Origin of the sequence: Nostoc sp. MG11 (assembly GCF_014904695.1) — a bacterium.
GTDB lineage: Bacteria > Cyanobacteriota > Cyanobacteriia > Cyanobacteriales > Nostocaceae > Komarekiella.
The window spans coordinates 1-56,245 of record NZ_JACXXN010000009.1 but is presented as its reverse complement, the minus strand read 5'-3'; the positions used below and the strand labels follow the sequence as shown (position 1 = coordinate 56,245).

The 56,245-nt window shown below is 41.4% G+C and carries 61 protein-coding genes and 1 pseudogene (1 of these 62 cut by a window edge); 26 read left to right on the top strand and 36 right to left on the bottom strand.

Features of this window, described 5'->3' with window-relative positions:
- The 3 genes and pseudogenes from HCR01_RS15480 to HCR01_RS15470 form a co-directional block, all read left to right on the top strand.
- Positions 1–56, top strand: a pseudogene (locus HCR01_RS15480) (IS701 family transposase) (it extends 1,208 nt beyond the left edge of the window).
- Between the two features lie 391 nt (positions 57–447).
- The gene (locus HCR01_RS15475) at positions 448–1,383 is read left to right on the top strand and encodes a J domain-containing protein (RefSeq protein WP_193197145.1); all 936 of its coding nucleotides are present in this window, start codon (positions 448–450) and stop codon (positions 1,381–1,383) included.
- A 125-nt stretch (positions 1,384–1,508) separates the two neighbouring features.
- Positions 1,509–1,832 (top strand): DUF1825 family protein, encoded by a 324-nt coding sequence (locus HCR01_RS15470; RefSeq protein WP_193197144.1) that lies wholly within the window; start codon positions 1,509–1,511, stop codon positions 1,830–1,832.
- A gap of 66 nt (positions 1,833–1,898) precedes the next feature.
- Here the strand turns inward: HCR01_RS15470 and HCR01_RS15465 are convergent, their stop codons facing one another.
- Positions 1,899–3,824 carry a transglycosylase domain-containing protein gene (locus HCR01_RS15465; protein WP_193197042.1) on the bottom strand — a complete coding sequence of 642 codons (1,926 nt, stop codon included), beginning with the start codon at positions 3,822–3,824 and terminating at the stop codon, positions 1,899–1,901.
- A 173-nt stretch (positions 3,825–3,997) separates the two neighbouring features.
- On the opposite strand from HCR01_RS15465, the gene tyrS reads away from it, so the two are divergent.
- From tyrS to HCR01_RS15450, 3 genes are read left to right on the top strand one after another with little or no spacing between them, the layout of a single operon-like run.
- Positions 3,998–5,191 (top strand): tyrosine--tRNA ligase, encoded by a 1,194-nt coding sequence (tyrS, locus tag HCR01_RS15460; protein ID WP_193197143.1) that lies wholly within the window; start codon positions 3,998–4,000, stop codon positions 5,189–5,191.
- Between the two features lie 12 nt (positions 5,192–5,203).
- Positions 5,204–5,923 carry an orotidine-5'-phosphate decarboxylase gene (gene pyrF, locus HCR01_RS15455; RefSeq protein ID WP_193197041.1) on the top strand — a complete coding sequence of 240 codons (720 nt, stop codon included), beginning with the start codon at positions 5,204–5,206 and terminating at the stop codon, positions 5,921–5,923.
- Positions 5,920–6,534, top strand: coding sequence for a hypothetical protein (locus HCR01_RS15450; protein ID WP_193197040.1), 615 nt, complete (start codon positions 5,920–5,922; stop codon positions 6,532–6,534). Before pyrF ends, HCR01_RS15450 begins: the two co-directional genes overlap by 4 nt.
- 148 nt (positions 6,535–6,682) lie before the next feature.
- Here the strand turns inward: HCR01_RS15450 and HCR01_RS15445 are convergent, their stop codons facing one another.
- Positions 6,683–7,363, bottom strand: coding sequence for a uracil-DNA glycosylase (locus tag HCR01_RS15445; RefSeq protein WP_193197039.1), 681 nt, complete (start codon positions 7,361–7,363; stop codon positions 6,683–6,685).
- A 190-nt stretch (positions 7,364–7,553) separates the two neighbouring features.
- Here HCR01_RS15445 and HCR01_RS15440 point away from each other — a divergent pair, with 190 nt between their 5' ends.
- Positions 7,554–8,237 carry a phosphoribosyltransferase gene (locus HCR01_RS15440; RefSeq protein WP_193197038.1) on the top strand — a complete coding sequence of 228 codons (684 nt, stop codon included), beginning with the start codon at positions 7,554–7,556 and terminating at the stop codon, positions 8,235–8,237.
- A 93-nt stretch (positions 8,238–8,330) separates the two neighbouring features.
- On the opposite strand, the gene HCR01_RS15435 is transcribed toward HCR01_RS15440, so the two are convergent.
- Positions 8,331–9,428, bottom strand: a complete 1,098-nt coding sequence (locus tag HCR01_RS15435) for a tetratricopeptide repeat protein (RefSeq protein WP_193197037.1) — start codon at positions 9,426–9,428, stop codon at positions 8,331–8,333.
- 73 nt (positions 9,429–9,501) lie between these two features.
- Positions 9,502–12,081 (bottom strand): dynamin family protein, encoded by a 2,580-nt coding sequence (locus tag HCR01_RS15430; protein ID WP_193197036.1) that lies wholly within the window; start codon positions 12,079–12,081, stop codon positions 9,502–9,504.
- A 144-nt stretch (positions 12,082–12,225) separates the two neighbouring features.
- On the opposite strand from HCR01_RS15430, the gene HCR01_RS15425 reads away from it, so the two are divergent.
- A complete protein-coding gene (locus HCR01_RS15425) occupies positions 12,226–13,521 on the top strand; it encodes a hypothetical protein (protein ID WP_193197035.1) in 1,296 nt (431 codons plus the stop codon).
- Between the two features lie 117 nt (positions 13,522–13,638).
- Here HCR01_RS15425 and purU read toward each other — a convergent pair whose 3' ends face one another.
- From purU to HCR01_RS15395, 6 genes are all read right to left on the bottom strand, one after another.
- On the bottom strand, positions 13,639–14,514 hold the full coding sequence (gene purU, locus HCR01_RS15420; protein WP_193197034.1) for a formyltetrahydrofolate deformylase: 876 nt from the start codon (positions 14,512–14,514) through the stop codon (positions 13,639–13,641).
- Between the two features lie 11 nt (positions 14,515–14,525).
- Positions 14,526–15,149, bottom strand: coding sequence for a DUF4340 domain-containing protein (locus tag HCR01_RS15415; protein WP_193197033.1), 624 nt, complete (start codon positions 15,147–15,149; stop codon positions 14,526–14,528).
- A 150-nt stretch (positions 15,150–15,299) separates the two neighbouring features.
- Positions 15,300–16,943 (bottom strand): GldG family protein, encoded by a 1,644-nt coding sequence (locus HCR01_RS15410; protein WP_193197142.1) that lies wholly within the window; start codon positions 16,941–16,943, stop codon positions 15,300–15,302.
- A 69-nt stretch (positions 16,944–17,012) separates the two neighbouring features.
- Entirely contained in the window at positions 17,013–17,825 is an 813-nt protein-coding gene (locus tag HCR01_RS15405) for an ABC transporter permease (protein WP_193197032.1), read from the bottom strand.
- Positions 17,826–18,839 carry an ABC transporter ATP-binding protein gene (locus HCR01_RS15400; protein ID WP_193197031.1) on the bottom strand — a complete coding sequence of 338 codons (1,014 nt, stop codon included), beginning with the start codon at positions 18,837–18,839 and terminating at the stop codon, positions 17,826–17,828. It lies immediately after the preceding gene.
- A 300-nt stretch (positions 18,840–19,139) separates the two neighbouring features.
- Positions 19,140–19,514 (bottom strand): c-type cytochrome, encoded by a 375-nt coding sequence (locus HCR01_RS15395; protein WP_162398170.1) that lies wholly within the window; start codon positions 19,512–19,514, stop codon positions 19,140–19,142.
- A gap of 208 nt (positions 19,515–19,722) precedes the next feature.
- Between HCR01_RS15395 and petG the strand changes: the two genes are divergently transcribed.
- Entirely contained in the window at positions 19,723–19,839 is a 117-nt protein-coding gene (petG, locus tag HCR01_RS15390; protein WP_162398169.1) for a cytochrome b6-f complex subunit V, read from the top strand.
- Positions 19,840–19,952: 113 nt separating this feature from the next.
- Here petG and rsmD read toward each other — a convergent pair whose 3' ends face one another.
- Positions 19,953–20,531, bottom strand: coding sequence for a 16S rRNA (guanine(966)-N(2))-methyltransferase RsmD (gene rsmD, locus HCR01_RS15385; RefSeq protein WP_193197030.1), 579 nt, complete (start codon positions 20,529–20,531; stop codon positions 19,953–19,955).
- Positions 20,532–20,683: 152 nt separating this feature from the next.
- Entirely contained in the window at positions 20,684–21,319 is a 636-nt protein-coding gene (hisH, locus tag HCR01_RS15380) for an imidazole glycerol phosphate synthase subunit HisH (protein WP_193197029.1), read from the bottom strand.
- 58 nt (positions 21,320–21,377) lie between these two features.
- Here hisH and HCR01_RS15375 point away from each other — a divergent pair, with 58 nt between their 5' ends.
- A complete protein-coding gene (locus tag HCR01_RS15375) occupies positions 21,378–21,890 on the top strand; it encodes a peptidase C15 (RefSeq protein ID WP_193197028.1) in 513 nt (170 codons plus the stop codon).
- Between the two features lie 40 nt (positions 21,891–21,930).
- A complete protein-coding gene (locus tag HCR01_RS15370) occupies positions 21,931–23,298 on the top strand; it encodes a DUF3370 domain-containing protein (RefSeq protein ID WP_193197027.1) in 1,368 nt (455 codons plus the stop codon).
- A gap of 186 nt (positions 23,299–23,484) precedes the next feature.
- Here the strand turns inward: HCR01_RS15370 and HCR01_RS15365 are convergent, their stop codons facing one another.
- Complete coding sequence (locus HCR01_RS15365) at positions 23,485–23,817, bottom strand: DUF3040 domain-containing protein (protein ID WP_193197026.1); 333 nt, start codon at positions 23,815–23,817, stop codon at positions 23,485–23,487.
- Positions 23,818–23,911: 94 nt separating this feature from the next.
- Between HCR01_RS15365 and HCR01_RS39985 the strand changes: the two genes are divergently transcribed.
- The 4 genes from HCR01_RS39985 to HCR01_RS15350 all read left to right on the top strand — a co-directional run bounded on the left by HCR01_RS39985 (position 23,912) and on the right by HCR01_RS15350 (position 26,759).
- On the top strand, positions 23,912–24,043 hold the full coding sequence (locus tag HCR01_RS39985; RefSeq protein WP_264299910.1) for a hypothetical protein: 132 nt from the start codon (positions 23,912–23,914) through the stop codon (positions 24,041–24,043).
- 101 nt (positions 24,044–24,144) lie between these two features.
- Positions 24,145–25,119 carry a cysteine synthase A gene (locus HCR01_RS15360; protein ID WP_193197025.1) on the top strand — a complete coding sequence of 325 codons (975 nt, stop codon included), beginning with the start codon at positions 24,145–24,147 and terminating at the stop codon, positions 25,117–25,119.
- A gap of 195 nt (positions 25,120–25,314) precedes the next feature.
- Entirely contained in the window at positions 25,315–25,647 is a 333-nt protein-coding gene (locus HCR01_RS15355) for a (2Fe-2S) ferredoxin domain-containing protein (protein WP_193197024.1), read from the top strand.
- A 221-nt stretch (positions 25,648–25,868) separates the two neighbouring features.
- Complete coding sequence (locus HCR01_RS15350; RefSeq protein WP_193197023.1) at positions 25,869–26,759, top strand: DUF5331 domain-containing protein; 891 nt, start codon at positions 25,869–25,871, stop codon at positions 26,757–26,759.
- 148 nt (positions 26,760–26,907) lie between these two features.
- Here the strand turns inward: HCR01_RS15350 and HCR01_RS15345 are convergent, their stop codons facing one another.
- From HCR01_RS15345 to HCR01_RS15335, 3 genes are all read right to left on the bottom strand, one after another.
- Positions 26,908–27,903 (bottom strand): YgfZ/GcvT domain-containing protein, encoded by a 996-nt coding sequence (locus tag HCR01_RS15345; RefSeq protein ID WP_193197022.1) that lies wholly within the window; start codon positions 27,901–27,903, stop codon positions 26,908–26,910.
- A gap of 97 nt (positions 27,904–28,000) precedes the next feature.
- Positions 28,001–28,252, bottom strand: a complete 252-nt coding sequence (locus HCR01_RS15340; protein WP_193197021.1) for a type II toxin-antitoxin system RelE family toxin — start codon at positions 28,250–28,252, stop codon at positions 28,001–28,003.
- The gene (locus HCR01_RS15335; protein WP_193197020.1) at positions 28,249–28,458 is read right to left on the bottom strand and encodes a hypothetical protein; all 210 of its coding nucleotides are present in this window, start codon (positions 28,456–28,458) and stop codon (positions 28,249–28,251) included. The genes HCR01_RS15340 and HCR01_RS15335 overlap by 4 nt, the downstream gene beginning before the upstream one ends.
- 103 nt (positions 28,459–28,561) lie before the next feature.
- On the opposite strand from HCR01_RS15335, the gene HCR01_RS15330 reads away from it, so the two are divergent.
- Together HCR01_RS15330 and HCR01_RS15325 are read left to right on the top strand one after the other, a co-directional pair.
- On the top strand, positions 28,562–28,768 hold the full coding sequence (locus HCR01_RS15330) for a type II toxin-antitoxin system HicB family antitoxin (RefSeq protein ID WP_193197019.1): 207 nt from the start codon (positions 28,562–28,564) through the stop codon (positions 28,766–28,768).
- Positions 28,758–28,979 (top strand): type II toxin-antitoxin system HicA family toxin, encoded by a 222-nt coding sequence (locus HCR01_RS15325; protein ID WP_193197018.1) that lies wholly within the window; start codon positions 28,758–28,760, stop codon positions 28,977–28,979. Before HCR01_RS15330 ends, HCR01_RS15325 begins: the two co-directional genes overlap by 11 nt.
- Before the next feature lie 26 nt (positions 28,980–29,005).
- Here the strand turns inward: HCR01_RS15325 and HCR01_RS15320 are convergent, their stop codons facing one another.
- Positions 29,006–29,302 carry a hypothetical protein gene (locus HCR01_RS15320; protein ID WP_193197017.1) on the bottom strand — a complete coding sequence of 99 codons (297 nt, stop codon included), beginning with the start codon at positions 29,300–29,302 and terminating at the stop codon, positions 29,006–29,008.
- The gene (locus HCR01_RS15315; protein ID WP_320073119.1) at positions 29,289–29,453 is read right to left on the bottom strand and encodes a BrnT family toxin; all 165 of its coding nucleotides are present in this window, start codon (positions 29,451–29,453) and stop codon (positions 29,289–29,291) included. The genes HCR01_RS15320 and HCR01_RS15315 overlap by 14 nt, the downstream gene beginning before the upstream one ends.
- Positions 29,454–29,602: 149 nt before the next feature.
- Here HCR01_RS15315 and HCR01_RS38700 point away from each other — a divergent pair, with 149 nt between their 5' ends.
- Both HCR01_RS38700 and HCR01_RS15310 read left to right on the top strand, forming a co-directional pair.
- Positions 29,603–30,235, top strand: coding sequence for a dynamin family protein (locus tag HCR01_RS38700; RefSeq protein WP_226889365.1), 633 nt, complete (start codon positions 29,603–29,605; stop codon positions 30,233–30,235).
- Positions 30,193–31,956, top strand: a complete 1,764-nt coding sequence (locus tag HCR01_RS15310; protein ID WP_226889364.1) for a dynamin family protein — start codon at positions 30,193–30,195, stop codon at positions 31,954–31,956. The genes HCR01_RS38700 and HCR01_RS15310 overlap by 43 nt, the downstream gene beginning before the upstream one ends.
- A gap of 136 nt (positions 31,957–32,092) precedes the next feature.
- Here HCR01_RS15310 and HCR01_RS15305 read toward each other — a convergent pair whose 3' ends face one another.
- The gene (locus tag HCR01_RS15305) at positions 32,093–32,581 is read right to left on the bottom strand and encodes a hypothetical protein (RefSeq protein WP_193197016.1); all 489 of its coding nucleotides are present in this window, start codon (positions 32,579–32,581) and stop codon (positions 32,093–32,095) included.
- A gap of 165 nt (positions 32,582–32,746) precedes the next feature.
- On the opposite strand from HCR01_RS15305, the gene HCR01_RS15300 reads away from it, so the two are divergent.
- On the top strand, positions 32,747–34,690 hold the full coding sequence (locus HCR01_RS15300) for a serine/threonine protein kinase (RefSeq protein WP_193197015.1): 1,944 nt from the start codon (positions 32,747–32,749) through the stop codon (positions 34,688–34,690).
- A gap of 122 nt (positions 34,691–34,812) precedes the next feature.
- On the opposite strand, the gene dhaL is transcribed toward HCR01_RS15300, so the two are convergent.
- The 3 genes from dhaL to HCR01_RS15285 all read right to left on the bottom strand — a co-directional run bounded on the left by dhaL (position 34,813) and on the right by HCR01_RS15285 (position 37,310).
- Positions 34,813–35,454 carry a dihydroxyacetone kinase subunit DhaL gene (gene dhaL / locus HCR01_RS15295; RefSeq protein WP_193197014.1) on the bottom strand — a complete coding sequence of 214 codons (642 nt, stop codon included), beginning with the start codon at positions 35,452–35,454 and terminating at the stop codon, positions 34,813–34,815.
- Position 35,455: 1 nt separating this feature from the next.
- Positions 35,456–36,529: a dihydroxyacetone kinase subunit DhaK gene (gene dhaK / locus HCR01_RS15290; protein ID WP_193197013.1), complete on the bottom strand. Its 1,074-nt coding sequence runs from the start codon at positions 36,527–36,529 to the stop codon at positions 35,456–35,458.
- Positions 36,530–36,671: 142 nt separating this feature from the next.
- On the bottom strand, positions 36,672–37,310 hold the full coding sequence (locus HCR01_RS15285) for a peroxiredoxin (protein ID WP_162398153.1): 639 nt from the start codon (positions 37,308–37,310) through the stop codon (positions 36,672–36,674).
- Positions 37,311–37,740: 430 nt separating this feature from the next.
- Between HCR01_RS15285 and HCR01_RS15280 the strand changes: the two genes are divergently transcribed.
- Positions 37,741–38,304, top strand: a complete 564-nt coding sequence (locus tag HCR01_RS15280; RefSeq protein ID WP_193197012.1) for a Uma2 family endonuclease — start codon at positions 37,741–37,743, stop codon at positions 38,302–38,304.
- A gap of 57 nt (positions 38,305–38,361) precedes the next feature.
- Here the strand turns inward: HCR01_RS15280 and hpsP are convergent, their stop codons facing one another.
- The 7 genes from hpsP to glmM all read right to left on the bottom strand — a co-directional run bounded on the left by hpsP (position 38,362) and on the right by glmM (position 47,162).
- Positions 38,362–39,555 (bottom strand): hormogonium polysaccharide biosynthesis glycosyltransferase HpsP, encoded by a 1,194-nt coding sequence (gene hpsP / locus HCR01_RS15275; protein ID WP_193197011.1) that lies wholly within the window; start codon positions 39,553–39,555, stop codon positions 38,362–38,364.
- Between the two features lie 27 nt (positions 39,556–39,582).
- Positions 39,583–40,758 carry a hormogonium polysaccharide biosynthesis glycosyltransferase HpsO gene (gene hpsO / locus HCR01_RS15270; protein WP_193197010.1) on the bottom strand — a complete coding sequence of 392 codons (1,176 nt, stop codon included), beginning with the start codon at positions 40,756–40,758 and terminating at the stop codon, positions 39,583–39,585.
- A gap of 90 nt (positions 40,759–40,848) precedes the next feature.
- Positions 40,849–41,829, bottom strand: coding sequence for a hormogonium polysaccharide biosynthesis glycosyltransferase HpsN (gene hpsN, locus HCR01_RS15265; RefSeq protein ID WP_193197009.1), 981 nt, complete (start codon positions 41,827–41,829; stop codon positions 40,849–40,851).
- Positions 41,830–41,905: 76 nt separating this feature from the next.
- Positions 41,906–43,063: a glycosyltransferase family 4 protein gene (locus tag HCR01_RS15260; protein ID WP_193197008.1), complete on the bottom strand. Its 1,158-nt coding sequence runs from the start codon at positions 43,061–43,063 to the stop codon at positions 41,906–41,908.
- A 17-nt stretch (positions 43,064–43,080) separates the two neighbouring features.
- Positions 43,081–44,733, bottom strand: a complete 1,653-nt coding sequence (gene hpsL, locus HCR01_RS15255; protein WP_193197007.1) for a hormogonium polysaccharide biosynthesis protein HpsL — start codon at positions 44,731–44,733, stop codon at positions 43,081–43,083.
- Positions 44,734–44,786: 53 nt separating this feature from the next.
- Positions 44,787–45,539, bottom strand: a complete 753-nt coding sequence (locus HCR01_RS15250) for a glycosyltransferase family A protein (protein WP_193197006.1) — start codon at positions 45,537–45,539, stop codon at positions 44,787–44,789.
- Between the two features lie 150 nt (positions 45,540–45,689).
- Complete coding sequence (gene glmM, locus HCR01_RS15245; RefSeq protein WP_193197005.1) at positions 45,690–47,162, bottom strand: phosphoglucosamine mutase; 1,473 nt, start codon at positions 47,160–47,162, stop codon at positions 45,690–45,692.
- Between the two features lie 584 nt (positions 47,163–47,746).
- Between glmM and HCR01_RS15240 the strand changes: the two genes are divergently transcribed.
- The 3 genes from HCR01_RS15240 (at position 47,747) to HCR01_RS15230 (ending at position 50,356) form a co-directional block, all read left to right on the top strand.
- Positions 47,747–48,463 carry a heme oxygenase (biliverdin-producing) gene (locus tag HCR01_RS15240; protein WP_193197004.1) on the top strand — a complete coding sequence of 239 codons (717 nt, stop codon included), beginning with the start codon at positions 47,747–47,749 and terminating at the stop codon, positions 48,461–48,463.
- Positions 48,464–48,814: 351 nt separating this feature from the next.
- On the top strand, positions 48,815–49,855 hold the full coding sequence (cobW, locus tag HCR01_RS15235) for a cobalamin biosynthesis protein CobW (protein WP_193197003.1): 1,041 nt from the start codon (positions 48,815–48,817) through the stop codon (positions 49,853–49,855).
- A gap of 48 nt (positions 49,856–49,903) precedes the next feature.
- Complete coding sequence (locus HCR01_RS15230; RefSeq protein WP_193197002.1) at positions 49,904–50,356, top strand: ABA4-like family protein; 453 nt, start codon at positions 49,904–49,906, stop codon at positions 50,354–50,356.
- Between the two features lie 114 nt (positions 50,357–50,470).
- On the opposite strand, the gene HCR01_RS15225 is transcribed toward HCR01_RS15230, so the two are convergent.
- The 3 genes from HCR01_RS15225 to HCR01_RS15215 all read right to left on the bottom strand — a co-directional run bounded on the left by HCR01_RS15225 (position 50,471) and on the right by HCR01_RS15215 (position 51,718).
- Positions 50,471–50,680 (bottom strand): acetyltransferase, encoded by a 210-nt coding sequence (locus tag HCR01_RS15225; RefSeq protein WP_162398140.1) that lies wholly within the window; start codon positions 50,678–50,680, stop codon positions 50,471–50,473.
- 351 nt (positions 50,681–51,031) lie between these two features.
- A complete protein-coding gene (locus HCR01_RS15220; protein ID WP_193197001.1) occupies positions 51,032–51,340 on the bottom strand; it encodes a DUF3181 family protein in 309 nt (102 codons plus the stop codon).
- A 120-nt stretch (positions 51,341–51,460) separates the two neighbouring features.
- Entirely contained in the window at positions 51,461–51,718 is a 258-nt protein-coding gene (locus HCR01_RS15215) for a 2TM domain-containing protein (protein WP_193197000.1), read from the bottom strand.
- A 591-nt stretch (positions 51,719–52,309) separates the two neighbouring features.
- On the opposite strand from HCR01_RS15215, the gene HCR01_RS38695 reads away from it, so the two are divergent.
- Positions 52,310–52,495, top strand: coding sequence for a hypothetical protein (locus HCR01_RS38695; protein WP_226889363.1), 186 nt, complete (start codon positions 52,310–52,312; stop codon positions 52,493–52,495).
- Positions 52,496–52,649: 154 nt separating this feature from the next.
- The gene (locus tag HCR01_RS39980; RefSeq protein WP_264299909.1) at positions 52,650–52,775 is read left to right on the top strand and encodes a hypothetical protein; all 126 of its coding nucleotides are present in this window, start codon (positions 52,650–52,652) and stop codon (positions 52,773–52,775) included.
- Between the two features lie 247 nt (positions 52,776–53,022).
- Here HCR01_RS39980 and HCR01_RS38690 read toward each other — a convergent pair whose 3' ends face one another.
- The 4 genes from HCR01_RS38690 to HCR01_RS15190 form a co-directional block, all read right to left on the bottom strand.
- Positions 53,023–53,514 carry a transposase gene (locus HCR01_RS38690; RefSeq protein ID WP_226889362.1) on the bottom strand — a complete coding sequence of 164 codons (492 nt, stop codon included), beginning with the start codon at positions 53,512–53,514 and terminating at the stop codon, positions 53,023–53,025.
- Between the two features lie 399 nt (positions 53,515–53,913).
- Positions 53,914–54,579 carry a glutathione S-transferase family protein gene (locus HCR01_RS15200; RefSeq protein WP_193196999.1) on the bottom strand — a complete coding sequence of 222 codons (666 nt, stop codon included), beginning with the start codon at positions 54,577–54,579 and terminating at the stop codon, positions 53,914–53,916.
- 69 nt (positions 54,580–54,648) lie between these two features.
- Positions 54,649–55,866, bottom strand: a complete 1,218-nt coding sequence (locus HCR01_RS15195; protein ID WP_320073118.1) for an aryl-sulfate sulfotransferase — start codon at positions 55,864–55,866, stop codon at positions 54,649–54,651.
- Positions 55,867–55,875: 9 nt separating this feature from the next.
- A partial coding sequence (locus HCR01_RS15190; protein ID WP_226889361.1) for an aldo/keto reductase occupies positions 55,876–56,245 on the bottom strand: 370 nt, incomplete at its 5' end.

Sequence of the window (56,245 nt, the reverse complement as noted above, 5' to 3'; positions counted from 1 at the left end):
CAAATCGTGACGTGTTTGCTGCTTACAAAGCTAGTTTGGGTTACATTTGGGCTTGATTTTTGTCTAAGTCCCGTTAAAACTTAATACTTACCGGAGTTATAAAAATGTTATCACGACAATATTCACTAGTTCTATTAGCAACAACTTTTCTTGGTACACTACAAAGTCAGTCTAGCTTTGCTGTTACAATTAATAGTTAACTAAGTAGACCAGTCATAAAAGTCCTATTCTACTAGGTCAATGATGGACTTTCTCGCCAGTAATCAACAAAAAGCGATCGCCTTTTTGCAATCTCAAAACGCTTTATTCTAGTTTTACTCTCAAAGGTCAAGTCCGTAAATACTTCTATGGGGAACTTGCTCTTTAAGTAAATTTGAGTAGGTTTCACATCACGGTACATTCAGCTTGAATGCTAACTTTGAGTTTTTAACGGCTCACATTACCGCAATGTCACAGACTTTCTTACCACCAAAATGGCTTGAACAGCTTTTTGATCCCTACGCTGTGCTAGGAATTTCTGTGACTGCTGATGAACGTCAGATTCTCAAACGCTATCATACTTTAGCGAAGCTGCTACATCCCGATCGCCATACCGCAAGCCACAATCCAGACCAAGAATTAGCAACAGCAATATTTAGCCATCTGATTAATCCCGCTTACGAGCAACTCAAGCACACACAAAAGCGTTTTAACACCATAGCTACATTGCGATTAGAAGCAAAATGCTGGAACCAGAAGCCAACCACATCTCCTCAAAGTCTCCTAGCTCAAGAACTGATGGAAATGTCTGCACTGGAAGTAGAGTTTTTTTATGAAGAGGCGATCGCTTCCTATGCAAAAGCTCAATATAAATCAATCCGTCAATTTTATCAGGTAACTCAGCAGATCAGCATACTCAATTTACTTTACTTAGGCTTGCATAAACATGACCTATTCTTGCCGCAAGAACCTAATCCGCTCATCCTTGAGATGCAAGCCAAATCAGTTGAATTGACACTATGTGAAAAAACTAATGTCAAGCCAGTTCTAAAAAACTACGCTCAACGTCATTACCAGCGAGGTATTCAGTATGTCAGACTAGCCAACTGGGCACTCGCTGTGCAAGAACTGCGTGATGCTATCAAATTAGAGCCAAACAACAGCGATTATCATGCTTTATTAGGGTTGGTACATCTGCAACAGAAATTTCCAGGGATGGCCAGAGTTTATATCCGTCAAGCCTTAAAACTTAACCCGCAACATTCACTAGCTTTAAAATACGCTCCCAAACTCAAAATTAAACCAGGTGAAAACGCCAATCCTCAATCAATGGCCAAAGCTGTGAGTATTGCGGCTTTATTAAGTTGGTTTGGCGAAGGGAAACGTTCTCAAGTCAAGTGTTGAAATTTCGGCAGAAAACCGTACTAAAACCGAAGCCTGTTCTTTTTGGTAGTCCCCTAGACTAAAATAAAAGTATAAGCAAAACTGTTAAGCTACTGAGTATTATGCCTCAGTTTAGTATCAGCAATATGGGATTCTTCGATTCTGAGATAGTTCAGCAAGAGGCAAAACAGCTGTTTGAAGATTATCAAGCGCTGATCGCACTTGGCAACAACTACGGCAAATTTGACCGCGAGGGCAAAAAGCTGTTTATTGAGCAAATGGAAGCCATGATGGATCGGTATCGCATCTTTATGAAGCGTTTCGAGCTGTCAGAAGATTTTATGGCACAAATGACTGTACAGCAACTCAAAACTCAGCTGGGTCAGTTTGGTGTCACCCCGCAACAAATGTTTGACCAAATGAACTTTACCCTACAACGGATGAAATCCGAGTTAGAAGCACAGTCCTAAAGGAGAATGGGGACTGGGGACTAGGGAAATTCTTCTCTAATACCTAATACCCAATCACCAATCCTGCTAATTAGACTTAGGACGAGGAAACTTGGAAGGTGGCTTGAAATTTTCTGCTGGTACGTCCTTTAGTGCCTTTTGCATAAAATCACGCCAGACGGGAGCAACCATACCACCACCCGTCGCACCACTAGCTAATTGTTTGTTGTCGTCTCTCCCCACCCAGACAGCAGTTGTTAACTGTGGCACAGTCCCAACAAACCAAATATCCTTTTCTGAGGAAGTTGTTCCCGTCTTGCCTGCGGCTGGGCGACCTATGGCAGCACCTTTACCTGTACCATCAGTCATCACTGTTCGCATCACATCGATAATAGCTGCCGATGCCCAAGGATCTAGAACTAGCTGGGGTTTTGGTGTATTATCTAGCAACACGTTGCCACTACTATCGGTGACACGGACAATTACTGTTGGTGGCGACTGCCAGCCATAATTGGCAAAGGTAGCATAAGCACTAGCCATTTCTAGAGGTGTGACGCCAATTGCACCTAGGGGTAAAGAAGTCACGGGTTCCATCGGACTCATAATTCCTAAAGTGCGGCAGGCTTCTATCACTTTATTCATCCCCACACTCTTACCAATCTTAATAACAGGGATGTTGCGTGACACGGATAGAGCTTGGCGAATTGACATTGCACCACTAAAGCCATGATCATAGTTTTTCGGATAGTACCAACCGTCACCATCTCGATAGCTAACTGGAGCATCTACCACTGTTGTGTCTGGCGCAAATTTACCAGTAGCAAAAGCAGTATAGTAAACAAACGGTTTAAAAGCGGATCCTGGTTGACGCTGAGCTTGAGTTGCCCGGTTGAACTCGCTGGTTTTAGAATCGACGCCACCTACTAGTGCTTTGATAAAATGCGTGCGCGGATCAATTGCCACTAAAGCAATTTGATTCTTAGATAAGCCTTGACCTAAGAGTGACTTGTGCCACTTGCTGACAGTTTGCTCCGCCATTTGTTGGAACTCGGCGTCAACAGTTGTTTGCACCCGCATTCCGCCTTTAAGCAGTGCATCACGCCCAAATTTCTTAGCTAACTCCTGCGCCACCGCATTGGTTACATAAGGTAGGGCACTACCTTGAAAAGACTTAATTTTACCAAGTTTGATTTCTTGCTTGAGAGCATTATCGTACTCTTGCTGGTTGATCCAATTCAATTCCAGCATTCGTCCTAGAACTTCTTTTTGTTTCTGTTTTGCCAGCTTCATACTCATAAACGGGCTAAATTCTTCTGGCGCTTGGATCAAACCAGCCATCATTGCCGACTCGCCCAAGTTTAAATATTCTGCTGACTTGTTAAAATAACTACGTGCCGCTGTTTGTACACCATAATTGTTATGACCCCAATAAACTTGATTGAGGTACATTTCCAAAATTTGGTCTTTGCTGAGAATTTGCTCTAAACGAATTGCCAGCACCCCCTCTGCTATCTTCCGGGTAAAGGCACGTTTGCGAGTCAAAAACAGGTTTTTCACCAACTGCATGGTAACGGTAGAGCCGCCCTCTTTGACTCCACCTGCTGCCCAGTTAACCACCACAGCCCGCCCAACGCCGACGGGGTTAATTCCGTGGTGGTCGTAGAAGTGACTATCTTCGCTTGCTAATACCGCCCGTTTTAAATTTGGCGAAATTCTATCTAGGGATGCGACTTCTCGATTGGCTTCCCCGTGAATGCTCGTTAATAGTTTGCCCTTAACGTCATAAATGTAAGTCGTTTCTGACGGAAAGAAGTTACGGAGTTGTCTGACATCTGGCAAATTACGGAAACTAACGGCTAAACCAACTAGTCCTCCGGCTACAATGGAACTTGCCAGCATGGTAATTGATAAAAGAGTACCGCCAGTTACCTGACCTACTCCTTTCAAAAACTCAAAACCAGATGAAGCCCGGCGTTGTGGCTGCTTATCTTCAAAAGTCCTAGACGAAGACACGGCTATTACACTTCCTCACTTGTAAATATAACTGTAATTCATTGGGCGAAGCAAGGCGGTTAATTTTTTGCAATTATAGTAGTTTGGCAGATGAGAGAGTGGATAAATTGCTAGTGAATATAACTAACCTAACTTCTAGAGTACAAAACATAACTAATAGTGAATCTCCTAGTATGGCGCAAAATTTTGCTTGGCTGCGTCGTGGTGTAGTGGAAGTCTTTCCTCAACCAGCTGATGCTGACAGTGAAAGTGAAAGTTTAGAAAAGCGCTTGTTAACTACAAACCAGCCCTTAAGGGTCAAATACGGAATTGATCCTACAGGAGCCGACATTCATTTCGGTCATAGCATACCAATGCGGAAACTGCGAGCGTTTCAAGATGCAGGTCATACAGCAGTTCTAATTATTGGTGATTTTACAGCGCGTATTGGTGATCCGACGGGAAAATCTGAGGTGCGCCGTCAGCTTACAGAAGCAGACGTAGCCCAAAATGCCCAGACTTATCTTGACCAATTGCGACCTATCTTGGATTTTGACACACCAGGAAGGTTAGAGGTGCGTTATAACTCCGAATGGCTCTCCCAGCTTGATTTAGGGAAAATTTTGGAGTTACTTTCCACGATGACGGTGGGGCAGATGTTAGCCAAGGAAGGATTTGCAGAACGCTATAGAAAAGAGAATCCAATTTTTATTCATGAGTTCCTGTACCCGTTGATGCAGGGTTTTGATTCTGTCGCGGTTGAGGCAGATGTGGAATTAGGAGGGACTGATCAAAAGTTTAACATTGCTGTAGGTAGAGATTTGCAGCGCCATTTTGGTCAAAAGCCTCAGTTTGGGATGCTGTTACCAATTTTAATTGGCACGGATGGAGAGCAAAAAATGTCTAAGTCTCTCGGTAATTATATTGCCTTGTCAGAACACCCAGCCCAAAAGTATCAGAAGTTACAAGGAATTCCCGATCATCGGTTAGAGCAGTATTTTGAACTGTTGACGGATTTACCTTTGGATAAATTGCCAGAAAATCCACGCGATCGCCAAACACTTCTAGCATGGGAAGTTGTTAAACAGTACGATGGCGAACAAGCAGCTAATGAGGCGAAAGAAGCAGCAAAAAGCGGTGGTAAAGAAGGTGCTGTCCCAGAATTTTCTTTAGCTGGCCTGCCACATCCGGTTAAATTAGCTTATATTCTCAATGTCAGCGGCTTGTGCAAAAGTACAGGTGAAGGAAAGCGGAAAATCCAAGAGGGTGGGGTGCGCCTAGATGGCGATCGCATTACCGATGTTGATACTACTTTCGCTTCTTCTACTGATTTAGAAGGTAAGGTTTTACAAGTTGGTAAAAATAAGTTTGTGCGTTTAGTGCCTTAATTAGGGTGACACATGAATATAAATGAGCGGGTTATTGTTGCCCTAGATGTAGCAGATGCAGAGAGTGCGATCGCCCTTGTGGATCAACTTCCGCAAGTCGGTTTCTGGAAGGTTGGTTTAGAGTTATTTACCAGCACTGGGCCAAAAATTCTGGAAGTGCTAAATTCTCGGCAAAAGCGGATTTTTCTGGATTTAAAATTTCACGACATTCCTAATACTGTCGCTGGTGCTTGCCGAGTTGCAGCTCGTCACGGGGTGGATTTGCTCACAATTCATGCTACCGCTGGTAGAGATGCCTTGAAAGCGGCAACTGAGGCGGCGCAGGAGGGGGCTACACAAGCAGGTGTGAAACCGCCTAAATTAATTGCTATTACCTTGCTGACGAGCATTTCTGCTAGGCAACTGGCGTTTGATTTGAAGATTCCTTTAGAATTGCCAGAATATGCCCTAGAAATGGCATTGCTGGCGCAAGAAACGGGGTTAGATGGGGCAGTTTGTTCGCCCCAAGAGGTAGCGCAGTTGCGGCAAACTTGTGGAAATGATTTTCTCTTAGTTTGTCCAGGGGTACGACCAAATTGGTCAGACAAAGCCGATCAAAAGCGATCGCTGACCCCAGCGCAAGCTATTCAAGCGGGTGCAGATTACTTGGTGATTGGGCGTCCCATCACTGCTGCAAGTGAGCCTGAGTTAGCCTGGAAGAGGATTTCTGAGGAGTTAACTGCGATCGCATGAAGGCAGGAGTTAGGAAGAAAAATTGTGGCTTGTGGTTTGTACCTTGTGGCTTCTGGTTTTTGATATCAAGTAGCCTTGTCTCTAACCCCGTGTTGGCACAGAAGCAGAATATAGATAGTGGTGCGAGGCCTTTGTGTTCTGAGCAAAACCTAGAAATATTAACTACTCAGCTATTGCGAGATTTACCTAGCTACGCTAATCGTGCCACTCAACGCGCCCGTCGCCTCAGTAGAAAAGGTGACGTTTACAGCTATATGCTAGTGGCAGGAAAACCTGAGTTTACTCCTCTGCCCCTTAACTCTGAAGAATATAACGCAGATGCGCCTAAAAGCACTGCATCAGGAGTTGAGCAAGTTTTCTTTACTACCTTGGAGCGGCAGTATACAGGTAACAAAGCGTTAGAATTGCAGCAATTTCACTGGCTGTTGTTGACTAAAGCTAAGAGTGGTTGGCGTTTAGTGATGATGTTTACCCAAACAGGTACTTATCCAAAACAACAACCACCATCGCCGCCACGGGATAGTAGTAATGGTGCGATCGCCCAAGCGGTTAAAGCTTGGTTACGCGATTGTCAGGCGGGAAGTGTGCGGATACGTCCTGGGAATCTGTGAATTTAATTTGATTAACCGCCTAGCTTAGTTAGAGCAAATTTGCTCGGCAGACATTTCGCTGATTTTTTCAACTAGCTTTTGCTTCAAGCTGTCATCAGTCTGCATTGTTTACATTTTTCCTCTTAAGTTGATGTATCTTTCAACTTTTTCATCTATTTTTCTGGATTTCATCGAACTTAGCACGCACTGCTTGAATATCTTGCCACATCAACCATTTGGGTGCACCAACTTCACGCGAAGAGTTACGCAGCAAGTAGGCGGGGTGGAAAATTGGCATACAAAAACGTCCTTCCCACTCTAGCCACTGTCCGCGAATTTTGGTAATTGCCCGTTTATCCCCTGTTAATCCTTTGAGCGCACTTGCACCTGTTAACAGAATTATTTTTGGGTCAACTAAACGAATTTGTTCTAGTAAGTAGGGTTTGCAAGCCGCCATTTCATCTGTAGTCGGAACTCGGTTATTTGGTGGGCGGCATTTATTAATATTAGCAATGTATACATCATTCTCAGTAGACAAGTTCACAGATGCTAGAATTTTTTCTAGCAATTGTCCTGATTTGCCTACAAATGGTAGACCCGTTTCATCTTCGTTTTGACCTGGTGCTTCTCCCACAATCATGATTGATGCTTTAAGATTGCCGCGTCCGACAACAGCATGAGTCCGAGTGTCTCCTAATGCACAACGATGACACTGATTACAATGCTGTGCCAACTCGGTCATGCTGGAATAGGTTCCGGGAGGGATAGAAATTTTTGCGTCTGTGGGAATCAGCTCTTGTTGGTTAAAAGTTGAGTCGTCGAAGAGGCTGAGTTGGGTTTCGCTGCTCATGAAAATCTGGATATTGGCCTTAGTGTCAGCTGTCCGAATCTGAGTTAAATATGGCTCTGGTTGGAGATTTTTCAGAAATAGACTTTTGCTGAAATACTTACTATTTGCACAAGTCTTATTGTATCAGTTAATTTGAGTCAAAATTCAGTCATGATAAAAGCAATGCCGTCCTAAGATGCTGGGGGAAACCATGTCATATACCCCACTTTTTGCCGATCGCACCCATGCAGGTGAAGAATTGGCGCGAGTGATTCATGATGTTTTGGCTCAGCAAACTATTGAATTTGGGGTAAAGCCTGTACCAATTGTCTATGCTTTGCCAAGAGGAGGTGTGCCAGTAGCAGCACCAATAGCTAGCCTTTTGGGTTGTCCACTGACAATAGTTGTAGCGAAAAAAATTAGCCATCCAGACAACTCAGAGTTAGCAATTGGAGCAGTAACGACTTCAGGGAATGTTCTTTGGACTCAGCAAAAGCTATTGCGCCCCAGAGATGATTTGTGGTGGCGAGAATTAGCTTTAAATCAAGCGATTACCCAAGCTAAGTCGCTTGAGGCTCAATTAATTTCTGCTTGTCCGCAGGTGAATGCAGAGGGAGCTACGTTGATTTTAGTTGATGATGGTGTTGCTACAGGGATGACAATAGCGGTAGCGGCAACTGCTATCAAAGCACTTTCTCCGGCAGCAGTTTGGCTATGTACTCCAGTAGCACCCCAGAAATTGCTACCTTGGCTGAGTCAGTGGTGCGATCGCCTAATTGTGTTGGAAACACCGGAACTCTTCTGGAGTGTGAGTAATTTTTATATAGAATTTCCCCAAGTAGATACCTCAGAGGTTATTGTGTATCTCCAGCAACAAAAGAACACGGAGGAGTGAAAGTAATTTTAATTTTAAATTTTGCACTTTAAATTGTGAATTATTCATTTTTCCTCTCTTTCTTTCTCCCTCTCCTCTTCCCTCTCCCCCGATTTAACTATTCGCAGATGTCCCCTGCTGGTATTGCATTGCTTTAGCATAATCGCCCAAAGCGTAGCAAGCGACTCTCAAACTGGCAAGGGCTTGTTCTTCACTGCGGCGATCTTTAATAGTCCTAGCTAACAGTAAACGTTCTTCATAATATGAAATTGCTTTGGTATAGTCACCCAAAGCTTCACAAGCAACTCCTAAACTACCTAAAGATTGTTCTTCGCTGCGCTTGTCTCCAATTTCTCTAGCTAATTGCAAACGTTCTTCATAATACTTAATGGCTTTGGCATAATCCCCTAAAGCATAGCAAGCATTACCCAAATTTTTGAGCACCTGAGAAGCACTGCGAACATTTTTTAAGGAGCGTGCTAGTACTACACACTGCTCATAGTAGGCGATCGCTGTTGGGTAATTGTCCAAAGCATACCAAGCATTGCCTAGATTCTTTAATACCTGTTCTTCACCCCAGTTGTCTTTGAGTTCCCGTACAATTTCTAGACTTTGCTGCTGATACTCAATTGCTTGTGTAAAGTTGCCCAAAGCTTTATACACCAATCCCAAATTATTTAGTGCCGCCACTTGACTTCGCCTGTCTTGCAACTGCTGCGTTATTTCCAAACACTTTTCTAGAAACTCAGTTGCTTTTTTATGATCATTCAGGTGTCGATAAGCATTACCCAAATGGGAAAGCGCTTGCATCTGCACCGCCAAGTCTGAAGTATCCTTGATTAAGGATAGACACTGATGAGAGTAAGAGATAGTACTCTTATAGTCCCCTGCGGTGTAAGTTACCAATCCCAAAAAAGAAAGCACCTGTGCCTGTTTTTGCAAATCTCCAACTGCCTGAAACATCTCTAGAGATTGCTGTAATGACTTCATCGCCGCTATCAATTCACCAGCCTGTTGCTGTTGAATTCCTTGGTGCATTAGCTTAGATGCATCTAATAGGTGGTCATCATGTTCCTGTGGAAGTAGTATTTCCGGTTGTGTTGGGTTAAATTCATGGGTAATTGTATTGCGCTTCACTGGTTTGAGATATGTTGCAGGTAACTGCAAGGGAACAGTATTTTTCGAGCTATTATTCCATGAGTCTCTGGGCATTGACCCCTTCCTGTTAAGCTTGGTAATAGATTTAGTATTCCCAAAACCACAAGTTTATTTCATTAATGTACTGCTACGTGATGGAAGATGCGATCGCAGTGTTTATATTGAGAATTACTTCCAATTCATTTTTTACCTGCTCAAGTTCTTGGCGTTTTTGGTAAATCCATACTTTGTCAGCCTCACGTTGTTCTAGAGTTTCGTTGTGAGCTTTTTCCTGCTGTTCTAGGAGATTTTCGTAAAGTGCGATCGCTTGGGCGATTATTCGACTAGCTGATTCAACTCGGTTTTCAAAAACAGAGCCAACAATTTCATCTAATTTATCGGTTAATTTATCCATTGATTCATCAAAATTTTTAAATCCTAATTCAAAAATTTTTCCCTTTATCTGGTCTTTTAGTCCATCAAAATCTAGCATTCCAAAACCAAACGAACCTGCAATTGCAGCAGCTACACTTGCAACAATTACGGCAATAAAACCAACTCCTGTAAATACTATTAATCCAGTAGCTAAAGCACCACCTATTCCAACACCACCGCCAAATCCTCCCATACCCGTAAAGTCATCATTTATACCATTGATTGAAAGTTGAAGCTGTTGACTGAAATTTGTTTGTATATGTTCGTCAAGGCTTTTAAACTGGCCTTGAATTGCATCTAGTTCATACGCAATACTAGTATCTAAATACTTAAGATTTTTTTGTAAAATTACATCTTTAAGTTTTGTATTTCCCCATTCATCTATTTCTTTTGACAAGTCTCTAATAAATTGATTTGTGTAATCTCTAATGAGTTTGTCTTGGCTCCAAACAGGGCTATGTTCAGAATACCAGTGTTGACTTTTATTAGCCATGCGATCGCCTAATCCTTCACGCCATTCATCCCAGGATTCAGCAGCTTGGTCAAATACTGTGTCTATCGCTTGAGAAGCCAATAGACGGATTCTGACATCGCGTCCACTGGCTTCTCCTATTTTTTCTAAAACTTTCTGCTTTTCTGCTTCAGAAATTTGAATTTTTCCATCTAAAGTGTCCTGCGATTGATATAGCCCATCTAAACCTTTTTCAAGGACTTGATTTATTTGACTAATAGAGTGCTTAATTTTTACTATTCCACTATCAAACGTCAAAAACTTCTCAATAGACTCGGTAAAATTTTGGAAGGCTTTCAAATACTCATCTTCTGTTCCCTGCAAAATTGCGTCTAGCGCAGCTTGAGCAGAAATAAAATGAACACGATTTTCACCTGTAACTATATTTTGACCTTGTACAAATCTTTCGATCCTCTGTCGAACTTGCTCACGTCCTTTTTCGCTACGGACTAAATCTATAAAATTTCCTACTACAAAAATATTGTTGGCAGATTTATTGTCTTTACCATGATTTAGTTGAGTTCTTACATCCTGGAGTAAGTGGCGTTCTACCTGAGTTATAGGACGTGAAGCATTAGTTAGAAATATCACTGCATCAGTATCCTTCAGCAGTTTTTGAGTAATGGCTGTGCGGTCAGGGTGTTCGTTTAATCCCGGAGAATCTACAATTTCTACTCCATTACTACATAACTCTAAATCAGGATGCTCAAAAACAATTTCATCAATTTCATTATGTGCTAATTCATCACTCAGACATCCAAGTGCTGCATCTTCTGAAATTGTTGCCTTTAGTTGATATTGCTCAAAAGGAATTTCTTCTTCCCGTCCATCTTTATAACGACAGACTACACGCTTTTGGGTTCCATATTTTAAAACTGTCACAGCACCACTACAGGGAATTTCCCTCACAGGTTGAATTTCTTCACCTAGTAAGGCATTAAGTAAAGTTGATTTTCCTTGACTAAACTCGCCTAGCACTGATAATCGAAAGCGCTGGGATTGTACTTTTTGTGAGACTTCCCCTAACTCCTCTATCAAAGTATGAGGTAGGAAGCCACGATTAGTACAGTCTTGAATTATCTGAGATAGCTGATAACAATAATTGTCTAATTGCTTGCGATATTCTTGGAACTTTTTCAATTCTCCATAAGATACCTTTCTGGGCGGTTTAGTTATTTTGTGTTCTGCTTTAGCAGGTAGAGACATTAGGATATCACTTGCAGCCTTAACAAATATAGTGTCCAATTCTTGGAACCTAGCAGGATCGAGTAAAAAATGCACTTCATTTAAAGGAATAGTTTCGGCATTTTGTTGATGAGTAAAACCAGCCTCTAAAACTGCTAAATGTTGTGATTGAATGCCTAAGTGCTTGGCAACTATCTCCAAATATTTTTTCTCGTGAGGATCAATTTCACCATCTGCTGCTGACATTTGATAGCCAAAGCTAATTAATAACAGCTTTTCTGACTCTGAAAGTGGAGCCGCCAATACTAGTAAGCTATTAACTTGCTTATAAACTTGATTCTCTTTAACTCCCTTAATCATCAAATGTGTCAACTTACGCACATCACTTTCTGGATTACTAAATCGATAAAGGGTTGTCAGTAAACGTTGCTTTTCTGACTCTGCTACTGTGCCATCTACAAATATCACTCCCAGTAGCACTGTGACTAAATTTGCCAGAAATATTACAGGTGGTGTGAGATTCTTTTGAGTCAGTTTTTGTCCAGTAATCTGCGACAATAGCTCAACAGTCTGAGAGTTAACTAGTGAAGTATCCATAAACTGTGTAAGGCGATAAGTTTTCAGGCTTAGTATGCCCAGATTTAGACAAAATTAATTAATATACCGAATAAATACGGTTATATTGCTTTTTTATACCAGTTAATCTCAAGAAAATTGGCTTTTAGTAACCTAAAAATAAATATGTTGTTTCAATTCGCTCCTGCAATTCAAGCTGGTATTGATGCTGGAAAATATCTACAAGTCTTTAGCAATGGAGTACCCATAAGCATGGCTAGAGATGCAGTTAACGGGCAGTTTATTGCCCATGCTATTGGTGCTACAGTCAACAACAGCCCTCTATCACCATTGGTAGCTGCTTCTAATCTTGTTACGAGTGGGATGCAGATGTATCAAACTCAGCAAGGCTTTACAGCAGTAATGAATAGCTTGCAAACTATACAGACTAGCTTGGGTGTGCTACAAGCAACTACAGCTTTGATTGGTGTGGGAACAGTTGCGGGTGTAGCACTGACAGCAGTAAATCTGCACCAGACAATGAAACTAAGGAAAGAAGTGGAGCAAATGAGGCTGGAAGTCAAAAACGGCTTTATTGACTTGAAACAAGCTTTAAAAGACCAAAGAGTAGAAATTAGACACATTATTGAGCAAGTAGCCCAAGATATTAAATTTGAACAACATCGCACAGCTTTAGTGAGGGCGTATGGAGTGTTTATCCAAGCGATGAACCGCTTCCGTTCAACTATGCAATTACAAGATTTCAGCCGGAGAAATGCTGAGATTGATGGCGTCAGGGGAATGTTATTTGCAGCTTTAGCAGATTACAGCAATCCACATTTGCTGGAAGAAACCTGTGCATCTGGACAACTTCGTAGACTCGAATGCGCTTGGGCAATTGAACAGGTAATTATTGCAACTTATCAAGTGCAAAATGAGGTTTCAGCGGTGAGCGATCGCCTGTCTCATCTTCAAGATAAAATTTGTGAAGATGCCCTCATTGTGATTAATCGTTGTGAATCAAATGATGAACTGGATTTTCTTTTTCCTGAAATTAGCCGTATTCACAACCATGATTTAGCAGTATTAAACTCATGGCAAAATCATGTTGATTGGATGCGTTCGCTCCCTTCTTCAGAATTAAAGCTTTTAAGCAGCACTGATTTTAATAGTTCACAACTTACTAATAATTCAGATACTTACCATTCAGTAATCAATTTAGCATCACCGCCAGAACAATTAGTATATGAGAGTTTAACTGAAAAGTCCCATTTCTATTCTCTTCGTGACCAATTGCTATTTATATTTGAGCCTGAACTACGTCGAAAGTACGAATTTTATATCAGTCAACAAGCTAGAATTGTCGGTTACAAAACATTAGTTGCATCTAATTTACAACATGCATCAGACCTAACTATTGCTAATTTTTACTACTATTTCCAAATTAGAGATGAATCACAAGATGAGGTAGAATTAGTTTAACTACTCTCTTGTTTTTAAAGTCTGCGTACTGCTTTACAGAAGCCGCAGACTAAGCGGACTTCCCTGCGGAACACTACTCAAACGTTTGTATAGCCGCGACTTCCAGCCGCCTGGGCATTACTCAAACACTACTGTGCGATTGTCATAGACTAATACCCGATTTCGCAAGTGTAAACGCACTGCTCTAGCTAATACGACTCGCTCTAAATCTTTGCCTTTTCTTACCAAATCCTCAACTTCATCGCGGTGGCTGACTCGTACCACATCTTGCTCAATAATGGGGCCGGCATCTAAATCAGGGGTAGCATAATGAGCGGTAGCACCAATAATTTTGACACCACGTTCAAAAGCTCTGTGATAAGGATTTGCACCAACAAAGGCTGGTAAAAATGAATGATGAATATTAATAATTTGTGGAAATTTAGCAATAAAATCTCCACTAACAATCTGCATATACTTTGCTAATACAACTAAATCAATTTTGTAATGTTGTAGTAATTCTAGTTGTTGAGCTTCCTGTTCCAGTTTGTTGTCTTTGGTGATAGGAAAGTACTGATAATCGATACCAAATTGCTCTGCTACTACCTTTAAATTAGGATGGTTGCTGATAATTAAAGGAATCTCTGCAATAAATTCTTTGGCACGTTGCCGCCAAATCAAGTCAAATAGACAGTGGTCTTGTCGACTTACCCAAATAGCAATGCGTGGTACTGTATCAGAAAAGCGTATTTCCCATTTGGCATTTAAAGGTTGAGCGACCACTTCGTGATGCTTCGCAAACGCATTAAATGCAGGTGCAATCAACTCTCGTGGCAAATTAAACCCATTTAACTGCCATTCAATACGAGTGAGAAACAATCCAGCAGCAAAGTCTGTATGCTGATCTGCGTGGATGATATTGCCGCCATTTGCATAGATAAAATTAGCAATTTTCGCCACCAGTCCCCGTTGATCGGGGCAAGAAATTAGCAATGTTGCAGTCGGGTTAGTCATGGAAATATTGCTTAGTTGCTCTTTGTCGGAGTCGGAAGAGGAATATTTAGTGGAGGTAGTTTCTGACTATTATCTACAGGTTGTCTCCATTCTGATAGTTCCCGATTTACCGCATTTGCAAAATCTGTAGATACCAACAATACATCTATATTTCCATCTGGTTTAGCAGCGGGGTCAGCTTGAGCATACAAGAAACGATCGCTAAAGTCAGGTTTACCCAAAATCAACTGATGGTTTTGCTGATTCTTTAGGGTGATATTAATAGTCGCCTGGGGTTTATCTAAAGCAAATTCTCCCCGTTGGTTTGCTGGGATTGATAAAGTTTTATCGCTTTTACCTTTGACCAACAAATCCATCAGATAAGAAACAATAGCATCATTTGCTGGGCCAGATGTGGGAGATTTTAGCGACCACTTAGGATTGCTAGATTGAGTGTTACGTTCCAGGCTCAAAGTTATATTTTTAGTCTTTACTGTTAAAGACTGCACATCATCTTCTCCAAAAGAGAAAATTTGCTGGTTTTTCTCCTTGATTTCTTCTCGCTGAGTCGCACCTTGAATTTCATAGAAGTAAACAAAACCACCTAAACCCAGCGCTAGCAATATTAAAATTAGAGTCGTTCGCGGCAATTTCATTTTTTAGTCATTTGTTAAGAGTCAGTATTTATTGCCCCTCTGCTCCTCTGCCCCGGTTGCTGAGCGTACCCCTACGGGGAAGCAGGCTACGCGTAGCGTCTCGTAGAGAAGTCGAAGCACTGCCCCACTCTCCCACTCTCCCACTCTGCCTTACCGTCGTTTCCACCAGATAACAGCTGCGGCAATTAAGCCAATTAGAGGTAAAAACAATAGAGACGACAGTATTAAAAGATTGGCTTGCATGGTTGTCAGATTTATGCGTCGGTTTTTGGCTTCTTTGGGACGAATGGAAAGGGGTTGCTGATCTTGTTGACTCAGCCAGGTAACTGAGTTGAGAAACACATCTCCATTTAGTTGTTGTTGAAATAAGCCATCGGTAACGAAATCTGAGTTTCCTAAAACCACTAACCGTGATTCGGTGGCTGTTTGAGATGAGGAAGTGGGAGAAGGAAGGGGAGAGGGAGGAGTTTTACTTTGGGTGGTTGGTGATAGTAGGGGTGAAGGTGTTGGTACTTGAGGAGTGGAAGTAGATTTAGCTGGTAGTTTCTTTGTTAAAGCCGCGCCCAATGTTAGAGGCCCTTTGAGGTCTTGGTCGGGATTAAATTCTAATTTTTCGCTTTGCAGGTCGCTTTCAGCCCAACTGTTGGGATAAGGCTTAGTTTGCAGTAGGGGAGTAGCTTCAACACCAGCTACCGGGGTAATTTCTATAGGTCTTGCAAGTGGATAAAAAGAAATACCGTTGCCAAAATCTTTGGTAATCGGATGTTGTCCGTATTCTGTCACTAGGGGAGCAGCTGGGCCAAGTCCGACTTTTTCACCGGAGACATCCACAGCTAAACGATTGTCTAGGCGAACGCCCCATGCTTGCAACAAGCTATCGAGTTTGGGATCTGTATTGGGATCAATCATCAGCATTAAGTTACCGCCGCGATTGAGATACTCTTGCAAGGCTTTGACTTCGCCCTCAAACAACCCTCGCTTGGGCCCGGCTACTACCACTACAGCAGCATCTTCAGGAACTTTGGGGTTGTCTGCTAGATTCAGCGGTGATGTTGTGTAATTTTTATCGCCTAACCCCTGAATCGCTTGTGATATTGCACCTTTAGCGGCTGAGAGTTGGCGTTCGCCATGACCTTGAAGTAGGTAAACTTTAGCTGTGGTTGCACTAGTGATTTGTTGCAGGCGACTAGTTAATCTGACTTCCGATAGGCGTTCATTTTCATTTACCACCTGTACTAATTGCCGTTTATCTCCAGATTCCAGATAAACTTCTCCGTAATCTTTGACGCCAAACTTGTCTGCTAGTCCAGGCCTAGCTTGGGGATCAATATACTCAAATTTAAATTTTGAACTTTGCCGCTGATAATTATTCAACAATTCTCGGTCTTGAGGATTTTGAGTTACATCAAATACCCACACTTTAACTGGTTGTGGCAAGGTACTTGCCAATTCTCGTGACTGGGGGGCAAGGGTAAATAACTGAGTCTCTGTTAAGTCTGCCCGCAAATGGTAGCGATCGCCTAAAAAGTTAATCAATCCCAAAATCGCCAAGATTGCCAAAGTCGCCACCAAGGCATTAGTCCCAGCTTGGGTAGAACGACGCTTCCACCAGTTACTCTGCTGGCTTTGCCATACTACCCACAACCCGGTGATCACAATTCCTGAAATCAGGAATGCTAATGGAATTGTTCCCCACTGTTCAGACACTAACCCAGCTGTTAAGCCAACAATAAATAAAAACGGGCCTAGCCAAAACAGATATTGCCACAGTGTTTTTTTTGCGATTTTCTTCATGTTATTTGTCATTTGTCCTGGTCATTTGTCCTTGGTCATTTGTCTTTACTAATGACTAATGACTAATGACTACTGACGTTGAAAACGTAGTGCATCAATTGATTGAGCTGTGAGAAAGATGCCTAAAAAAATGTAACTAGCAAATAAAATCAAGCTACTAGTATCAAAAATGCCTTGGATTAAGGTGTTGTAATGTTTTAGCAACGACAGATGACCCAGGGTCCCGCCTATAGGGCCAGGGATAAGTTTGGCGATTAAATCAATAAATAACAGTAATAAGATGACTGCAAACGTGAGAACAGCAGATAGAATTGTGCTTTCTGTTAAAGAGGAAATAAACATTCCTAAAGACAAAATTGCTGCTGCTAACAAGATTAATCCAAAATGACCTAGCAAGGGTATTGAAGGTGACATTGGTGGATTTGCTCCACTGATTGCGATCGCTTCAAAAATTAGCATAGGCGCGACCATCGCTGTAAAAAATGTTAGCACTCCTAATAATTTACCTATGGCTACCGCCCAGTTTGTGACTGGTGACGTGGCTAACAGTTCTAAAGTGCCTCGTTTGCGTTCTTCGGCATAAAGTCCCATTGAGAGAATTGGCAGCACAAACAACAATAGCCACCCCATCCGATCCAAAAATGCCCGGATAAATTCGTAAGGGACATCTATTGGCGGTACTGGTACTCCTATTTGTTGTCCTTGTAAATCTATTGCCGCAACTGTTGGCAAGATCCCATCTGGCCCCAGCAAAATCATGACAAAGAACAACCCCGCAATGAACCAAAACACGCCAGCGATCGCATAGGCCAAAGGTGATACAAAATAACTCTGTAACTCTCGGCGATAAATAGCAATGATATTAGCCAGTACTACACCCATTTATGCTGCTTCTCCTTCATTGGCTGCGGTTGAATCTACCTCAATCTCTAAATTCTTTTCTTCTGTAGTCAGTTGCAAGAACACATCTTCCAGAGTAGCGTTGACACGCCGCATTTCATGTAGACCAAATCCTGCACGCACTAATGTTGTAGCAATATCTCGTCCTGGTTCTTTTCCTGGTTGCGATATCACCCGCAGGTAAGCGCGTTTACCTTGCAGAGGGGTTTGACTATGCATTCCTGCTGTGGGAAACGATTCTACTAAAGCCACACCCGCAATATTTTGCAGTACTTGTTTGGCTAAGGCGGCTTCTCCTTCTATCTCTAACTCATATCCAGAGCCACCTGTCAACTGCATCATCAGATTTTCTGGTGTGTTAGTTGCAACTATTTTGCCCCGATTGATGATAGCTACGCGGCTACAAGTCATGCTCACTTCTGGCAGAATGTGCGTGGAAAGAATAATTGTATGAGTCCCTGCAAGACTTTTAATTAAATTCCGCACTTCAATGATTTGTCGGGGGTCTAGTCCGACTGTGGGTTCATCTAGAATAATCGCCGGTGGATCATGAACGATCGCTTGAGCAATGCCGACTCGTTGGCGATATCCTTTAGAAAGTTTGCGAATAATTACTCGGCGCTTTTCTTCTAAATTGCAACGTTTTATTGCTGCTGTCACCTTATTGGGGCGATCGCCTGCTGATACTCCTTTAATTCTTGCTACAAAATGCAAAAACCCTTCCACCGTCATCTCTGGATATAACGGCGGTGTTTCCGGTAAATAGCCAATCCGCTGGCGTACAGCTAGGGAATTTTCATTAACATCATAACCAGCAATCTTGGCTTTACCATTTGTTGCAGGTAAATAACCAGCCAGAATTCGCATGGTTGTGGTTTTACCAGCACCATTTGGCCCCAAAAACCCTAAAATCTCCCCTGGCTCAACGCTAAAAGTGACATCAGTAATGGCTGAGGTAGATCCGTATATTTTACTGAGATGTTCAACTTCAATCATCTGTGTTGTGGCGATCGCAAATTATCAGATACCCAACAATCTTAGATCACCCAAAGAGGCGACGGTTTGCCACTTCTTTTAAGCCGTATTCCCAGCTACACGTCGTGAAAGGTTCGTAGTAAGCACTTTAGTGCTTAAAAAAATCAAGGACTAAAGTCCTTACCCTTCTCCTAACGGAGACGCTGCGCGAACGGGTTCGTTAGTCGCTCATGGGGGAAACCCCCTTGGCGCAGCCTCTCGTAGAGAAGACCGCGCTAACTCACTACAAACACGTATGACCATCAAAGTTAATGATACACACTACAACGACTCTAAGTAACTCAAAAGATCCGCCATTTCTTGGACGCTAGGTTGGAATTTTGGCATTGGCGGCGTTTCACCACTAATCACTTGGTGAATCAGTCCATACCGAGACTTGTGTTTTGAGACAGCTTGCAAACTGGGCCCGACTCGCCCGTCTGCTTGTATTCCATGACAACCAGCACAGTTGATTTGAAAGATAGCGTGTCCTTGAACTGGGTTTCCTGTTAAAGATAGAACGCTTTTGACGTATGGATCAGAGGCTCGAACCAACTGAACACCAAAAAAGCCCAAAGGGACTGCTAGCAGTATCGCCAGAGCCAACAAAGCGATCCGCTGAATCAGAATTTCAGGTTTGGTAATCTGGTTATCCAAAAGGTTTGCTGTAAAAGTCTAGGTGTACTTAAAAGTTATCATTTCCTACACATAGCTTAAAAGTTCTTGATTGTGTCTGCAAGCACAGAAGATGATTTTGTTGTCGGTAGTCGGGGTCTAAAACGCTGTAGGGCGCGGATTTGTGCCGGATTTGGTAAAATCAAAAACAGGAAACGAATATTTAATAACTGCAAAGAGGAGATTTACAGTGGTTGAACCCCTGCTCTCAGGAATTGTCCTTGGTTTGATTGTCGTCACACTCGCTGGACTGTTTTACGCTGCTTATAAGCAATATAAGCGCGACAACCAGTTGGGAGGGGGGTGAATTAGTGCTGAAGCGCGGTAGCGGGGCGTTTAGCCCGTGCTGAAGCGCGGTAGCGGGGCGTTTAGCCTGTGCTAAGTGGGGAAGATGAGGAAGTAAAGAAAGATGCTTAACAATTACTCTCCCTTATCTTCCTCATCTCTCCCATCTCCCAATTCCACAGTTCTGTAGAAAGTCAGAGCTGTGTTGCCATAAACTTTCTCGCGGCAAATTTCCCAAGTAGAAATCAGTGGCGGTGTCCAACCTGGATTATGTTCAACTGCAATTTCGCCGCTAGGATCTAAAAGTTGACAATGAGCGATCGCTTCTATGACTGGCTGGTACAAACCACTGGCATAAGGCGGATCAAAGTAAATTCTATCAAACTGCTTTCCTGATAAGGTCTTTAACTGTTGGATTGCATCTCCCCGCAATACCTTCCATTCTTGCTCGGAATCAGCCACCGCCTGCCAGTTTTGTTGAATAATGACACAGGCTCGGCTCGATTGTTCAATTCCCACTACTAAGCTGGCTCCTCTACACAAAGCCTCTGCGCCCATTGAACCAGTACCAGCGCACACATCTAGCCAGTGACAACCTGCTATTCCTCCCTGCCAAATATTAAACACTGCCTCCCTTACCCGCCCACTGGTGGGTCTAGTTTCTGTTCCCGGTAAAGTTTTTAGCTGACGATTCCCGTAAATTCTCAGGCTCATGATTAATTAGTCATTAGTCATTGGTCGTTGGTAATTGGTCATTGGATATTAACAAAGGACAAAAGACAAATGACAAAGCGCAAAGTCTGGGCGCTGGCTTCCGGCGATCATAACTTTGTAAGAGAAGACAAAAAACAAAATTAAAAATAGGATTATGCAGCAATTTTTTCGCGGACTTGAGCAACAAAATTAGACAAGATTTGCAATCCAATATTAGAGGATTTTTCCGGGTGAAATTGAACTGCCATAAGGTTTTCGTAGGCGATCGCAGCTGTTACCGTTTGAGTACCGTGGGTAACGGTTGCTGCACGGATTTGCGGGTCAATTGGGTCAACATAATAGGAATGGACAAAATATACCCAAGGATCTGATGGCAAATGCTCCCACAAAATACTTTTTGGCTGAGTCACTTGCAGTTGATTCCAACCCATGTGAGGTATCGCAATGTCAGGTTCGGCAAGAAAGCGCCGCACTTTTCCCTTAACAATTCCCAGTCCTGGTTGAGTACCTTCTGAACTCGATTCAAAGAGAATTTGCAGTCCCAGACAAATTCCCAAAAAAGGTTTACCAGATGCGATCGCATCCTTAATGGGTTGTTCCAAACCACGGGCCCGCAGGTGTTGCACTGCGGGATCAAATGAACCGACTCCAGGCAAAATAACTGCATCTGCCTGTTCTAATTCCTTTGGAGAATAAGTAATATTAGGAGTTGCCCCAGCTTTTTCCAAGCCTTTGCAGACTGAGTGCAAATTTCCCATCTCGTAATCTACGACCGCAATTACTGGCATTTACCTGCTCCTTGTAAATTTATTATGGAGGGTTTTTCTATTCTAAATAATATTTGTTATGAAGAAAAGAATACTATTAACTTCTTTTGCTACTTGGTTAAGCGATCAACAGTCAAATTCTTCTGATGATTTATTACTAGAAGTTACCAAACTTGAATCGCTACCCCATGATTTAACTTTTTTACGCCAGTTACCCGTAGATGTGCAGCTTGCCAGTTCTCAGGTAATTGAAAAAATCAATGAAATGCAACCTGATTGCATCATCTGTTGTGGGATGGCTGTAAGCCGTAAGCAATTAAGTGTGGAAGTAGGTGCTAGCTGGGGAAAAAGTATTTTGCAGACGAGCGTTGATTTAAAAAAATTAGTCATGGGAACTGCGGAAATTGAGATTAGTCACGACTGCGGTAAATTTGTCTGCGAGAGTCTTTATTATTCAGTCCTGAACTACCTGTGTCAAAATCAACTCACAAAGTGTTGTATTTTTGTCCACGTTCCGGTTATAAATCAAGAAAATTTGCTCGGAATTCTTGGAGATTTCGTATTAATTATTAACAATCTGGCACTTATATAAAGTTGTCAGCGTCTTTTTGGAGGACAAAATATCTAAAAATATGTGGCCATTGTTACTATTTTTCCCAATCGCCCAATTAACTCCTGCTACGCCACCGCCTGAAGAAGTGGTAGAACCGCAAGAAGTGCGTCCTTTACCAGGCAAGCTGGATACAATACCAACATTTAACAGTAATAGTCCAGAATTAGTTTTGAAAGAAGGGATTTTACTCTCTACCTTTCCACCAGATGGTAAAAAAGTGCCAACGGCACATCTAAATTTTCCCTTTCGGGGGCGATTTGATATTTTTGCCCATCACGTTGCTAAAGCTGATCCACCAGAGAATTTGCGCTCGCTCTATTTGGGGATAATTTTGCATAACCCTGGTTCACAACCAGCGAAAGTAAATATTTGGCAAGCAGCGAGTTATTTGAGTCAACCCGATGCACCATTTATTCAGTTACCATCTTTGAGTCAAAATCTTTTGGGTACAGTTTTTGCCGGGCCGGGCGATCGCGTCATGTCTGATATCTTAAGAGGAAGGCGACAAGAGATTTTCCCGGCTCAAATAGAGATTCCATCAGGGCAAAGTCAGATGTTACTAAATCTGCCAATACCAGTGCAAGGATTGACACCGCCTTTGAATGGTCGGTCTACGTTGATGCGACTGTGGAGTAATAGCACTGTCTATGCAGCTAGCCTAGCGATGTTTGCACGCACAAATCCTGACGGTAGCGAGCGATCGCCTACTTTAGCAGAGTGGCAAAATTTACTAGATAATGGTGACTTAGCTGGCCCACGTGATAAAACCCCTACACCTCTAGAAGATACTGGCAAGCCGAGAATTTATGGACGTGTTGCTGGAGTAGCTGGGGGTTCCCAATGGAAAACCTTTTTGGTGGATAGTCCTAAAGCTAGGTATCTAACTATTCCGCAGCCTGGTCAAGTGTTTTCTTACGCTCTAAGTACCCTGCATGGCGGGACTCTGGGGACTGGTCAAATTCAGAGTGCAACCATGCTGGTGCGCTATCCTGACACCGCATATCGTGCTCACGGTAACTATGGGATTCAATATAGTCTCAAGTTGCCGCTATATAACAATAATCAAAGTCCTCAGACTGTGAGTGTATCCATGCAAACACCACTCAAAGAGGATCAATTGGTAAAACCAGGTTTACGCTTTTTTAGTACACCAGCCCGCCAAGTTTTCTTCCGGGGTACAGTGCGGGTACGTTACAAAAATGACCAAGGTCAGTCACAAACCAAGTTTGTACATCTAGTGCAAAAGAGAGGTCAACCAGGAGAACCGTTAGTTTTATTAAATATGAAACCAGGCGATCGCTCCTTAGTAGAAGTAGACTTTCTCTATCCGCCCGATGCTACACCACCGCAAGTATTAACAATATCAACCCAGGCTGAAAAACGGTAACAAGTTATAAATAATATCAAGTTGCCAAATATACTATTTTGTCATACTGTTTGCCTTGGTTTTCGCAGAGTAAGAAACGCAGTGTAGTGTACTCAAGATTCTTTCCTACGGAACGCTGCGCGTAGCTTGCTTCCCGCAGGGTACTCTTGACTCAGAATGACAAGCAGTGGCAACTTGGTATAAAAATTAAAGCTTGTTTTTTGGGGATTCAAAAAATAGTTTGTAAGATATCCATGTCAATGCTGCAACAATAATAATCCCGGCAACCACTGAGGCTATTCTTACTGCAACTAGCACCGCAACACCCAAAGCAAAAAGTTTTCCAGCGAGAATAAGTTTTTTCATCAACGATTTTGAGGAATTTTCCAGCTGATGCTTATGCTTAACAGTTTTATGAAAAGGCGCATCAGAAGCATGGATGTCAGCTTCCATCTCTCGGAGTCTGACTTGCATTTCTCGTTCTCGTAGTGTACGTTCCCGTTGTTCAATTTCTTTATAGCGATCGTCTTGAGATGTCATCAGTATCCACCCCTTTGAGAACAATAAAATAATATCAGTACTTATTAGTTAGTCTTTTTGTATATTAGCTCACGTCTAAGTAAGCAGTATTGTATTGCTGACAAAGCTAAAAAATCATCCTGATGTGTCAGAGAAATATCTAGCAAATCTTGCTACCGCCAGGGGCGATCGCATATTGCCAGGGTTTATTCTAAAGTTTATTCTAAATTTGAGTCAGGTATGGTAGCGATCGCACTTGCCTAAAGAATGGAAGGCGATCGTTATCTTGCCACCACTATAAGCCAAAATTTTTATAGATACTCACGTTAGGCGTTAGGTAAATTCAAAATGGATATCAAAAATGGCTTTGTAGGCACTATTGGTAACACACCTCTGATTCGCTTAAACAGCTTCAGTGAAGAAACAGGTTGCGAAATCCTCGGTAAAGCAGAATTTCTGAATCCTGGTGGTTCCGTCAAAGACCGGGCCGCACTTTACATTATCAAAGATGCAGAAGAGAAAGGTCTACTTAAACCTGGTGGTACTGTCGTAGAAGGAACTGCTGGTAATACTGGCATTGGACTAGCACATATATGCAACGCCAAAGGCTACAAATGCCTAATTATTATTCCTGATACCCAATCACAAGAAAAGATAGACGCACTGACAGCGTTAGGGGCAGAAGTTCGCCCCGTCCCCGCTGTACCCTACAAAGACCCCAACAACTACGTCAGGCTATCTGGCAGAATAGCTGCTGAGTTGGAAAATGCCATTTGGGCAAATCAGTTTGATAATTTAGCCAACCGCCGCGCCCACTACGAAACCACAGGGACGGAAATTTGGGCGCAGACAGATGGTAAAATTGATGGGTGGGTAGCTGCAACTGGTACTGGCGGTACTTTTGCTGGTGTGGCGTTGTACTTTAAAGAACAAAATCCAGCGATTAAATGCATTGTTGCCGATCCGCTGGGTAGCGGACTTTATAGCTATATCAAAACTGGTGAAATCAAGATCGAAGGAAGTTCCATCACCGAAGGTATTGGTAACAGTCGCGTCACAGCCAATATGGAAGGCGCACCCGCTGATGATGCCATCCAGATAGATGATACAGAAGCATTGCGGGTAGTTTATCAGCTACTACGAAAAGATGGGCTGTTAATGGGTGGTTCCACAGGTATTAATGTTGGTGCAGCTGTTGCCCTAGCTAAGCAATTGGGCCCAGGACATACCATCGTTACCATCTTATGTGATAGTGGTTCCCGGTATCAGTCGCGGATATTTAACCGCGAATGGCTTACCTCTAAAGGACTGTCAGTAGATTAGTCATTAGTCATTCGTCATTAGTTATGAGCAAGAAGGACTTACGCAAAAATCGCTAGAAATTTAATTTATTGTTCGCGTAGCGTGCCGGAGGCATACCGCCTACTCCTTAGTGGAAGCAAGCGACAAAGCAGCGTTTCACAGAGAAAATCGCCAATAATTCGTAGAGTGTGCATAAGTTCTAGCAATAAAGAACAAATGACAAACATAACTCAATCATCAAACTTCCCCACAATAGACCAACCCTCTTCTCCTAAATGCGTGCGAGTATGCCAAAATCGCACTTGTAAAAAGCAAGGCGCAGCCAAGGTATTAGAAGCTTTTGCGGCTTTACCAGTCCCGGAAGTGACGGTGAGTGCTAGCAGTTGTTTGGGACAATGCGGTAATGGCCCGATGGTACTGACATTACCCGACATGGTTTGGTATAGCGGCGTTCAACCCAATGAAGTACCTTTACTGGTAGAACAACATTTACGAAGTGGTAAAAGAGTCAAACAGATGCTTTATTATCGATTTCATCCACAAGGATAAACGGCGTTGCTGAATCCAGGTATGAATTTATCTCACGCAGAGACGCAGCGGAAAGTCTGAGCGCCGGCTTCCGGCGAACAGAACTTTTCAAGACAGAGGCGCAGAGAGTAAGAGTTTAAGATATTAAGTTTTTAAATTTCATACTTCAATTCAGCAATGCCGGATAAACCTAATTAAAATCATACAGGTCTGCACTCTTGTTGACTGAAGCGAGGCATCCAATGAACATCCAGCTGCTACGTCAATCCTTGAAACAGAAGTGGCTAAGTTACTACGAGCAAAATTGTCCCTGGCTTGCCAAAATGCGAATTTGGGGCACTTACGATGGTGTGCGGCGTCCTTTATCTGGTTTTATTTTGGCAACGCTGTCTGTTTTGGAGCCCCAGTTTGATGAGATACTTACTTTTCTCTCTGAGCTAAGTAATAATCCTGACAAAATAGTTGCAGCTTTAGGCCTCAACTTCAATCCCGATGAAGAGTTAAGTTTAATAAAATTAGAGCATTCTGTGGCTGCAAATCAGGTTGATTACACATCTTCAGAGGATATAGGTTTAGAGGAGAGCAAAGCTATGCCATTTGTTACAACTGCTACTAAGATAGCTCCCCAGCCTATTGCCAAGACGTCAGACTCCCAAAAGCTGCCATCAGATCTACTACGCACACACAAGTTAATACCATTGTTTACAGTTACTACGGAAGTGGCTCGCACACACAAACCTGTACCAGCGATCGCAACTGCTACTAAGATTGCACCTGAGCCTCCTGCCAAGTCACCAGCCGCTTTACTACGTGAAAAACAAGCGCGATTGCAACTTGAGATGCTCTCTTCAGCGACATCGCTAACAATTACCACTGAGGTTCCCCGCAAAGCCAAAACCATGCCCTCTTTAGCATTGGCTGCTGAGGGTTCCGGTAATGGCACAGTACGACCCCTTGGGCGGCTACCTTCAGTACCATCACTGGCAATTACCACCGAGATTCCTCGTAATGGCAAACATCTGAATATACAACTACAAGACGTTAAGAAAAAACTTAATTTATCACTCAACACTAATGCCCGTAGTCTAGCCTCGTGGGTAGATGAGTTTTGTCAAGGCACTGGAAGGGATTGAGTTAATACTTTCGCCTATAAGCACTATGAATCTCCTTTGTAGTCTGGGCAAAGGTTAAAGGGTAAGGAGTGAATTTCAGCCTTTCCCTTTTAACCGACAGGTGGAAATTGAGTGTCTACTGACTCTATTCATCCTGCAACGATGCAAACTATGGGTATTCGTGAGAAACAAAGGGGATTACGACTATTTCGCCCTCAGTTTCTCCCACTTGAACTTTTAAACCAACGCCACCGGCTTTGGTGCGGATGTAACCCAGTCCAAAGTAACCATCAGCGGTTTCTGTGTAACTGGTAAGTTTGCCGACTTTTTCGTCTCCAACGGCGATCGCACTTCCAACTTCAGCAGGAGCACTGAGGCGGATACCCCAGAGGTGTTGTTTTACACCTTTGTATGTGTTTAACCGAGCGATGGTTTCTTGCCCGATGTAGCAACCCTTGTTAAAAGAAATAGTCTGCCACAAACCAACTTCCAAAGGGTTGTAATCATCAGTCAATTCAGAATCGGGAAATGGGCGTCCTTCTAAGATTCGCAATGCATCCCAAGCGCGATCGCTCATTTCTACCGCCCCCGCCTCTAACAGTTTGTTCCACACTGTGGCTTTATCAGTATAGGGGAAAGTAAAGGTGTATCCCGGAGCCGCTAACCCGCTACCGACAGCGATTCGTACACCCTCAGCGGGAGGAATTGTATATACTTGGTGACTAGCGTAAGGTTGTCCAATTAGCTCACCAATATCCAACTTTTCCATAACAGCATCGCTTCCTGGGCCGATGAGGCTGAAGGTGTTGGTGTATTCTGTAATATCAGATAATTCCACCTTATCGGTAAAGAAAATATATTTATCCAGCCATTCCATCAAAAACTGGCGGCGGTTAGGTGAAACTAGCAAGATTACCGCATCTTCTCTAACGTAGGCGGTTGCTAGATCAATTGTCCTGGCCGTGGAAGTGACGAAAACAGTATCACAACCTTGTCCTGGCTTGAGTATTTGGAAATTGTTAGTACTTTGATTATGCAAAAAGTTGAGGCGATCATCGCCAGCTACTTTGATGCGTCCCCAGTGAGAGCGATCGCATACAGCAACCCCAACTCTTGCGGCTTCGATAGCTGCTGCGTCTTTACCGTCAATTGTAGATGTTGGCATGATGATGAAGAGTTGCCCTGTTTCAATGTTGTTGCACTGGAAATCTTAGCAAATAAGAGTTTGCGGCTTCAATGACATAGGGGCGGAAAGGGCGAAATTACGGAAAGTATTTGTAAACATCTTTTCTGTGCAATACCCTTACAAAAATTACCGCATCTTCGTACACAGCAATACCAATTCTGATGAGATAATAGTCACAATCAGCTTTGAGTTTTTTAATACTACCTACATCCGCCAGATTTTCAACGTTCTCTACTTCTTCAATAGCCGTCTTAATCCTTTGAAGCAAAGCTTCGTTCCGAATATTTTTTAAATCTTTCTCAAAGCTTTTTCTGAACTCTGCGTTCATTCTTGACTGTCCAAAACTTTGAAAATAGCTTCGCGGCTGACAGCTTCAGTATTTTCACCTTCCTTGATAGCTCTTTCTAAAGCTATATCTTCCATGATTTGTGTCAATAAATCAGAAAACATCTCTTTTTGCTCTTGAAGTACTTCAATAATTGCTGTTTTCAATAGTTCCTTAAGTTTAATCTCGTCTAAGTTCATTTCAGCCATATATATTTTAGTTACTTAATTTTTCTTGATAGTAGCGTACGTATTATCTCAACTTCCATATATGTAATAAAATCAGAAGATAATGACAAAAGTTAAAAAAGTTATGAAAAGAGCTTTTAGCGCGAGTGTGTGGCAAGAAGGTAATTGGTTTGTGGCACAGTGTTTAGAGATTGATATTGCTAGCCAAGGCGAGACTGAAACTGAGGCATTGGCTAATCTTGAGGAAGCTTTGTCATTGCATTTTGAATCACCAGTAGCTACTATTATTCCTCAAATTAAGACACTTCAGGTAGAAATAGGTGTCGCTTAAACCATTACCTTATCGTGAAGTGAAGCGTAGATTAGAGGCAGCAGGCTTTGAGGAAGTTAGCCAAAAAGGTAGTCACGTAAAGTTTGCCAAATCTACCGATGAAGGAACCCGTACTGCAATTGTGCCTCGTCATCGAGAAGTCACGATTGGTACACTTAGCAGCATTTTAAGACAAATTGGCATAAGTGTAGAAGAGTTTGACAGTTTGTAAATGCGATCGCTCTTTACTGTAATTAACTAAAGACTTATTTCAGCTTGAATTTCTTGAATGATTGTTAAAATTTCTTCTTCTGATTGAATATGCCGTGCTAATACTTGAGCGGTTGATTCAAGCACGCGCTCAGAGAATAATTTAGCTAAGTCTTGCCGCAAACTCTGCCCAATGTAAAATTTGAGTAATGCTTCAAGTGACATATCTCGATTAGCTGCGACTTTTTTGAGCGATTCTAATGTATCTGTTGGTATCTTTATTGATACTGTTTCTGTATCACGAGGTTTTAAATGTAGTTCGAGTTTTTCATCAGGCTTGTTCATATAGCTTTCTTTCTGTGCGAGTAGCTGGACGAGCGGATATAATGCGTGTTCTACTACCACGTTCTAGATAAACTACGAGTAATAAGCGTTGAGAAAGAGAATAGCCCAAAATGAAATCACGCTGTTGATTATTAGCAGTAGCATCACCCACTTGGATGCGAGTAGCTAGAAGGTTTGTTGATTAGAGGATGAGATGCGATCGCTTTTAACGTAGCAGTGCAATCACTGACGCCAATCTTTTGATTAGTCATCTAAGCTATACGTGCTTTAGCTAATCTTTACCTCAACACTTACGTAATTATGTCTTCTGAACAGTTTCAGGCAGCACATGACAGCATCTACAACGCTGGCACACATCTCTTACAGTACCTTCAAGAAATTCACCAAAGTCGCCTCAGTGAAGGAGACGAAACTAAAGGTTTGCAGAGTGTCGAGGTTGAGATCAACAAAGCCCTACACGCATTGAAAGAGCAAAAGTATCAGGTGGCTGTCATTGCAGCGATGAAAGCTGGCAAGAGTACCTTTCTGAATGCCGTGATTGGTGCTGATGTTCTAGCAAGTGAAGCAGAAGCCTGTACAGTCTGTCGTACCGATATCCGACCAATTGATGCTAAGGCCATACCAAGACTGCTGGAGTATCGGCAGGGGCAAAAGAAACCTGTTGTTATTGCCGAGGGTGACTCTGGTCTGATTCGGCAAAAATTTCTAGATCACACTCACAAGCTTCGAGCTACAGCTAATCATGACAACACCACACGCTTTGAACTAGAGCATCCTATAGAAGCGATCAGCAAACTGTCATCACTAACTGGTTTTACCTTAGTTGACACTCCAGGCCCCAACGAGTGGGAATCAGCAGGTTTAGTACAGTTGCACTCAAGCAAACAGCTTTGGAAGCGCTGCGAACATGTGATGCTATTTTATTTGTTTTAGATTACTCATCCTTCAAAGACAACACTAATTCAGAGTTGCTTCAAGAGTTGATAGCGCAGCGTGGAGAATTTCTCGCAAAGAATACCGGTAAAATCTACTTCATTCTCAACAAGGTTGATCGAAAAGCAGAAGGAGATCGAGCTATTGATGATGTAATAGCAGATTTGACACAGGCTTTGATAGGATTTGGCATTCCAGATCCCATAATTTACCCTACGAGTGCATGGCAAGGACTTTTAGCTAAATTAATCCAGCAAGGTACAGCTAACGATAGCCATTTAAAAAACTTCAAAAGATTCTTTAGTGCTAAGTATGCTGTAGAAAATGAGGAAGGCGACCTTGTAACCCCTGCTCCAAAGAAAATTGCACCACTATCTTTAAAAGATAGTTTGATTCCTACTATTGAAGAATCAGTGATTCAAACTGTAGTTCAAAACTCTGGCTGGAATCTTCTAAGTGATGTTTTGGCAAGCCTTATTAAGGCAGGTCTGGCAATAGAGGATAGTCTGAATACACGGTTCATTGGTTGGGAAATGGAGATTGAGAGCCTTAAACAAAAAGTAGAAGACTACAGGGGACGCGCTGATTCGGCTAAACAAAAGGTTGAAGAGGTAAAAAACTCTGTAGAGCAACAAAAACAGAAGTTAATGAAGGGATTTAGCAAAGGAATTAATATGTTCGCTGAGGGTGCTAAAGCTAATATTCAAAAAGAAATTGATCAGATTGCTCACTCTAGGTCTGCCAAATATCAAACAATCGAATTTCAAAATAATTATCAAAATATTAAAATGCAGGAATCTAATACAGATAACATGGGAGGAATTATAGAGGAGTTTAGTGAAGGTATACTGGAATTTTTTCCTGCTTTAAGAGGTTTAAGTAAAATATTTAGAGTAGGTATTAAAGTAGGAGAATCGTTACTCAGTTCTTTGAGCAAGTCTTTTCCAGAATATTTGGATAGCAAAGATTCCTTTGTGGAAATAGATCAAACAAAAATTGCCGATCCGTATAAAATTAGAGTTAAGTCTAAAAAAGATGCTGAAACCATTAAATTAACAATTAATGAATTTTGTGCTCCGCATATTCAAAAATTGTGGTTAGAAACGCAAGATAGATTAGTTAGAGACGGAACAATAATCAGAGAGGAATTAGTACAAATAATACAAGAAGATATTCAATCGATATCAAATGATTTGTCTGATTATCTGGGAAAAACTTTAGAGGTTGAACTTAATATTAACACGATTCAATTTCCAAAATTTAAGTTTAAAGGTATTGATGCAGTAATTCAACATCAGCAAGATGTCATTATCGGAAAAACTCCAGAAAAGAGAAGCGGTACTTGCTGTCAACCTGATTATTATGTTGATGTTCCAATTAAAGGAGATGTTTACGACATTGACTTAAAAGAAACAGCAAGATTAATTCAGCAAAAGATAGATGAGCAAGTTTTAAGAAACCAATATCTACTAGAGAGAGTTATTGATAAACAGGTATCGAAAGACTTTAGAGATGCAGAACAGCAAATTAATGAATACATGAATAGGTTTCAAGAGCAGTTTGACCTTGTACTAAGAGAACGGGAAACTAGAGAGGTTGAGAAGGTGCAAATTCTTGCAACCCTTGAAGTCCAGAAAGCAAAGCTTAATGAATATTTGAGCGAATTGGTTCCTATTCAAGCATCTTTGGATAATTGGAAGCCAATGAAAGGAATTAGATAAGCAATAACATAGCTTAAAAAAGCGATCGCCCCTTTTACCTCAAAGCCCACGGAAGTGGGCTTCGTTCATGTAGCTTCAGAATGAATTCTATTCTGCAACCATGCTGTATATTAACCAACTCAGCAATCAGCACTTATTAACTCTCTGGTAAACTTGCAAACGCTTGCTCAACTAACTCCTTAGCCTTAGCATCCAAACGCTGCCAATCCACTTCACCAAACTCATCCATTAAACTAGTATCGATATTAACCGCTTCATTATCCGGGTCATACTCAAGAAAACACACTTGATAACACAGTTCCCACAAATCGATACTGACCTCTTGCCCTTGACGCTGCAAACGTAAATGATATCCTGGATGGGGCATAGGCAGAGGAGCAAGAGTCTCTTTGATGTTTTCTGCTTCTTCTGGTGTTGCAGTTTCCATCTCTTGCAACAGACGAGTCACCAATGCTTTTAGCTCATCAGTGGTGTTAGGCGGCCAAATTAGTACGTCGTGGTAGGTTCCCGTCCAGTTAGATGCATCAAGCAACTTGCGAAGATTATCGACAACGCGAATGAAAGCAGGTTGCATGAGGATTTCAGCCTGCTGCCATGCAACTGGGTTTGTGATTCTGGGTGGCATTGGTAATAAACAGGGGCACTAAAAGAAAAATAATCTAGTCTGCGTTTATTAAAAAGCTGCGTTTTTAATCTAAATCTTTTCTCAAGATAGCGGATTTCATTGAAGAAAATTTGGAGATATTTATTACCAGCTGGAAAATTAGGTAATAACTCTGGGGAGAGGAATATGATAGGCAAGCTACTAGACCATCGTTACCAAGTAATTCGAGTCCTGGCGACGGGAGGATTTGGTCAAACCTACATTGCCCAAGATACCAGGCGGCCAGGTAATCCTATCTGTGTTGTTAAGCATCTTAAACCTGCAAGTTCCGACCCCAGAGTTTTTGAAACTGCTAAGCGTCTGTTTAATAGTGAAGCTGAATCCTTAGAACACTTGGGGAACCATGACCGGATACCCCGACTTCTGGCTTACTTTGACGAAAACCAAGAGTTCTATTTAGTCCAAGAATATATTGAAGGGCATACTCTAACTGAAGAACTCATACCTGGTAAGCGCTGGAGTGAAAGCCAAGTAATTGAACTGTTACAGGAAGTTCTGGGCATTCTAGATTTTGTCCACCGCCAAGGCGTGATCCACCGCGACATCAAACCAGATAATATCATCCGTCGCGCCTCTGATCAGAAATTAGTTTTAGTGGACTTTGGCGCAGTGAAGCAACTGCGTACATCAATAGTCGCAGCTGGTGGGCAAGCTACTGCTACAGTAGTTATTGGCACTCCTGGGTATATGCCTACGGAACAAGGGCAAGGCAAACCCCGCCCCAACAGTGATATCTATTCTCTTGGCATTATAGCTATTCAAGCATTAACAGGATTATCGCCAACAGAGTTGCAAGAAGACCCTGAGACGGGTGAGATCCTCTGGCAGCATTTAGTACCTGTAAACTACCGTTTGGCAGCAGTCTTAAACAAGATGGTGCGTTATCACTTCAAAGACCGCTACCAAAACGCAACGGAAGCACTGCAAGCGTGTCAAGACGCGATTAATCTTGTGCCTGCACTTTCCATACCTCAAGCATCCGCCACAAATTATAGTTACCAAGAAACCAAATCTTTACCTCAAGTATCTCGCCAGCAAACTGTCGCAGTTGCACCAGCAAATCCTGCACCCGCTAAACCTGCTCGCAAAGATTCGCCCGACCCATGGCCGCTATTAATTGGTATATTTTTGGCAGGTGGTGCAGCGGCTTTGGTAGCAAACGTGTATCCAAATGTGAAAAACTTAGCTGCCAATTTCACGGGTAATGATACCGCTTTGGCAAACAATTGCTTAGCTGTTGTTGTGGAAAACTCTAATATTCGTTCTGAACCTAGTTCGATAAATTCTGATAATATTGTGCGAACTGTTGCTCAAGATGCCAAGTTTGAAGTTACTGGCAAGCGGACAAAACGGGGATGGATAGAAGTTAAGCTTAATTCTGGTCGTTTAGCTTGGGCGCACTCGGATGTAATAGCTAATAATGACCAATGGGTTTCTTGTCTACGCGACAAAGGCATGGCAATTAAGACAGTAGATGATAATACTCTGATTGCTATTCGACCAATTCCCAAGCCAAGGCCAAAATCTCGTGATGTCGCAACGCCATTACCAGAAAAATCGGACAGGTCAACTTCCGATGAAACATCAGATCAATCACAGCCTAATGGTAATAGTACCAAGATTATAGAACAAGCAAGACAGAAGTATGAATCTGGAGACTTGCAAGGTGCGATCGCACTTCTGCGATCTATTCCGGCAAATACGGTTTCTAGTATTAAAGAAACAGGTAAAATGATTGCTCAGTGGAAAGAAGATTGGGCTAAAGCTGAAGCTTTATCTAATGATATCAACAAAGCGCTGGAAGACGGTCAATGGGATAAAGTCTTAGATTATAAAAACCATCCAGAAAAGTTGCCTAATACTCAATACTGGCGAAATAAATTAGAACCCATGTTTAGACAAGCAGCCGAAAATCTTGTAAAACAGGCACTCCCTAAAGTAGATAATCAGGAGAACTCCCAACAGGAAAGACCTAAATTTGATAATCCTCAACAAGGATTTTTTAATACTGACAAATTTTTAACTCCAGAAAGTCCCGACAACACAGAAAAACCTAAAAGTGAATTGTAAGCAGATAGGCGTAAATAATACCGATTCAATTAATGATTGCAACAAATCCTTTGGTAGAGACGTTGTATTGCAACGTCTCTACATGGCCTATGTGTCACATTCTTTTTTTAAATTGGTAATATTTAGAACCCTTCAGAACCTTCCAGCACTTCCAAAAAACTTTTCAACATCAAATAAGCAGAAGTCCCTCCTGGATCTTGATGTCCGATACTGCGATCGCCAAGATAGCTGGCTCGCCCCTTTTTTGCTAGCATTGGCGTGGTTTTATGCAACCCTTGTTCAGCAGCTACTACAGCCGTATTCAAAGCTTCTAGTGTCTTCTTACCCTCTCCTATAGCTTGCTCAAAAGCCGCCACAGATGGAGATAGCACATCCACCATTGTCTTGTCTCCCAGTTGGGCTTTGCCACGCCCTAGCACACCGTCTAAACCAGCCTGGAGTAGTTTTAGCAAATCTTGCTCTGTCAATTCTTGTTTACCTGCTACTGCTGTACTTGCTCGCAAAAACCAAGTGCCATATAGAGGGCCACTAGCACCACCAATAGAAGAAATCAAAGTCATGCTTACTGTTTTCAAAATGCTGCTGATGTCCTGATCTGCAAGACTCGGTAACTGACTGCTTACCTTTTTAAAACCGCGATCCATATTAATCCCATGATCAGCATCACCGATCGCAGCATCTAATTCTGTCAAATATTCTTTATTCTGCTCGATCTCGGTTGCAAAGGACTGCAACCATTGTAAAATCTGCGCCTGATTCACCATGTTAAGCCCCCCAGTGCCAACTCGGCGTTTTTACTGGTGCATCCCACAGCCTAATCATCTCATCATCCAACTTCAGCAGGGTAATTGAGCAACCTTGCATTTCCAGAGATGTAATGTAAGGCCCAATCAAGTTTCGCACAATTTGCAATCCTTGCTGTTCGCAGATTTCGGCTAGTTTGCGGTAGACAATATACAGTTCCGAAAGAGGAGTTCCACCCATACTGTTGACAAAAGCTAGCAGGCGATCGCCTTTTTGGAATGGCGGATTAATCAGTTCCACATCTACCCATTCTCCTTTATCTTCATGCCACTCGCGCACTGTGCGGCTGTAGGCTGCATCCTCAATTATTGAGCGCGTTAAAATCTCTGTAATCTCATCTACTGGTTTTAGTTCTGTGCGCTGCCTGCCTGGCTCACCGTGAATACCGATACCCAATTCGATTTCGCGATCGCTCAATTCAAATGTCGGCGAGCCTTTAGCTGGCACTGTACATGAAGTCAAGGCAATTCCCATGCTCCGTCCATGCAGATTCACTCGACGGCATAAATCTGCTATTTGTGTTAAATCATACCCTTGCTCCGCCGCCGCTCCACAAATTTTTTCTGCCAATATCGTTATTCCTACACCCCGGCGTCCTTGTGTATACAGGCTGTCTTTCACTGCCACATCGTCATCAATTAGAATATTTAGAACTCGGTTCCCTTCAGCACGGGCTAACTCTGTTGCCATTTCAAAGTTCATGACATCGCCGCTATAATTTTTGACGATATAAAGGATACCAGCCCCACCATCTACCTGCTTAGCGGCTTCCAGCATTTGGTCAGGTGTGGGTGAGGTAAAAACTTCGCCAGGACAAGCAGCATCAAGCATTCCTTTGCCTACAAAACCAGCGTGCATCGGTTCGTGACCGCTACCACCGCCAGAAATAATTGCTACTTTTCCTGGTATAGGTGCAGTGGCTCGGTAGACAAAGGTAGGGTCATAGTTTACCTTAATTAAATCGGCATGAGCCGCCGCCATACCTTCTAGACTTTCCCGCACAAAGTCTTCTGGCTTATTGATCAGCTTTTTCATGGTCTAGATCTGGTTTTGAGGGTGTAAAACCAAGATAAAGGAATATTGCTACTTTGACTTTTTCATTATTCTTATACTAAAGACGCAAAAACGCCAAGTTACATGGCGTCTTTGCGTCTAATACAATAAATCATTTTCAGATTTACTTGTTAGGCTGAGGAGTCATCCGCAGATAGGGTTTAATTTCCTCGTAGCCTTTGGGAAATTTTTGTTTGAGGACTTCTGGATCTTTGAGTGAGGGGACAATTACGACATCCTCACCGTCTTTCCAGTCAGCTGGTGTAGCCACGCTGTAATTATCGGTCAATTGCAGAGAATCAATTACTCGCAAAAGTTCGTCAAAGTTGCGTCCAGTGCTGGGAGGGTATGTGAAACTCAGACGCAGTTTCTTATTGGGGTCGATAACGAAAACTGATCGCACTGTCACAGCTGCATTAGCATTGGGGTGGATCATATCGTAAAGGTCAGAAACCTTGCGATCCGCATCTGCCAAAATTGGGTAGTTGAGAGTGGTGCTTTGAGTTTCTTCGATATCTCCCACCCATCCTTTGTGGGATTCTACATCATCAACACTGAGTGCGATCGCTTTAACGTTGCGCTTGTCAAATTCTGGTTTTAGCTTGGCAACTGTGCCTAGTTCTGTAGTGCAAACAGGTGTAAAATCAGCGGGGTGAGAGAACAGCACAACCCAGCTGTCACCTGCCCATTCGTAAAAATCGATGTCGCCGTGTGTAGAGGCTTGCGTAAAGTTGGGTACTGTATCACCTAGACGGAGAGCCATGAGAGATTCCCTGTAGTTAAAAAGGCTTATGTGTTCTACTTTGCCATCATGACATAAAACCCCGATTCCCCAATCGGAGTTGAGCTGTTTGAAACAAAATTTTAAGTTGTCGGCTTTCTCTGATACAGACAGAGAAACCAATATATTTGACAAGTTTGATGCTCAACATCTTTCGGTTAAGGGGAATCAGAACTTGTCCATTCAGGGGTAACAAAGACTAGTAGTGCTGAGTAAAAGTACTCATTCGTGACTCAGCACGGGCTAAACGCCCGCTACCGCTAACAGCACTTTTTTGGTGGTGTTTGCAGTCAAAATGCTTCTATAGCTTACGAGTCAATAATACTTTGACATCGTTGAGCTTAATTTTCTCCTGCTAAACTTTTAACTAAAGGTAACTAACGTTAGCAAAAAAGGTACGAGGAAAGGTTTAATGAATACTGTTGTCCTCAATCTAGAACCGATAGCTCATTTAAGTGATGAGCAATTTTATCAATTGTGTCTTGCCAATCGTGATTTAAGCCTGGAAATGAATGCAGCAGGAGAATTAATCATTGTGCCACCAGTAGGAGGAGAAAGCGGAAATCAAGAAGCAGACCTAATTACAGACTTGAATAATTGGAATCGTCAAACTAAATTAGGCAAAGTTTTTAGTTCTTCAACTATTTTTATCCTGCCAAATAGTGCAAAACGTTCCCCTGATGCGGCTTGGGTCAAATTAGAGAGATGGGAAGTTTTAACGCCAGAACAGCGCCAAAAATTTCCGCCACTTGTACCCGATTTTGCCATTGAACTACGTTCACAAACAGACCGACTCAAACCTATCCAACAGAAAATGCAGGAGTATATAGAAAATGGTTTGCGTTTGGGATGGCTGATTAATCCTCAAGATGCAAATGTGGAGATTTACCGAATAGGAAAAGCTGTAGAAGTGATTCAAATGCCAGCGATTCTTTATGGAGAAAATATCTTACCTGGATTTGAGTTACAAGTATAAAAATGTCAGACAAAATGTAATATTATCGCTGAATAAAACTAAGCTTAAAAACAGCGATCACAATAATTTGTTTGTCAGAATTTTCTGGTAGGCTTGGATTGTTTGACGAGCGATCGCATCCCAACTAAAATGCTGTAATGCATATTGTCGGGCATTTAATCCCCGTCGCTGGCGTTCTTCGGGATTTTGCAAAGCTTCTTGCATTAACTCTACCAGTGCTTGCACATCTGTTGCACCCACCCAGCCAGATTCACTATCACGTATCTGTTGACAAATATGCACTTGATCAGAAATAACTACGGGTACACCTGCAACCATCGCTTCAGCTACAGCAATCCCAAAATTTTCGTAGTAGGAAGGCAAGACAAATAAATCAGCAGCTTGTAGTAAACTAACTTTGAGTTCACCAGTAACAAAGCCAGTGATTGTAGTGTGCGATCGCAGTGGTGAATTTTGAATCTGAGATATTATTTTTTGTTCATAATCTGGATCTTGCGGATTTGTTCCAGCTAAAACAAAGTGAAACTCATAACTCATTGATACCAACTTTTCTAGTGCCGGAATCAACAGATTTAACCCCTTTTTCGGGTCAATTCGTGACATAAACAGCACCAAAGGAATTTCAGCAGGAATATTAAATTGCTTACGCAGGACATTCTCCCCCTCTCCCCCTCTCCTCCTCTCCTCCTCTTTAACACCCAAGGGAATCACCAAATCCGGCGTAGATACCCCAAATCTTTCTGATATTTTGGCTTCTTGATTGCTGGTAAAATGAATTGCTGCTGCACCAGCTAAATTTTGACGTTCTAGAATTGCGGCATAAATCTGCTTTAACTGCTTTTTCTTACGTAAATCAGCTGGATCGAGAGTACCCAGAGGACGCAAAATATAAGGTAGCTTTTTTTGACGACACGCGATCGCAGCAGCACTACTTACAGGAGAGAATAGAGCATGAATGTGTGCTAAGTCAAACTCCTGAGCATGACGCTTTAGCCAATTTAGTAGGTCTAGAGAAAATTTGTAGCGACGAAACGGCGCACAACGAAAGTAAATTATTTCATAGCCATCTTGTTTAATTGGGCGATTTAAGGGAACATCTAGGGGTTTTTGACCAATATCGCCATTACTATCAGTTGTGAGAATTGTAACTTCTACTCCTTCTTGCGCTAATGCTGGAGCTAGTCCTAATACCATTTGACTGGGGCCGCCATAAATCAGAGAAATTGAGGGGACAACTTGTAGAATTTTCATTTTTTGTCATTTGTCATCTGTCATTTGCTAAGGACTATTAACTAATTCTTGATAAAACTCTAATTGTTGCTTAGCTAAAGCTTTATTCGTGTATTTAATCATTGCTTTTTGATAACCCATTTCACCGAGAGTGTGGGCAAAATCTGGTTTATCCATTAATTGAACTAAGCAATTAGCAAGAGCTTGAGCATCACCTTCGGGAAATACTAAACCAGCATCGCCAATTACATGCGGTATTTCACCAGAATTAGAACCAATTACAGGTACTTGACAAGCCATTGCCTCAATTAATACATGACCAAATTGTTCTTTCCAGCCAACTGAAGTTAAAGTTTTAAACTTGTAAGTTGTTTCCGAAGGTAACACTAAAGTACTCATTAAATTGATATAGTTGGCAACTTTGTCATGAGCAACACTTTCTACAAAAAGTACGCGCTCTTGAAGATTATTTTCTGCTACTAACTTGATTAATTCAGATTGCAACTCTCCCCGTCCTAATAGTAGTAGCTTCCAAGGTTTATTTTTTAAACTGAATAATGCTTGCAAAAGTGTTAACAATCCCTTTTCTTGCACAAAGCGTCCAACAAACCCTACTACAAAATCTCCTGTTTTAATGCCCAAATTTGATGCTAATTCTGGTTGGTTTTGGAGAGTAAACAGACTTTCATCTATACCCAGTTGTGGCATAACTTTAATTGGCCCTTGATATCCGCGTTGGCGTAAAATTTCTGCTCCATCCTGATTGCCGGAAATGATGCCGTGGCTATGATTCAAGTTATATTTTTCTAATAAAGCAACTGGTAATTTTAGTTCATAAGGTAGATTCCACCAGGTAAAAAACACATTTTTGGCCTTGAGTCCTAATAGCTGATTTAAAGCAATCATCTGACTATAAGCAAGTCCCCTAGAACCTTGTTCTACCTGGATGATTTGGGGACGAAACTGCTGTAATAATGGGATTAAATCAGCACCAAAAGTGAGAAGTCCCTGATGATTTTGACTAAAATTAGAAATAGGCACTGTTTTAAATGCGCCTTCATCGCAGTATTCAGTTTCAATGATTTTGTTTTGTACGCCACCGGGTTTCCAGCGCTTCGGGACGACAACTGTAACTTCAATTCCTGGTTTTAATCGTGATAAAGCGCGTAATTTCTCACAGTTAAGGTCTACAATATAAGTATGACTAGCAATTAAGATTTTCATTGGTATTTGGTAGTTATTATGTGTTCGTTGTCAATTGTCACTGGTTAGTTTGTTGCTACTAACCAATGACTAATGACTAATGACTAATGATTAAACTTGTTGATCTAAGCGACTGTAAATTTGACCATCATTCCAGATTGATTGGATGACAGTACCCAAAGCTTTGAAAAAACCCAAAGTGTAGAAAACGGCGCGAGTTGCAATTTTGATTGGGGAACCACTTTTGTGACAAGGCGGGCGTCCCAAGACGTGACAATCAAATAAACGGGCGTATAAGCGTAAGGCTTGGGTAGCGGTGAGGTTTTTTAGCCCCAGTAAGAAATGGTTGTGGTAAAAGGTGAGTTGATATTTAAGTGATCGCATACTAATATCATGACAACCCCCCGTTTCTTCGCCTAAATGCACTAGATGGGCTTCTGGGTCGTACCAAATCTTATATCCCGTTTGGCGCACTCGCAAACAAAAATCTGATTCTTCTCGCACTGCGCTACCGCGAAACCTTTCATCAAACCTCAGTCCGTGCTTAGTAAAAATTTCGCGGCGAAAAGACATATTGCAACCCCTGGCTGTCAACACCTGCTGGGGTTTAGTTGTATGCACTAAATCAATATGATACCAGGCAATTCCTGGATCCATTGCCTGGGGAGGCAAATATTCAATTTGCACATCACCCCCAGAGTCACCCAATTTCATTCTGTCAAATACTCGTCCTGCGATCGCCCCAACTTCTGGATTTTGTACATAGTTTTTTGCATGGGCTGCTAAAAATCCAGGGGTTAACTGAACATCATCATCAATAAACAATACTATTTCACCAGATGACCGCCGTACAGCATAATTTCGCGCCCCTGGTAAACTCGCCCAATCTAAACGCAACCATTTAATTTTACCTGCTCTCGCTTGTTCCTCCAGATAAGCTTGAATTTCTGGTTGGTGTTTTGGGGTTTGGTCTACAACCAAAACTTCAAAATTCGGATAGTCCTGCTTGAGGACATCTACAATACTATCTCGTAGCGGTTCCTCTCGACTGTAGGTCGGGATAATCACTGAAATCAAAGGACAATAATTCATGAGTTTTTTATACTAACTTAATTTTGCTATTTTGATAATTAGATGATAACCAAGTAATAATTAGTTTTAGGAAAATTCAGTATACTCCTGCTGCTGCATATAGATTGTCAAATAACTCATTTTGTTTTTCGGAGTTATGCACATTTTGGGCTTGAGCTAACGCTCCTGCACTTAAATATTCGTAATGTTCTGGTTTATCTGTTCTATCAAGAAATTTGATTATTTGTTGTAATGCTTGTTCTGCTAAATAGTCATAGGTGCTATTCACAATATCCCAATATTCATCAGTTTTGGTTTTTTCTCCGTGCAGCCAATTACTCCAGTGCCTAATTTCGTTAATTGGCAATTCTAAAATATATCCATTTTCACCATGACGAAGAAACTCTGGCAAAGCGCAGACATTAGTCGTAATTGCAGGAGTAGCAACTGAAAAACCTTCGATAATACTATAGCCGTACGTATCATGTAATGTAGCCATTAGTTGAAAATGGCTTTGTGATAATAATTCAATAACTTTTTCGTTAGGAATATTTTTGTGAAAAACAACGTTATTCAAATTAAGTAATTTTAAATCTTCTACATATCTGCTGCGTTCAGGGAAATCAGTAGGTACTCCTGAACCATATTCAAGTCCAGATATTATGTGTATAGTAATAGGTAAACTTAGTTTTTCGGCTTTTTTTGCTAGCCTTAAAGCAACAATCCCACCTTTTCTAGCAAAGTGGTTTCCTATAAAGACAAACTGGAGATTTTGTTGTTCTTGATAACGTTTAAATGAGTCAACTCTGACAGGGAAACTTGGATGAATAACATCCAATTTATTGTTAATTCTTTTTTCTATCTTCCAGCCTTCTATCCGCTTAGTTAATCTCAACTTGGCATAATCTGAGATAGCTATAATTTTCTGGCAATTATCGAGCGCTAAGCGATTATTTAATAACTCATAAATTACAGCTTCTTGTTGATTTTGAGGATTTCTATATAGAAGCCGATGATCTTCAAATGTGACAAACCAAGGTTTATTCGTATATAAAATTCTATTAAAAGAATGAATAGCTTGATATCTTCCCCACAAAGGCTGCCAAGCAATAAAACTGCCTAAAGGATACCAAATTTTTTCTATTGGATATCTACCTGCGGGAAAAGGCTTGGGGCGGATTAGTGTATGTCTAGAATTACGAGGTAGATTAGGAATACTGAGGTGTTTTTGACCTCCTATAATAACTTTTACCATTTTTGTTTCACTCAAATTTATGTTTGTAACCGTTTTCGCTTAGTTGTTTGTTGAGGCTCAGTATCTTCCTTCTCTTGTTTCTCCAAGACTGGCAATTTGAAAAGAACTCCCGCAAAAAACCAATAATAGACAGCAACCGGGTCTACATCCAGAGGGTAGTAATAGGTGTTGTAGCTAATAAACAATATAAACACCCATAAAGCAGCTCCGTAACTGCGGAAATTACGGTTTTTTATGGAGCGATACGTTTTGAAGGCAATGATTGTTAAAGTTGTCACCAAAGCCAAGAACGCTAATAATCCAACAATTCCCACTTCAAAAAGTACTTTGGGGTAGTAGGTTTCCACTAACTTAGTTGAACCCATTGCACGGGCAGAGTTTGTAGCTCGGCCTAAGCCACTTCCCAAGGGGCCGTCTACATTTTTCCAATTCTCTTCAAATTGCTGGACGATAAAATCTTGAGGTGGTGAAGCGTCCCAGCGGCTCGTAAAACTCTCGGTTCTCTCTTGCACGACAGCAGGGTTAGTTACCATCGCAATTCCCAGAATCAACGCAAGTCCTATACCAATGGGGATAAACCGTTTGAGGTTGGCAATTTGACCAGTAAGCAATAGCAAAATAATGAAGCAGGTTGGTACTAAAGCTAGAGCAATTCTTTGCCCAGAGACTACAGCATTAATAAAGACCAATGCCAAAGAACCTAAACCGAGCATCCGCCATATTACCGATGGGTCGGTGAAGCCTGTGGCAAACGTAAAAAAGGTACTGGCAATTAAGAACCACGCCCATTGCCAAGGAGCCACAAAAGTTCCTGGTAGGCGAATAATCCCTTCTTCGGGACTATATACTAGCGCTCCACCAAAATAACACCGAGCTTCGAGTGTAGCTCTAAATAAGGCGTCTCCTTCGAGTCCTCTAGTACCTTGGCATACACCAGTTAGTAGTAACAAATACTGAATAAGTCCTAGTACACAGCAAATGATGATGAGAACAATCTGTAAGCGCGATAAAAATAGAAAATCCTGCTTGTTGCGAATTAGATAGTAAGCACAACCAATCAGAGGAACGTAACCTAAAAATACTTTAAGTCCCAAAATTCCCATACCTATGGGTATTTCTTTGGGTGCATTTTCTAGTAGTCCGACACTAGGCGGGTTAAACTGCTGTCCACCATTGATAAACAACAGCGTTAATAGACTGCAACCCAAGACAATATACAGCGGAATTTTAATGCCTTGGGGAATAATTAGGGGTAGTCCCTGCTTGCGACAAGTTTGCCAAAATCCAATTAATGCTGGAACGTAAAAGGAATCTTTAGCCAATTGGAGTATGGGACTATTGCCCAAATAGTAAGTAATAGTACCCCCAATAGGTACATAAATGATGAAAGCAAATAGAGCTTGGCGGGGATATTTGAAGGAAAAGGACATGACAAGTATCCCCAAGACCGCAGGAGCCGCCATTTTAATTCCACCTACGAAAAAGAGCAGAATGCCAACAAAGACACCGCCAAAGGTGGCGGTGGTAAGCAAGCTAGTGAGTTCTTTACGGGCTTGGGCTGCTTTGCGCTTTTGAGCTAACCTTTCTTTGAGGCTAAGGGTAGGAGTTTCCTTTTTAGCCTGCTTTTTTGAATTTTTAGATGACTGAGATTTTGATTTGAATTTTGGCATAGTGGCGCTGTAGCCTATCAGCCTCGGAAAACAATATATTATAGTTGATAAATTTATGATATTTGCTGTAAGTTGTACAGTCCGAATTCATCTCTAATTGATTGATTTAATAGTTTGCGATTAAAAATGCTGAATCTTAATCTTTTGGAATTATCAAAAAGATTTTCTCCTGTTTCCAGGATATAAACTGCACCGGGGAATGGTAATGATTTAATGGCTTTCGCTTTGTTTTTGAGAATATCCCTAACTTTGGCGTGGTCTATATAATATCTGTAGTATCCATAGCCACGATTATATTCTGCGGTTTCTGGTAAATAATTCAAATCATATCGAGTAATGTTACAAGTACCGCACATTTTATAAAAATTGTTTCTTTTAATATATATATATTTACTTCCTTCTTGATATTTATAACCTTTATTTATAAACCATCCATTAGAATCAGGATGTTGTTGAATAAATTTGGCTAACTTTTTACTGACACAATCGTCAGCATCAACCGCCATAGTATGAGTAGGACAAAATTGACGAGCGTAAATCAATCCTTTCAAGATTTTACGTCCTTTATCTGTGTCTCCTTGAGCTACAGGGTTAGTCTCGTTTGCAGGTGAAAAATCAACTGTAATATATGTAATGTGGGAATGATTAAATTCTATTTTTGGCTTTTCGTGACAAACAACAATAACGCGAAAGTTAGGTGAGGTTTGATTGCAAACTGATTTAATGCATCTTTCAAATAATTGTGTAACACGCTCCCAGGAATTGGAAACTTGGGGGCTTTTGAGTGGAATAATAAAAACAAGCATTATATAGCAATCCTATTTAATTTGTGAAAATCGAAAGCTTCAAATTCCCGAATTCTTAAAGAATTCGGGAATCTTGTTGTTCACGAATGATTTAGGTTTGCAAAAGCTATAAGGGATTTGTGCTTGTTAAAAGCAAGGATAATAGCTAACTTAGCTCATTAAATATTGCTGGACTTTTGAGACTAATTCACTTGTCCAGTGGTTGGCAAGTTCAGCGTTGACGGCTTCCACCATAACTCTAATTACTGGTTCTGTACCAGAAGCGCGCACCAAGATTCTACCAGAATCGCCCATTGATGATTCGGCAAGGGCGATCGCTTGTTGCAGAGATTGGCAATCTTTCCATCCTAAACGGCGATCGCGATCAGTTGCTCTCACATTGTGCAAAAGTTGCGGATAAGTCTGAAAGCTTTGGTTTACTAATTCTGCTAAGGAAACACCAGCCTCTTTTACTAAAGCCGCTAAATGCAAGGCTGTTAACAAACCATCGCCAGTAACGCCATAATGACGGCAAAGAATGTGACCTGATTGTTCGCCGCCTAGCATTCCCCCAGTTCGGAGCATTTCTGCTTGCACATATTGGTCGCCGACTGCGGTGCGAATTAAGTTTCCACCTTGTTGCTTCCAAGCTCTCTCAAAGCCTAAGTTGGCCATGACTGTGGATACAATCAGGTTGTCTGGCAATTGTTGCCTTTGTTGTAAGTGACGTCCCCAGAGATAGAGAATGTAGTCGCCATTAACTTGCCGTCCTGTATTATCTACAGCTAAGACGCGATCGGCATCGCCATCAAAGGCAAAACCCAAGTTAGCATTGTGTTCTTTAACAACAGCTTGCAAAATTTCTAGGTGAGTGGAACCGCAGTTAACATTGATGTGATCGCCATCTGCTTCATTATGCAAGCAGATTACTTCTGCCCCCATTTCTCGAAAAACGGATGGTGCTAACCCGACTGCTGCTCCCCACGCCAAATCCAAAACAATCTTCATACCTTGAAGATTTATGGCACTGTGCAAGGGTTTTTTCAAGGCTTCGCCATAATGCCCCACTAACTCGAAGCGTGAGTAATGCCGTCCCCAATTACTGATGCTAGTAATAGATGATATCTTGCCACGTAGTCCCGCTTCAATTTCAGCCTGCAATACTTGAGGTAACTTCGCACCATCTGCACCAAAAATCTTAATGCCGTTGTCCTCTGGTGGATTATGGCTAGCAGAAATCATGACTCCGCCAATGGCATCACTAATGCTGGTGAGATAAGCAACGCAAGGAGTGGGACATAAGCCCAAATACCAAACCTCTATTCCTGCGGCCGTTAATCCTGCACTCAAAGCCATTGCCAACATATCGCTGGAATTTCTAGAGTCCTGTCCGAGAATAACTGGCCCTACTTGAGCAGCATGGGTACGTAAAACAATACCTGCCCAAAAACCAACTTGCAATGCTAAAGGCGCATTCAACAATTCTCCCACTCGTCCGCGAATGCCATCTGTACCAAATAGAGTACTCGCTGGTAGTGGTATTAAATTCAGTGCAAAACTGCCCTCAATACCTTTGCCCAATCCGTTAATTTCGGAAGCAGAACCTCCAGGTATGCCCGGAGTCCGAGTTATAGATGAAACCATAAGTTTAAACACTCCACACTCACACTGAAAAATAGTACTTGAAACTTTATTCCACTTCGACAGAATACCTTATCTATGATTGTTCTTATTTTTATAAAAATATTCTAATAAAACTATTTTTCCGCAAAAACACGTAAAAATATGTCTCTTTTATGTAAATTTTTCGTGAATTTAAGTATTGATTTTGACGTTAAGAGTGAAGTTTACATATTCTAGCTAATTATTATTTTTATAATTCCAACGTCAGTCTAAGCTTTATAAAAGTATTAGTTCACACTTTAACAATGCCACAGATCCAAAATAAGCTATGATAATCCTACTTTTAGAGTAATCGCAAGTATTTCTCAGCGAAGCCAAGAATAAAAGCGAAATTTAGCTAATAAAATCAAAAAATTAAAACTCTTGGACAGCGCTTATATTGCCTTATAGCTGTTGCTGTGTTAAGAACTCAAAAATATCCTAGCTTAAAAAATTTTAATATAAATTCTCATCAAAAAGTTTTAAGGTAACGTTTTAATGGCTTTTTTAGCCGTTCCTAAAATCAAAACTCCGACAGTTAACTTTTTAAAGTTGAGAAATTTAGCATGAGCAGCAATTTAGCAACCAAATTACGTGTAGGTACTAAAAAAGCCCACACAATGGCGGAAAATGTGGGTTTTGTCAAGTGCTTTTTAAAAGGAGTGGTGGAAAAACACTCTTACCGAAAGCTTGTTGCTAACTTCTACTTCATCTACTCAGCGATGGAAGAGGAGATGGAAAAGCATCGTCAGCATCCGATTGTTTCTAAAATTAACTTTCCTCAGTTAGACCGCAAGCAGACTCTAGAGAAAGACCTAAGTTATTACTTTGGTGCTAACTGGCGGGAGCAAATCCAGTTATCTTCCGCAGGTGAAGCTTATGTACAACGCATCCGGGAAATATCTGCAACAGAACCGGAACTGCTAATTGCACATTCCTACACACGTTACTTAGGCGATTTATCTGGAGGACAAATTCTCAAAGGCATTGCCCAAACGGCGATGAATCTGTCTGATGGACAAGGTACCGCCTTCTATGAATTTGATGAAATTTCTGACGAGAAGGCATTCAAAGCTAAATATCGTCAAGCTTTGGACGAATTGCCACTTGATGATGCTACAAGCGATCGCATAGTTGATGAAGCTAACGCCGCCTTTGGCATGAACATGAAGATGTTCCAAGAATTGGAAGGCAATTTGATTAAGGCGATCGGTTTGATGCTGTACAATAGCCTCACACGGCGACGCGCACGCGGCAGCACTGAACTCGCTACTGCTGAATAATGAATTCCCAGTACAGGGTGCGGAGTGTGGATTGTGGAGTCATAAGTCGAGACAGCCTAATGAAGGATAATTCATCGGTGTCTTTGGAGAAAGAATGAGCGCTAAAAATGCTCAAAATATTTAGGGGCAATAGCCCTGTGACTGCTTTACATTGATGAAAGCAACCATAGGGAGATTGCCCCTCAATTATGTTTAATCAGCAAGTTCTTCAGAGCATTTTTTGGATCTATTTGCAGAGCTTGCTGAATAATCAGCTTAGAATAACTAAGTCAAACTTTAAGCTAAGCTCATTCTCAGTATTAAAGGTTGTAATTTTTATAACTTATTATACTGATAAAACCAGGCACAAATATGGCTGCAAAAATTCCTGTCACAGTAATTACAGGCTTCTTAGGTAGTGGTAAAACCAGCCTAATTCGTCACCTACTACAAAACAACCAAGGACGCCGCATTGCTGTTTTAGTCAATGAATTTGGCGAACTCGGTATTGATGGCGAATTGTTGAAATCTTGTCAAATTTGCCCCGAAGATGCTGATGGTGGCAGTAATATTTTTGAATTAACAAACGGTTGCTTATGTTGCACTGTGCAGGAAGAATTTTTTCCCACAATGCAAGAGTTAATCAAGCGGCGAGATAGCATTGATTGTATTTTGATTGAAACATCTGGTTTAGCCTTACCAAAACCTTTAGTGAAGGCTTTTCGCTGGCAGGAAATTCGCAACGCTGCTACTGTAGACGCGGTGATTACGGTGGTAGATTGTGCAGCTGTCGCAGCGGGGACATTTGCCAGTGACCCAGAGGCAGTCGCAGCCCAACGGCAAGCAGATGATAGCTTAGAACATGAAACACCCTTGCAAGAATTGTTTGAAGACCAGCTTGCTTGTGCAGATTTAGTGGTGTTAAATAAAACTGATTTAGTTGATGCCGAGACATTAGCTCAAGTTGAAGAGTTTATTAAACAAGAGTTGCCTAGAGTAGTGAAGATTGTAGAAAGCAATTGCTCTCAACTAGACCCATCTATATTATTAGGATTCCAAGCCGCAGTTGAAGACAATTTAGATTCTCGCCCTAGTCATCACGACACTGAAGAAGACCACACCCACGACGAAGAGATTACCTCAACTCATCTCATTTTAGACCGTGCCTTTGATCCAGAAAAGCTACAAAATCAGTTACAAACACTGGCGCACCAACAAGAAATTTATCGGATTAAAGGCTTTGTGGCTGTACCCAATAAACCCATGCGCTTAGTGATGCAAGGCGTGGGAACACGATTTGATAAATTTTACGATCGCCCCTGGCTACCAGAAGAAACAAGACAAACCCGCTTAGTTTTCATCGGTCGTGATTTGAAATCTTCAGAAATAGAATCACAATTAGTAGCTTTGTGAGTGCTGAGTAAGTAATCTCCTATTCCCTCATTCCTTGTCCTCATTTTTATGATCTCTCAACTGTTTAACGTTGCCAATCTTTTCGTTTTGCCCTTTTGGGCCTTGATGATTCTATTGCCAAACTGGAAAGTTACACGGCGGGTAATGGAATCATATTTGCCTTTTGTGCTGTTAGCTGGAGTATATTTATATTTGTTTATCAACAGCATTACACCCGAAAATGCTCAAGATTACTCAAATATTCAGTTAGCTGATGTTGCCCGACTTTTTGCCGATGAGAAAGTGGCAGCAGCGGGTTGGATTCATTTTTTAGTGATGGATTTGTTTGTTGGTCGTTGGATATATTGGGAAGGACAGAAAACAGGTGTTTGGACGGTTCACTCCCTATCATTGTGTTTGTTTGCTGGCCCTTTAGGATTGCTTTCTCACATTTTGACTAACTGGATTTCGCAGGCATTTTTCCCCAAATTGCAGCCAAGTAAAGAGGCGACTACAGCATAAAAAGCTGCGTCGCCAACTAGCACATAATTAGAGAAAGAGGTAGATTCAAATATTGTGGCGATAGGTAATTGAATTTTTTCAATTACCTATCGCCTGATTTTAGAATCACGAAGCTTAGGCTTTTCTATAGTCGGCATCTAACCAACAGCGTGGTAAATCTTCACCAGAAGGAAAAACGAGATTTTCTTTTTTATAAGATTCAGGTGGTTGTTCTTCTTCTCCTTGTTGTTCTCGTCCGTGAATAACATCATTATTTGGGTCGATTAATTCTTGAATTTCCTCAATTTCTACCAATTCACCAGACTCTTTGATTTGTAAAAGCATGTAACTATCCTCAATAAGTTTGCATGAAAATTAGGTGTGAGTTTCAAGATAAACTTGCTCACATTTGACCTAGTTTGGAACACTAAAATTCCTTAATATTTAAGGAAAATTGTTACCAAATATGTATACAGATTCACAAAATTTATCTATCTTGAAAAGTTTTGCGCTCCTTTTAGCCAGACACGCAAACTTTTCGCTGTGCATCTGTGTTTTTAGTTTTATAAAAAGCGGGTTACAAAATTTTTAATTGTAGTTAAACAGATTTGCAACTCAAAAGTTTAAATCCCAATTGAATTAGGAAATGCTTACTTAGTAAACTGTTTAACTTAAGATATACCCTCGATTTAGCAATTAGATTTCGTGTTGATATTTTTCTAAAATATCTACTAGGGTGACTTGACATTGTAGCGGTAGTAAATCGATTAGAGGAAGTTCACGTCTTCCACCACCAATTTTTACTGTAATAGATTCCAAAACTTTTACAACTCGGTCTTCATTTATAGTATTGGAAGTGATTAAGGGATACAGTTGTTCAGCAACCACTGTATGCAGTTTGGCATCAGATAAATAAAGATGCCACTTGGCAATATCTATATAGACATTTTCGCCAATTTCAGCTGCTAGGGCTTCCAGGATTTCTGTGGTGTTAGTCTTAGCCATAAAAATAACCTTAAATTAAGAAAGAGTGTTAACTCTCAGGCTTTTTTACATTATCGCTCAATAAACCAGGCTGATTCTACTGCCACAGGTTACAATCGCCCTAGCATTGGTAGTCCGTCTTCAGGTGGATTTGGATGGTGTTTCGGTGTAGTTGGCGATCGCAGCAATATAAATGAGATGCACCAATAATACTACTGTCCAGCTTGCTGTTAACCAGGGCAACCACTCCCAGGTAGTTGTTTTCAAGTTGTGGACAAACCATAACCCGGAATTAATCGCAGCAGCAATCGCCACATGTATGGCAAAATTCATCCGGTCATCTAATTTGCGGAATTCTGGGTCATTGCGATCGGGTTTGCGAGGCCAACGAGGAGGCATAAATATTTACTACAAAGTTGAATACACCTTAATTATTCTAAGGTTTTTGGGAGTGCGCTTGCTATTAAACCTCTACAACCATTCATAATCAAATTGGAAGTCAAGAACCGCTGGGTTACTAGTCAGTTGAATGTAGGCGATATTGTATGGATGAATTCTATGACGGTGCTACTTTAGCTGTATAAGCATAATTGTGGTGTTGAATGATTAGCCTTCATAGGATTTAAGCTGTAATACCTAGCTCTACAATTCTCTATAACAAGCGGGATAAAGCTAAAGGTTATTCTACCTAAAACTGAAAATAGAGGCGTTATTGTACATTCACTAATTATTTGTCCATTTAACAAAAACTTGTCACAGCATTCTAAATGCCTAAAACCCTGACATAGCAAGGATTATGTCAGGGTTTTTCCTATTTAAGACAGTTATACCCATCTAAGTCGGTATTCACTAATTAGATGTCAAATACCAGATATTTCACAATTTAATTGTCACTTTCCAGAAACCTGGAAAAATCATAACTTTTCATAAATTAACAAATTATTTGTCAATTTATTAGTATAATACAATCATGTTTTGATAAAACACTGTATGCAAGATGCAAAATCTTCTACAACCTCTACAACTTGGGCAAGTTCCGCAGATGTTAACAACGATCTTGCTGAAGCAAACGTTATTGTTTCTAAACTTTCGGATGAAGCTTTGCTGAAAATGGAGGTGATTCAAAGTCTTTTGGAAAATAGCGATCGCACTACATACATAGGACTTACGCACTGAAGCCTGAAACCCTGATCCCCCCTAACCCCCCTTTTTAAGGGGGGAACGTCTAAAGCCCCCTTTCTAAGGGGGTTGGGGGATCTGAGTGCGTAAGTTCTGATACACTCAAAAGCTCAAGGAAGCAGCAGAAAAGCTTGGTAAGTCAGTACGTACAGTGCGACGGCTAATAACCCAAGTTGCGAGTTATCAAACTTTAGGCGCAACGCGCCTAGAAGTGAACATAATTGAACGCAAAGAATCGACGGTGACGCTGGGTGCAACCGCGATTTCAATGGATTAAAAAAGCATTTTACTTAGATAATAAGTACTAAACAATACTTGTTGGCTAAATGCCTGTTTAAGAGTAAAAGCTAAAATAAATGCTTCAAGCTTCAGTAGAAATCCCTCATATGTGACTGCGTGAATCGATTTGGGAAAAATACAAGTAATTGCGCTAAATACAGTTTCTATGTAATGTCGAGTCGATTGTTTAATATATTGATTCCAAGGTTGATCTTGACGCTTGGAATTCTTTTTACGCATGACTTTTAGTGTGATTTGACTGGGATGAAAAATGTCATCTTCCAGCGTATAGTCTGTATAAGCTGAATCAGTATATATCTCACTCGCTGTTGGTAAATTGAATGGCAACGCTTCAAAGCTCTAACATCATTTGCACTACCAGGCATGAAGGCAAACTCTACTGGGATACCGCTTTTAGTGGTTAATAACTGCACTCTCACCCCGTAGAAATAGCGTTTTTTTGATGCTATGTAACCTCTATAATCTTCTGATTTGATTAATCCCACGTTAAATATTCGGATGTTATCGCACATTGGTACTGGAAATGAGTCTAAAAGGTATTCCGTACAATCACTAATTTCTTTGACTATCATTCCCACTTGATGAAATACATCGTTGAGCAACATTGATACATGATGTAATCGTCGATTGAAGCGTGATTTTTCTAATATCTTAGGCACTAGCAGATGGTCTTTCGTATAATTGCAAGCTTTGCTTTGATTGCCATTAAAGAACATCGCTGCTACTAACGCCGTTATATAATTTTTGCATCGCTCATCTCTCGACGACTGTCTTCATCATGCCCAACAGCCTTTAACAAGTCGTCGATGATAGCATAGACCGTAATTATTTCGTTTAGCATCTTCCCCTCTTTTGATCTCACTGGAGGGGATTTTATTATCTGAGTAACCATGCACGATACCCCAGCCCGAAGCTCTGGAGTGAGTAACTAGCAACTTGCGTTACTATCTAGCTGATTTCTCCCCCAGGATTAAGTTGCCTAATTTATAGCAGACTTGTCGTTATACCTAAATTCATACTTTTCCCACTATCTATAGTTTTTCGCCGCTCAAAAAGACTTTGGGCGGCGAAAACTAAGGGTAAGATAAAACTATTTTGACTACCAAAAAGCTGTGCTAGGCAGCAACAGGAGTAGCAAATCTAGCATATCGCTCTATGTAGAACTCCTTGCTATTAGCGATCGCTACTACAGAATCACGTTGTTTTAAAGCCTTTTTCCACTGACGTAGACGAGTAAATTCCTCTGGTATCCCAAAGCCTCGATGGTGCTTCAGTGCAGGCCAACGCTCAAACCAGGGGTAAAAGGTGAAATCAACCAGACTGATGGACTCACCAAACCAGTAGGGGCCGTCTCCTGATAATTTCCCAAAAGCTTCATTCTCGATAAATTCCAGATGTTTATATAGTTCTTGTTTAGCTGCTTCTTGCTGTTCGATTTCAGAACTACGCAACAGAGTAGAAAAAGCTGGAACAAGTCGAGTATTAGCAAAATCAATCCAGATGCGAGCCTGGGCTTTAGCAATAGGACTACTGGGTAAAAGAGGCGGATTAGGAAACACCTCATTAAGATATTCGTTAATTACTGCCGATTCCCAAACTCGATGATTATGATGTGCGATCGCAGGTACTTTTCCATAAGGAGAAATATCTGTAAATCCCGCTGGTTTATTCTGCAAATCAATCTCAATCAAATCAAAATCGATGCCTTTTTCTTGAAGTACCAAACGTGAACGGTGAGCATAAGGGCAAACGACTGCACTATATATCTTGATTTCAGCCATGTTGATATTCCTCTATTAGTTAAAACTTGTTTATTAGCAGAATTACGAATCAAAAACCCTCCTGCCTTCTCACAGCCAAGGCACTTCTTCAGGTGCATAACGAAAGGCGCGGAAAACTGAATTTTGCTCCCCACTAGCTACTGCTGACTTCTCACCCAGATTTCTCACAGCAAAGTGGGGATTAACATATTCCCAAACAATCTCTCCTGTAACTGTCACCTCAAATATCCGACCGTAAGCACCTTCTGTAATTAAAGTGTTGCCATTCGCTAGACGCTGTGCGCCTGATATATACGAACTGAAGAAATTTTGAGGTGGTTTGTCAGTGTATTCCCAAACTATCTCTTTAGTTTGACGGCTGACTTCAATCACACGAGAGAAATTGAGCGCAGTGTGACGGCGATGTGCGCCATTATCAAAAATTAGGATATTGCCGTTAGCTAATTCGTTAGGAAAGTGCTGCTGTGCTAATACGTCATCTCCAAGTGTCCAAATAATCTCTCCTGTGTGGCGATCGATAATTACGACGGTAGAGATGTTGCGGAAGCTGACTATAATATTACCGTCAGCGAGTTCGCCTACAGTATTGCCATGAGTCCATTCGTGTCGTTGATCTTGAAGAGTGATAGTAAAAATATCTGGATCTAAGTGTTCGTAGGCGTGCCAAGTCCAAACAATCTCACCTCCAGGAGTAACTTCATAAAGCACATCAGCATAGATATCACCGTCGGCTTCTGTTCCCGGTACACCGCCTTTGATGCGGGGAATTAAAGACTGAGGTATCTTTTCAATAGCCAATAAAATCGTGTTGCCGTTGCGTAATCTGCGTCCGTCGTGATGGTGGTTTGGATGTTTATACTCCCAAATAATATTTCCCTTGGAATCTGCTTCTAAGACAACCCCACCTTTAAAAGCAGCCCACAAAGGAAAATGTGGCGGAATATCTAACGTCTTACCATTATAAAAAAGGTTGCCATTGGGTAAAAGATAACCGTACAAACCTGGTGAATAAGGTAAATCCCATTGATGTACCACTTCTCCTTCTAGATTCAGAAGATATACTTCTCCGTTACCTGTAAGTGGTGTAAAAAGTGTATAACCCTTGAATACTTTGTCAGGATTATAAGCTCTTAAACCAGTACCACGCCGACGAATAGTATTTTGGTCAACTAATGCTGTTGCGATCGTCATAATTTTAAAGAGACTAGAGACTATTTCTAAACCCAAATTTGCATTGTTTTGTTGGGTTGCGCTACGCTTAACCCAACCTACTTTTCTACTCAGCACTCAGTACTCTTATGGTGCTGGATTTGGATATTGAGTATGAACTGCATCCAATTCAGCCAAGATATCTTTATCAAGAACTACATTGATGCTTTCTATATTCTCTTTGAGTTGTTCTAATGTAGTAGCACCAATAATCGTACTAGCAACAAACCAACAACTCCGCACGAATGCGATCGCTAATTGTGCAGGACTTAATTGATGGCGTTTGGCTATTTCTACATAAGCTGCTACTGCTTTGCTAACATTTGGTTTTAAATATCGCTGACCAAAGTTTTCAAACAATAGACCTCTTGCAAAAGTCCCATGAGGGTGGGACAAGTAGGTTAGAGCATTCTTGACATCTATGACGTACGAAAAGGTAAAAAACCTTAAGCCAGAA

Excerpts from the sequence above, each read along its gene's own strand:
- HCR01_RS15415 (WP_193197033.1), bottom strand. The coding sequence starts at position 15,149 with ATGAAATTGCCGCGAACGACTCTAATTTTAATATTGCTAGCGCTGGGT.
- HCR01_RS15215 (WP_193197000.1), bottom strand. The coding sequence starts at position 51,718 with ATGCCTCCTCGTTGGCCTCGCAAACCCGATCGCAATGACCCAGAATTC.
- HCR01_RS15370 (WP_193197027.1), top strand. The coding sequence starts at position 21,931 with ATGTGGCCATTGTTACTATTTTTCCCAATCGCCCAATTAACTCCTGCT.
- HCR01_RS15250 (WP_193197006.1), bottom strand. The coding sequence starts at position 45,539 with ATGCTTGTTTTTATTATTCCACTCAAAAGCCCCCAAGTTTCCAATTCC.
- HCR01_RS15350 (WP_193197023.1), top strand. The coding sequence starts at position 25,869 with ATGAACATCCAGCTGCTACGTCAATCCTTGAAACAGAAGTGGCTAAGT.
- tyrS (WP_193197143.1), top strand. The coding sequence starts at position 3,998 with ATGGCGCAAAATTTTGCTTGGCTGCGTCGTGGTGTAGTGGAAGTCTTT.
- HCR01_RS15280 (WP_193197012.1), top strand. The coding sequence starts at position 37,741 with ATGAATACTGTTGTCCTCAATCTAGAACCGATAGCTCATTTAAGTGAT.
- cobW (WP_193197003.1), top strand. The coding sequence starts at position 48,815 with ATGGCTGCAAAAATTCCTGTCACAGTAATTACAGGCTTCTTAGGTAGT.
- HCR01_RS15360 (WP_193197025.1), top strand. The coding sequence starts at position 24,145 with ATGGATATCAAAAATGGCTTTGTAGGCACTATTGGTAACACACCTCTG.
- HCR01_RS15220 (WP_193197001.1), bottom strand. The coding sequence starts at position 51,340 with ATGGCTAAGACTAACACCACAGAAATCCTGGAAGCCCTAGCAGCTGAA.
- hpsP (WP_193197011.1), bottom strand. The coding sequence starts at position 39,555 with ATGAAAATTCTACAAGTTGTCCCCTCAATTTCTCTGATTTATGGCGGC.
- HCR01_RS15355 (WP_193197024.1), top strand. The coding sequence starts at position 25,315 with ATGACAAACATAACTCAATCATCAAACTTCCCCACAATAGACCAACCC.
- hisH (WP_193197029.1), bottom strand. The coding sequence starts at position 21,319 with ATGCCAGTAATTGCGGTCGTAGATTACGAGATGGGAAATTTGCACTCA.
- HCR01_RS15450 (WP_193197040.1), top strand. The coding sequence starts at position 5,920 with ATGAAGGCAGGAGTTAGGAAGAAAAATTGTGGCTTGTGGTTTGTACCT.
- HCR01_RS15305 (WP_193197016.1), bottom strand. The coding sequence starts at position 32,581 with ATGCCACCCAGAATCACAAACCCAGTTGCATGGCAGCAGGCTGAAATC.
- HCR01_RS15320 (WP_193197017.1), bottom strand. The coding sequence starts at position 29,302 with ATGAACAAGCCTGATGAAAAACTCGAACTACATTTAAAACCTCGTGAT.
- HCR01_RS15375 (WP_193197028.1), top strand. The coding sequence starts at position 21,378 with ATGAAGAAAAGAATACTATTAACTTCTTTTGCTACTTGGTTAAGCGAT.
- HCR01_RS15425 (WP_193197035.1), top strand. The coding sequence starts at position 12,226 with ATGTTGTTTCAATTCGCTCCTGCAATTCAAGCTGGTATTGATGCTGGA.
- HCR01_RS15430 (WP_193197036.1), bottom strand. The coding sequence starts at position 12,081 with ATGGATACTTCACTAGTTAACTCTCAGACTGTTGAGCTATTGTCGCAG.
- HCR01_RS38690 (WP_226889362.1), bottom strand. The coding sequence starts at position 53,514 with ATGTTCTTTAATGGCAATCAAAGCAAAGCTTGCAATTATACGAAAGAC.
- HCR01_RS15435 (WP_193197037.1), bottom strand. The coding sequence starts at position 9,428 with ATGCCCAGAGACTCATGGAATAATAGCTCGAAAAATACTGTTCCCTTG.
- HCR01_RS15330 (WP_193197019.1), top strand. The coding sequence starts at position 28,562 with ATGAAAAGAGCTTTTAGCGCGAGTGTGTGGCAAGAAGGTAATTGGTTT.
- pyrF (WP_193197041.1), top strand. The coding sequence starts at position 5,204 with ATGAATATAAATGAGCGGGTTATTGTTGCCCTAGATGTAGCAGATGCA.
- HCR01_RS15440 (WP_193197038.1), top strand. The coding sequence starts at position 7,554 with ATGTCATATACCCCACTTTTTGCCGATCGCACCCATGCAGGTGAAGAA.
- HCR01_RS15285 (WP_162398153.1), bottom strand. The coding sequence starts at position 37,310 with ATGGCTCTCCGTCTAGGTGATACAGTACCCAACTTTACGCAAGCCTCT.
- HCR01_RS38695 (WP_226889363.1), top strand. The coding sequence starts at position 52,310 with ATGCAAGATGCAAAATCTTCTACAACCTCTACAACTTGGGCAAGTTCC.
- HCR01_RS15225 (WP_162398140.1), bottom strand. The coding sequence starts at position 50,680 with ATGCTTTTACAAATCAAAGAGTCTGGTGAATTGGTAGAAATTGAGGAA.
- HCR01_RS15470 (WP_193197144.1), top strand. The coding sequence starts at position 1,509 with ATGGGATTCTTCGATTCTGAGATAGTTCAGCAAGAGGCAAAACAGCTG.
- HCR01_RS15200 (WP_193196999.1), bottom strand. The coding sequence starts at position 54,579 with ATGGCTGAAATCAAGATATATAGTGCAGTCGTTTGCCCTTATGCTCAC.
- hpsO (WP_193197010.1), bottom strand. The coding sequence starts at position 40,758 with ATGAAAATCTTAATTGCTAGTCATACTTATATTGTAGACCTTAACTGT.
- HCR01_RS15345 (WP_193197022.1), bottom strand. The coding sequence starts at position 27,903 with ATGCCAACATCTACAATTGACGGTAAAGACGCAGCAGCTATCGAAGCC.
- HCR01_RS15410 (WP_193197142.1), bottom strand. The coding sequence starts at position 16,943 with ATGAAGAAAATCGCAAAAAAAACACTGTGGCAATATCTGTTTTGGCTA.
- HCR01_RS15400 (WP_193197031.1), bottom strand. The coding sequence starts at position 18,839 with ATGATTGAAGTTGAACATCTCAGTAAAATATACGGATCTACCTCAGCC.
- dhaK (WP_193197013.1), bottom strand. The coding sequence starts at position 36,529 with ATGAAAAAGCTGATCAATAAGCCAGAAGACTTTGTGCGGGAAAGTCTA.
- hpsN (WP_193197009.1), bottom strand. The coding sequence starts at position 41,829 with ATGAATTATTGTCCTTTGATTTCAGTGATTATCCCGACCTACAGTCGA.
- HCR01_RS15260 (WP_193197008.1), bottom strand. The coding sequence starts at position 43,063 with ATGGTAAAAGTTATTATAGGAGGTCAAAAACACCTCAGTATTCCTAAT.
- HCR01_RS15340 (WP_193197021.1), bottom strand. The coding sequence starts at position 28,252 with ATGAACGCAGAGTTCAGAAAAAGCTTTGAGAAAGATTTAAAAAATATT.
- glmM (WP_193197005.1), bottom strand. The coding sequence starts at position 47,162 with ATGGTTTCATCTATAACTCGGACTCCGGGCATACCTGGAGGTTCTGCT.
- HCR01_RS15475 (WP_193197145.1), top strand. The coding sequence starts at position 448 with ATGTCACAGACTTTCTTACCACCAAAATGGCTTGAACAGCTTTTTGAT.
- HCR01_RS15445 (WP_193197039.1), bottom strand. The coding sequence starts at position 7,363 with ATGAGCAGCGAAACCCAACTCAGCCTCTTCGACGACTCAACTTTTAAC.
- purU (WP_193197034.1), bottom strand. The coding sequence starts at position 14,514 with ATGACTAACCCGACTGCAACATTGCTAATTTCTTGCCCCGATCAACGG.
- HCR01_RS15300 (WP_193197015.1), top strand. The coding sequence starts at position 32,747 with ATGATAGGCAAGCTACTAGACCATCGTTACCAAGTAATTCGAGTCCTG.
- HCR01_RS15230 (WP_193197002.1), top strand. The coding sequence starts at position 49,904 with ATGATCTCTCAACTGTTTAACGTTGCCAATCTTTTCGTTTTGCCCTTT.
- HCR01_RS15365 (WP_193197026.1), bottom strand. The coding sequence starts at position 23,817 with ATGACATCTCAAGACGATCGCTATAAAGAAATTGAACAACGGGAACGT.
- rsmD (WP_193197030.1), bottom strand. The coding sequence starts at position 20,531 with ATGAGCCTGAGAATTTACGGGAATCGTCAGCTAAAAACTTTACCGGGA.
- HCR01_RS15240 (WP_193197004.1), top strand. The coding sequence starts at position 47,747 with ATGAGCAGCAATTTAGCAACCAAATTACGTGTAGGTACTAAAAAAGCC.
- HCR01_RS38700 (WP_226889365.1), top strand. The coding sequence starts at position 29,603 with ATGTCTTCTGAACAGTTTCAGGCAGCACATGACAGCATCTACAACGCT.
- HCR01_RS15405 (WP_193197032.1), bottom strand. The coding sequence starts at position 17,825 with ATGGGTGTAGTACTGGCTAATATCATTGCTATTTATCGCCGAGAGTTA.
- hpsL (WP_193197007.1), bottom strand. The coding sequence starts at position 44,733 with ATGCCAAAATTCAAATCAAAATCTCAGTCATCTAAAAATTCAAAAAAG.
- dhaL (WP_193197014.1), bottom strand. The coding sequence starts at position 35,454 with ATGGTGAATCAGGCGCAGATTTTACAATGGTTGCAGTCCTTTGCAACC.
- HCR01_RS15335 (WP_193197020.1), bottom strand. The coding sequence starts at position 28,458 with ATGGCTGAAATGAACTTAGACGAGATTAAACTTAAGGAACTATTGAAA.